The 57,671-nt window shown below is 72.1% G+C and carries 47 protein-coding genes and 1 tRNA gene (1 of these 48 only partly in view); 22 read left to right on the top strand and 26 right to left on the bottom strand.

Features of this window, described 5'->3' with window-relative positions:
- From ACIBSW_RS05990 to folP, 5 genes are all read right to left on the bottom strand, one after another.
- On the bottom strand, positions 1-499 hold the 5' portion of the coding sequence (locus ACIBSW_RS05990) for an ABC transporter permease (protein ID WP_354718274.1). Its footprint begins 764 nt before the window's first position; only the first 499 of its 1,263 coding nucleotides appear in the window; its start codon is at positions 497-499; its stop codon lies beyond the left edge, outside the window.
- A 73-nt stretch (positions 500-572) separates the two neighbouring features.
- Entirely contained in the window at positions 573-1,091 is a 519-nt protein-coding gene (locus ACIBSW_RS05995; protein WP_354718273.1) for a DUF3180 domain-containing protein, read from the bottom strand.
- Positions 1,088-1,615, bottom strand: a complete 528-nt coding sequence (folK, locus tag ACIBSW_RS06000) for a 2-amino-4-hydroxy-6-hydroxymethyldihydropteridine diphosphokinase (protein WP_354718271.1) — start codon at positions 1,613-1,615, stop codon at positions 1,088-1,090. The genes ACIBSW_RS05995 and folK overlap by 4 nt, the downstream gene beginning before the upstream one ends.
- Positions 1,612-1,971 (bottom strand): dihydroneopterin aldolase, encoded by a 360-nt coding sequence (gene folB, locus ACIBSW_RS06005; RefSeq protein ID WP_354718268.1) that lies wholly within the window; start codon positions 1,969-1,971, stop codon positions 1,612-1,614. The genes folK and folB overlap by 4 nt, the downstream gene beginning before the upstream one ends.
- Positions 1,968-2,795 (bottom strand): dihydropteroate synthase, encoded by an 828-nt coding sequence (folP, locus tag ACIBSW_RS06010; RefSeq protein WP_354718267.1) that lies wholly within the window; start codon positions 2,793-2,795, stop codon positions 1,968-1,970. The genes folB and folP overlap by 4 nt, the downstream gene beginning before the upstream one ends.
- A 389-nt stretch (positions 2,796-3,184) precedes the next feature.
- On the opposite strand from folP, the gene ACIBSW_RS06015 reads away from it, so the two are divergent.
- The 7 genes from ACIBSW_RS06015 to ACIBSW_RS06045 are packed head-to-tail and all read left to right on the top strand — an operon-like array spanning position 3,185 to position 11,658.
- Positions 3,185-3,478 (top strand): hypothetical protein, encoded by a 294-nt coding sequence (locus ACIBSW_RS06015; protein ID WP_354718265.1) that lies wholly within the window; start codon positions 3,185-3,187, stop codon positions 3,476-3,478.
- A 16-nt stretch (positions 3,479-3,494) separates the two neighbouring features.
- The gene (locus tag ACIBSW_RS06020; protein WP_184988142.1) at positions 3,495-3,857 is read left to right on the top strand and encodes a hypothetical protein; all 363 of its coding nucleotides are present in this window, start codon (positions 3,495-3,497) and stop codon (positions 3,855-3,857) included.
- A gap of 43 nt (positions 3,858-3,900) precedes the next feature.
- A complete protein-coding gene (locus tag ACIBSW_RS06025) occupies positions 3,901-7,398 on the top strand; it encodes an ATP-binding protein (protein WP_354718263.1) in 3,498 nt (1,165 codons plus the stop codon).
- Positions 7,399-7,400: 2 nt separating this feature from the next.
- Complete coding sequence (locus ACIBSW_RS06030) at positions 7,401-9,353, top strand: MFS transporter (RefSeq protein ID WP_354718261.1); 1,953 nt, start codon at positions 7,401-7,403, stop codon at positions 9,351-9,353.
- A 60-nt stretch (positions 9,354-9,413) separates the two neighbouring features.
- Positions 9,414-9,911, top strand: coding sequence for a hypothetical protein (locus ACIBSW_RS06035; protein ID WP_354718259.1), 498 nt, complete (start codon positions 9,414-9,416; stop codon positions 9,909-9,911).
- Complete coding sequence (locus ACIBSW_RS06040) at positions 9,908-11,059, top strand: M23 family metallopeptidase (RefSeq protein ID WP_354718257.1); 1,152 nt, start codon at positions 9,908-9,910, stop codon at positions 11,057-11,059. The genes ACIBSW_RS06035 and ACIBSW_RS06040 overlap by 4 nt, the downstream gene beginning before the upstream one ends.
- The gene (locus ACIBSW_RS06045) at positions 11,056-11,658 is read left to right on the top strand and encodes a hypothetical protein (RefSeq protein ID WP_354718255.1); all 603 of its coding nucleotides are present in this window, start codon (positions 11,056-11,058) and stop codon (positions 11,656-11,658) included. The genes ACIBSW_RS06040 and ACIBSW_RS06045 overlap by 4 nt, the downstream gene beginning before the upstream one ends.
- A 3-nt stretch (positions 11,659-11,661) precedes the next feature.
- Here ACIBSW_RS06045 and ACIBSW_RS06050 read toward each other — a convergent pair whose 3' ends face one another.
- Complete coding sequence (locus ACIBSW_RS06050; RefSeq protein WP_354718253.1) at positions 11,662-12,186, bottom strand: hypothetical protein; 525 nt, start codon at positions 12,184-12,186, stop codon at positions 11,662-11,664.
- A gap of 266 nt (positions 12,187-12,452) precedes the next feature.
- Between ACIBSW_RS06050 and ACIBSW_RS06055 the strand changes: the two genes are divergently transcribed.
- From ACIBSW_RS06055 to ACIBSW_RS06065, 3 genes are read left to right on the top strand one after another with little or no spacing between them, the layout of a single operon-like run.
- The gene (locus ACIBSW_RS06055; RefSeq protein ID WP_354718251.1) at positions 12,453-15,047 is read left to right on the top strand and encodes an FtsK/SpoIIIE domain-containing protein; all 2,595 of its coding nucleotides are present in this window, start codon (positions 12,453-12,455) and stop codon (positions 15,045-15,047) included.
- Positions 15,044-15,679 (top strand): hypothetical protein, encoded by a 636-nt coding sequence (locus tag ACIBSW_RS06060; protein ID WP_354718249.1) that lies wholly within the window; start codon positions 15,044-15,046, stop codon positions 15,677-15,679. Before ACIBSW_RS06055 ends, ACIBSW_RS06060 begins: the two co-directional genes overlap by 4 nt.
- Before the next feature lie 10 nt (positions 15,680-15,689).
- Positions 15,690-15,950, top strand: a complete 261-nt coding sequence (locus ACIBSW_RS06065; protein ID WP_354718247.1) for a hypothetical protein — start codon at positions 15,690-15,692, stop codon at positions 15,948-15,950.
- A 1-nt stretch (position 15,951) separates the two neighbouring features.
- Here ACIBSW_RS06065 and ACIBSW_RS06070 read toward each other — a convergent pair whose 3' ends face one another.
- From ACIBSW_RS06070 to dacB, 7 genes are all read right to left on the bottom strand, one after another.
- Positions 15,952-16,353 carry a RidA family protein gene (locus ACIBSW_RS06070; protein WP_354718245.1) on the bottom strand — a complete coding sequence of 134 codons (402 nt, stop codon included), beginning with the start codon at positions 16,351-16,353 and terminating at the stop codon, positions 15,952-15,954.
- Between the two features lie 28 nt (positions 16,354-16,381).
- A complete protein-coding gene (gene folE, locus ACIBSW_RS06075; protein WP_354718431.1) occupies positions 16,382-17,053 on the bottom strand; it encodes a GTP cyclohydrolase I FolE in 672 nt (223 codons plus the stop codon).
- Positions 17,053-19,086, bottom strand: a complete 2,034-nt coding sequence (gene ftsH / locus ACIBSW_RS06080; protein ID WP_354718243.1) for an ATP-dependent zinc metalloprotease FtsH — start codon at positions 19,084-19,086, stop codon at positions 17,053-17,055. Before ftsH ends, folE begins: the two co-directional genes overlap by 1 nt.
- Before the next feature lie 381 nt (positions 19,087-19,467).
- The gene (gene hpt / locus ACIBSW_RS06085; protein WP_184988109.1) at positions 19,468-20,043 is read right to left on the bottom strand and encodes a hypoxanthine phosphoribosyltransferase; all 576 of its coding nucleotides are present in this window, start codon (positions 20,041-20,043) and stop codon (positions 19,468-19,470) included.
- Positions 20,044-20,169: 126 nt separating this feature from the next.
- Positions 20,170-21,150, bottom strand: coding sequence for a tRNA lysidine(34) synthetase TilS (tilS, locus tag ACIBSW_RS06090; RefSeq protein WP_354718241.1), 981 nt, complete (start codon positions 21,148-21,150; stop codon positions 20,170-20,172).
- A 9-nt stretch (positions 21,151-21,159) separates the two neighbouring features.
- On the bottom strand, positions 21,160-22,218 hold the full coding sequence (locus ACIBSW_RS06095) for a zinc-dependent metalloprotease (protein WP_354718239.1): 1,059 nt from the start codon (positions 22,216-22,218) through the stop codon (positions 21,160-21,162).
- 71 nt (positions 22,219-22,289) lie between these two features.
- Positions 22,290-23,645, bottom strand: coding sequence for a D-alanyl-D-alanine carboxypeptidase/D-alanyl-D-alanine-endopeptidase (dacB, locus tag ACIBSW_RS06100; protein WP_354718237.1), 1,356 nt, complete (start codon positions 23,643-23,645; stop codon positions 22,290-22,292).
- A gap of 1,760 nt (positions 23,646-25,405) precedes the next feature.
- On the opposite strand from dacB, the gene ACIBSW_RS06105 reads away from it, so the two are divergent.
- Positions 25,406-25,909, top strand: coding sequence for an inorganic diphosphatase (locus ACIBSW_RS06105; protein ID WP_354718235.1), 504 nt, complete (start codon positions 25,406-25,408; stop codon positions 25,907-25,909).
- 60 nt (positions 25,910-25,969) lie between these two features.
- Here the strand turns inward: ACIBSW_RS06105 and eccD are convergent, their stop codons facing one another.
- Positions 25,970-27,412, bottom strand: coding sequence for a type VII secretion integral membrane protein EccD (gene eccD, locus ACIBSW_RS06110; protein WP_354718233.1), 1,443 nt, complete (start codon positions 27,410-27,412; stop codon positions 25,970-25,972).
- A gap of 216 nt (positions 27,413-27,628) precedes the next feature.
- On the opposite strand from eccD, the gene eccCa reads away from it, so the two are divergent.
- Together eccCa and mycP are read left to right on the top strand one after the other, a co-directional pair.
- Entirely contained in the window at positions 27,629-31,609 is a 3,981-nt protein-coding gene (eccCa, locus tag ACIBSW_RS06115) for a type VII secretion protein EccCa (RefSeq protein WP_354718231.1), read from the top strand.
- Between the two features lie 211 nt (positions 31,610-31,820).
- A complete protein-coding gene (gene mycP, locus ACIBSW_RS06120) occupies positions 31,821-33,125 on the top strand; it encodes a type VII secretion-associated serine protease mycosin (RefSeq protein ID WP_354718229.1) in 1,305 nt (434 codons plus the stop codon).
- A 127-nt stretch (positions 33,126-33,252) separates the two neighbouring features.
- On the opposite strand, the gene ACIBSW_RS06125 is transcribed toward mycP, so the two are convergent.
- The 5 genes from ACIBSW_RS06125 to ACIBSW_RS06145 form a co-directional block, all read right to left on the bottom strand.
- A complete protein-coding gene (locus ACIBSW_RS06125) occupies positions 33,253-34,431 on the bottom strand; it encodes a MarP family serine protease (RefSeq protein ID WP_354718227.1) in 1,179 nt (392 codons plus the stop codon).
- A 22-nt stretch (positions 34,432-34,453) separates the two neighbouring features.
- Entirely contained in the window at positions 34,454-35,137 is a 684-nt protein-coding gene (locus tag ACIBSW_RS06130) for a CoA pyrophosphatase (protein WP_354718225.1), read from the bottom strand.
- Positions 35,134-35,844: a redoxin domain-containing protein gene (locus tag ACIBSW_RS06135; protein ID WP_354718223.1), complete on the bottom strand. Its 711-nt coding sequence runs from the start codon at positions 35,842-35,844 to the stop codon at positions 35,134-35,136. The genes ACIBSW_RS06130 and ACIBSW_RS06135 overlap by 4 nt, the downstream gene beginning before the upstream one ends.
- Positions 35,841-36,638 carry an endonuclease III gene (nth, locus tag ACIBSW_RS06140; protein WP_404799259.1) on the bottom strand — a complete coding sequence of 266 codons (798 nt, stop codon included), beginning with the start codon at positions 36,636-36,638 and terminating at the stop codon, positions 35,841-35,843. The genes ACIBSW_RS06135 and nth overlap by 4 nt, the downstream gene beginning before the upstream one ends.
- 87 nt (positions 36,639-36,725) lie before the next feature.
- Positions 36,726-37,910 (bottom strand): CapA family protein, encoded by a 1,185-nt coding sequence (locus ACIBSW_RS06145; protein ID WP_354718220.1) that lies wholly within the window; start codon positions 37,908-37,910, stop codon positions 36,726-36,728.
- A gap of 203 nt (positions 37,911-38,113) precedes the next feature.
- On the opposite strand from ACIBSW_RS06145, the gene ACIBSW_RS06150 reads away from it, so the two are divergent.
- The 3 genes from ACIBSW_RS06150 to ACIBSW_RS06160 all read left to right on the top strand — a co-directional run bounded on the left by ACIBSW_RS06150 (position 38,114) and on the right by ACIBSW_RS06160 (position 42,545).
- Positions 38,114-38,791, top strand: coding sequence for a Crp/Fnr family transcriptional regulator (locus tag ACIBSW_RS06150; RefSeq protein WP_023562908.1), 678 nt, complete (start codon positions 38,114-38,116; stop codon positions 38,789-38,791).
- A 264-nt stretch (positions 38,792-39,055) separates the two neighbouring features.
- Positions 39,056-40,507 carry a carboxyl transferase domain-containing protein gene (locus ACIBSW_RS06155; protein WP_354718217.1) on the top strand — a complete coding sequence of 484 codons (1,452 nt, stop codon included), beginning with the start codon at positions 39,056-39,058 and terminating at the stop codon, positions 40,505-40,507.
- A gap of 31 nt (positions 40,508-40,538) precedes the next feature.
- A complete protein-coding gene (locus ACIBSW_RS06160; RefSeq protein ID WP_354718215.1) occupies positions 40,539-42,545 on the top strand; it encodes a biotin carboxylase N-terminal domain-containing protein in 2,007 nt (668 codons plus the stop codon).
- A 4-nt stretch (positions 42,546-42,549) separates the two neighbouring features.
- Here ACIBSW_RS06160 and ACIBSW_RS06165 read toward each other — a convergent pair whose 3' ends face one another.
- The 5 genes from ACIBSW_RS06165 to ACIBSW_RS06185 form a co-directional block, all read right to left on the bottom strand.
- A complete protein-coding gene (locus tag ACIBSW_RS06165) occupies positions 42,550-44,070 on the bottom strand; it encodes a serine/threonine-protein kinase (protein ID WP_354718213.1) in 1,521 nt (506 codons plus the stop codon).
- Between the two features lie 31 nt (positions 44,071-44,101).
- Complete coding sequence (locus tag ACIBSW_RS06170) at positions 44,102-47,746, bottom strand: adenylate/guanylate cyclase domain-containing protein (protein ID WP_354718211.1); 3,645 nt, start codon at positions 47,744-47,746, stop codon at positions 44,102-44,104.
- On the bottom strand, positions 47,743-48,546 hold the full coding sequence (locus tag ACIBSW_RS06175) for an MBL fold metallo-hydrolase (protein WP_354718210.1): 804 nt from the start codon (positions 48,544-48,546) through the stop codon (positions 47,743-47,745). The genes ACIBSW_RS06170 and ACIBSW_RS06175 overlap by 4 nt, the downstream gene beginning before the upstream one ends.
- 85 nt (positions 48,547-48,631) lie before the next feature.
- The gene (locus tag ACIBSW_RS06180; RefSeq protein WP_354718208.1) at positions 48,632-49,123 is read right to left on the bottom strand and encodes a RidA family protein; all 492 of its coding nucleotides are present in this window, start codon (positions 49,121-49,123) and stop codon (positions 48,632-48,634) included.
- Positions 49,120-49,275, bottom strand: a complete 156-nt coding sequence (locus tag ACIBSW_RS06185) for a DUF4177 domain-containing protein (protein WP_354718206.1) — start codon at positions 49,273-49,275, stop codon at positions 49,120-49,122. The genes ACIBSW_RS06180 and ACIBSW_RS06185 overlap by 4 nt, the downstream gene beginning before the upstream one ends.
- A 139-nt stretch (positions 49,276-49,414) precedes the next feature.
- Here ACIBSW_RS06185 and ACIBSW_RS06190 point away from each other — a divergent pair, with 139 nt between their 5' ends.
- Genes ACIBSW_RS06190 through ACIBSW_RS06200 form a run of 3 tightly spaced genes read left to right on the top strand, consistent with a single transcriptional unit; the run spans position 49,415 to position 52,520 of the window.
- Complete coding sequence (locus tag ACIBSW_RS06190; protein ID WP_354718204.1) at positions 49,415-50,305, top strand: hypothetical protein; 891 nt, start codon at positions 49,415-49,417, stop codon at positions 50,303-50,305.
- Positions 50,306-50,327: 22 nt separating this feature from the next.
- Positions 50,328-51,320 (top strand): ArsA-related P-loop ATPase, encoded by a 993-nt coding sequence (locus tag ACIBSW_RS06195; protein ID WP_354718202.1) that lies wholly within the window; start codon positions 50,328-50,330, stop codon positions 51,318-51,320.
- Between the two features lie 60 nt (positions 51,321-51,380).
- The gene (locus ACIBSW_RS06200) at positions 51,381-52,520 is read left to right on the top strand and encodes an ArsA family ATPase (RefSeq protein WP_354718201.1); all 1,140 of its coding nucleotides are present in this window, start codon (positions 51,381-51,383) and stop codon (positions 52,518-52,520) included.
- A 6-nt stretch (positions 52,521-52,526) separates the two neighbouring features.
- Here the strand turns inward: ACIBSW_RS06200 and ACIBSW_RS06205 are convergent, their stop codons facing one another.
- Entirely contained in the window at positions 52,527-52,829 is a 303-nt protein-coding gene (locus ACIBSW_RS06205; RefSeq protein WP_041832981.1) for a WhiB family transcriptional regulator, read from the bottom strand.
- 313 nt (positions 52,830-53,142) lie between these two features.
- Here ACIBSW_RS06205 and ACIBSW_RS06210 point away from each other — a divergent pair, with 313 nt between their 5' ends.
- On the top strand, positions 53,143-55,545 hold the full coding sequence (locus ACIBSW_RS06210) for a transglycosylase domain-containing protein (RefSeq protein ID WP_354718198.1): 2,403 nt from the start codon (positions 53,143-53,145) through the stop codon (positions 55,543-55,545).
- Positions 55,546-55,614: 69 nt separating this feature from the next.
- Here ACIBSW_RS06210 and ACIBSW_RS06215 read toward each other — a convergent pair whose 3' ends face one another.
- Positions 55,615-56,067, bottom strand: a complete 453-nt coding sequence (locus ACIBSW_RS06215; protein ID WP_354728710.1) for a GatB/YqeY domain-containing protein — start codon at positions 56,065-56,067, stop codon at positions 55,615-55,617.
- Positions 56,068-56,092: 25 nt separating this feature from the next.
- Here ACIBSW_RS06215 and ACIBSW_RS06220 point away from each other — a divergent pair, with 25 nt between their 5' ends.
- Together ACIBSW_RS06220 and ACIBSW_RS06225 are read left to right on the top strand one after the other, a co-directional pair.
- On the top strand, positions 56,093-56,986 hold the full coding sequence (locus ACIBSW_RS06220; RefSeq protein WP_354728708.1) for a metallophosphoesterase: 894 nt from the start codon (positions 56,093-56,095) through the stop codon (positions 56,984-56,986).
- 72 nt (positions 56,987-57,058) lie between these two features.
- A tRNA-Pro gene (locus ACIBSW_RS06225) sits at positions 57,059-57,132 on the top strand.
- Positions 57,133-57,671 lie beyond the last annotated feature (539 nt).

Here is a 57,671-nt window from a genome sequence, read left to right on the forward strand (position 1 = left end):
CGCCGCCGGCGGCGATGATCAGCGCCGGCAGGGCGGCCTGGACCAGGCCCTCGTCGCCGTTCTCGGCGAAGTGCAGCGCGCCGGCGAGCGCGATCGGGCCGAGCGCGAGATTCGGTACGCCGGCCCGCAGCGTCAGCCCGGCGCCGAGGGCGAGCAGGCCGATCGCGGCGCCCGAGATCAGCAGCGTGTCCAGGGCGGGCCGGCGCAGGCCGGCCGGATCGAGCCGGTAGAGCAGGAAGGCGATCGCGGCCACCGCCAGCAGCAGGAGGATCTCCCAGCCGATGTGGATGCCGAGCCGGTCCCGCCCGCCGTCGTCCGGCCCGTCGCCGCGCAGCGGCTCGGTCACCGGCTCGTCGCCGCCGAGCTCGACGTCTTCGGGATCGAGGTCGCGGCGGCCGGTGCGATAGTCCGGGGTCACCACGCCGGCCCGGTACGCGGCCGGGTTGCTTGCCGCCCGGTCGCTCGTGTCACGACGATATGTCGTGTCGTCGTAGGCCATCACGCGCCTCCTTCGCCGCGGCACAGCATACGTAGGCGAACCGGTTTCGGTTCAAGTACTGAACCGCTAAAGATCAGGGCCGACCGGCGGACCGATCCGACTCGCCACCGTCCTTCTGATCGGGCCGTTCCGGAACCCGGCAGGAGCGCTCGAGCCACAACGCCGCGCAGACCAGCGCCAACGAGGCGACCACCCCGCCGACAGCCGCCGGAATGTCGTCGCGGGCGGCCCGGGTCGGCTCGAGCCACAACCAGGCCAGCAGGCCGGCGGAGAAGCCCCCGAAGAGGGCACCGGCCAGCGAGGACGCCTTGGCGAGCACCGCGTAGCGGGCCACCGCGAGCGGGTCGACGCGCGGCGCGCCGGGCTTGTGCTGGATCCGGGCGCCGGTGTTCTGCGCGAGGAAGGCCTCGGCGATCGCCAGCGCCGCGAGCACCATGATCGGAAACCACGGCAGCCGCGGCATCTGCGCGTAGAACGAGCTCAGCAGAAGCCAGCCGACCGCGGCCGCGGCCAGCCCGGCGACCACCAGCGTCGAGATGCTGGTCGGCCGCAACGACGGATCTGGCGTTCCACCGCCGGGGGTGCTGCTCACTCCTGTGACTCTAACGGCAGATCGGGCCGCGGGGTCAGTGCGTTCGCGTCGGCGGTCAGCTCCGGCGAGTTCAACAGGTCGGTGACCCAGCCGTGTCCGGGCAGCCGGGCGTACGGCTGCAGGTCGAGCCAGGGCTTGAGGACGAACGCGCGCAGGTGCGCCCGAGGATGCGGGAGGGTCAGCTCCGCGTCGTCGCTGAGCACCGGCGTGCCGTCCTCCTGCCAGGCCGCGATGACGTCGACGTCGAGCGTGCGCGGCCCGAACCGCCGCCGCGGATCGCGGACCCGGTCGGCGGCCCGCTCCAGCTCCCGGGCCCGCTCCAGCCAGTCGGCCGGGCCCGCCGCCGGGTCGGCGACCAGCAGGACCGCGTTCAGGTACGCCGGCTGGTCGGCATCGCCCCACGGCGGCGTCTCGTACACCCCGGAGGCCAGCACGACGCTGCCGCCCAGGCCCGCGACGGCGCCGGTCAGGTGCGCGTACCGGTCGCCGAGGTTGCTGCCCAGCGAGAGGATCGCCCGGGTCATCGGGTGCGCCGGACGGTGACCGACACGTCGGCGAACTCGTGCGGAATCGGCGCCTGCGGCTTGTGCACGGTGACCGTCGCGGCGGCGACCCGGGCGTCGGCCAGGCAGACCGTCGCGAGCCGGTCGGCCAGGGTCTCGATCAGGTTGACCGGCTCGCCCGTGATCACCTCGACCAGGGCGCCGGCCAGCTCGCCGTAGTGGACGGTGTCGGCGACGTCGTCGGTCGTCGCGGCCCGGGCCAGGTCCAGCTCCAGCTCGACGTCGACCACGAAGTCCTGGCCGTCGCGCCGCTCGAAGTCGTACACGCCGTGGTGGCCCCGGGCCTTGAGGCCGCCCAGTCTGATGCGGTCGCTCACCGCGAACCCCCGGAATCTGATCTTTGGAAACGCGGGCTGCCGGTGGCGCGCCACACGGCCAGCGCGTCGACGGTCGCGCGCACGTCGTGCACGCGGACGCCCCAGGCCCCCGCGGCGACGGCCAGCACGGACGTCGCTATCGTCGCCGCCTCGCGGCCGTCGACACCCCGCGGCTCGCCGTCGGGCCCGGCGAGCAACCGGCCGAGGTAGGTCTTGCGGCTCGCCGCGAAGAGCACCGGACGGCCCAGCGCGACCAGCTCGCCGAGGTGCGCGCTGAGCGCCCAGTTGTGCTCGGCGTGCTTGGCGAAGCCGATGCCCGGGTCGAGGATCAGCCGCCCGGGGTCGACGCCGGCCGCGACCGCGTCGTCCACCCGCTGCAGCAGCTCGTCGCGGACCTCGGCGACGACGTCGGTGTAGGTGGCCAGGTCGAGCATCCGGCGGGAGTGGCCGCGCCAGTGCATGAGCACCCACGGGCAGCCGGCGTCCGCGACGACGGCGGCCATGCCCGGGTCGGCCAGGCCGCCGGAGACGTCGTTGACCACCACCGCGCCCGCCGCGAGGGCGGCCGCGGCGACCTCGGCCCGGGTCGTGTCGATGCTCAGCGGAACCCCGGCGGCGGCCAGCTCCTTGATCACCGGCAGCACCCGGGCGATCTCGGTCGGGCCGTCCACCCGCTCGGCACCCGGACGGGTGGATTCGCCACCGATGTCGATGAGGTCGGCACCCTCCCCGCGCAGCCGCACGCCGTACGCGACGGCCGCGTCGACGTCGGCGAAGCGGCCCCCGTCGGAGAACGAATCCGGGGTGACGTTGAGTACGCCCATCACTACCGGGTGATCTTGCTGGAGCAACCTGGCACCACTGACCTGAACCGAAGTGGTGCTATCGCTCGTGTCGGTCACAGCAAGACGGTACCGGCCCGAGGGTTTTCGAACAGGCGTACGATCGCACATGACTCATGTTCAGTCACGCCTTTACCTTCGGTAACGAATCGGGCAGCTTGTAGGTAAGAAGTACGGCCCGTACTCTTCAGACCTGGGCATCATTGAAGGACCGAAGAGAGCAGACGGGCTTTGGGTAGGACAGGAGCGCCCCGAACAGCTCACTCGACGTGGTGAGCTGGAAGTAGCACCATATGGGCGTTGCCGTCAGCGAGGCTTTATAACTGCAGTGTGCTCGGCGCCCTCACGCCAGGCACCCGGGAGGTTTACCGATGATCGCCACAGAGCTCGTCGCGCAGGTCGCGGCAACCCTAAATCAGGGCACCCTGGCGGCCCCCGATCCCAAGGGCATCAACACCGAGGGTGTCGTCACCTTCTTCGCCAGCAACATCGCACCGATCCTGCTGGCCGTCCTCGGCGTCATCTTCATCGGCCGGGCGAGCCGCGGCGAGATCTCCAAGGTGCTGACCAGTTCCGCGATCGCCATCGTCGGCCTCGCCTTCATCGCGGGCGCGGCGACGCTGTTCTTCGTCGGCGACTTCCTCATCGACCTCATCTTCACCTGAGGCCGCGGGCGGAAACATGCGGCTGCGCACCGATGACGACATCTACCGGGCACGCCTGGTCTATCTGGGCCCGCCCGGATACACCCTGCCCCTGCACCTGCCATATGCGCAGTACGGAATGTTCGTCCTACTAGTACCTTTGTTCGTCTTTTTGCATTACATGCTGACCTGGGAGTTCGACGCGTTCCCCGCCTGGGAGATCGCCCTGGCCATGGTCACCACGTCCTACGTGTTCCGGCACGTCGACCCCGACCGCCCCGCCCGCATGGTCATCCGTACCGCGCTCACCGACTGGCGCCGCACCCGCGAGCCGGCCGTCGAACAGCGCGACCCGAGACTTGTCGCCACGCGCATCCGGGTTCGGGAGGAGTTGGTATGACCAGTTTCGCCTCTCACGCTGCATGCCCGAACGGGGCCCGTTCATGACCGCTACCCCACCGCCCGGGCATTCCCGCGCGGACGCCCCCATTACGGGCAGGCAGAGTAACGGTGTGCGACCAGACCATTACTCTCCAGATGAGAATCTTGAGCAGGTGCCCGGCCCCGGGCACGGCGCGGTGGCGGTGTTCCAGGCGCCGCAGCCGGTCCGGCCGCGCACCAACGGCGGCCCGCAGGTCGACCCCATGGACATCGATTCGCCGTTCCTCGACCTCTTCGGCGGCGCCCCGGCCGCGAACCCGGTACCGGGCCCGGCCGCACCGGTCGAGCCGCCGCCCGACGACCCGGACGCCGACTTCGACTTCGGCTTCGACTTCGACGGCGCGGACCAGCGCCGTCAGACGTCCGCGCCGCCCGCCGCCGGCACCGGGGTCGCTCCCGGCACCGGGGTCGCTCCCGTCGCCTCTGTCGCTCCCGTCGCCGAGACGCCCGGGCCCGGTTCGCTGGTCGCGCCCCCGCCGCCGGTGCCGCCGCCGAGCGACCTGCGCCCCACCGACGCGCCCGTCTCTCCCTTCATGCGTGCACCGGTCGGGCCGCAGGCCGACTTCTACGACGAGCGCGAGGCGCCCGAGTCCGACTTCGACGACTGGCCGGAGGAGGCCCGCCCCGGCGCGCTGCCGGTGGTCGCCGCGGCGCCCGTCGCGCAACGGCCCGACCCCGCGCCCGTCCTGCCCGTGCAGACCCCGCCGCTCTGGCAGACGGTCGCGCCGCCCGGCGTGACGCCGGCACGCCCGGTCGAGTCGTACGGCGCCATGGTTCCCGGGTCCGAGGTGCACGCCGACCTGCCCGCGACGATGCCGGAACGGGCGCCGGCCACCCGCGAGAAGGCACCCGCCAAGCGCAAGGGCCGCAAGAACAAGGACCGCGACGAGCCGAGGAACCTGCCGGTGGTCCGCCCGAAGGCCACCCAGCCGCGCCCGCACAAGCTCAAGTTCAACGACCGCGACCCCGCCATCGAGCTGGAGATCAGCGAGATCGCCGGGCACCTGACGTTCACCCAGGGCACGGTCACGGCCTGGTACTCGCTGCCCGAGGTGCGCTGGGCCTTCCGGCCCGACGCCGAGCGCGAGGCGCTGCTCGCCGCGATCTCCGAGCAGTACGCGGGCCTGGCCGGCTTCCGGCTGCACCTGCGCCGCACCAACCGGCCCTTCCCGGCCGACGAGTGGGCCCGCACGGTCGACTCGCACACGGCGAAGCCGCTGCCCGACGTCTCCGGCGCCACCTCGTGGTCGGACCACCTCGTCTCGGCGCAGCGCCACCTGCTCTCCGTCAACCACGCCGAGGGACAGACCTACCTGGGCGTCACGTTCGCCCGCCGCTCACTCGGCGACACGTTCTCCGAGCGCATCCTGCGGATGTTCGGAAAGGGCACCTCCGACTCGGAACGCCGCAAGCTCGGCCGCACGGTCGAGCAGTTCGACGAGGTGCTGAACGCGTTCGGCATGCGCGGCCGCCGGGTCACCCCGCCCGAGCTGGAGTGGCTGCTGTTCCGCTCGGTCGCGCTCTGCATGGCCCCGCCCGGCCCGCTCTCCCCGATCTCGAACGGCCACTGGGAGCGCGGCGACCTGCTGGCCCTGACCGAGCAGGTCGAGCGCTACCGCACCCCGTACGGCTCGACCGTGAAGCTGGTCAACCGGATGACCGGCGAGGAGCGGCACGTCGCCGTCCTCTCCGTGGGCCGGATGGAGCCGCTGGAGATCCCGGAGAAGCACGAGCCGTGGATGCACTTCCACGAGCGCCTGCCGTGGCCGATGGAGCTCTCCTCACGCATCGACATCCTCGGCTCCAACAGCTCCTTCAAGAACCTCGAGCACCGGCTCCGCATGATCCGCTCCCAGCAGCTCGACTACGCCGAGCACGGCATCGACGCCCCGCCGGAGCTGGAGCGTCTCGCCAAGCGTGCGCTGGTCATCGGCGACGAGATGACCACCGGCCTGCCGGTCGAGTCCGCCCGGGCACACGGCTGGCACCGGATCGCGGTCGGCGGCCGCAGCCGCGAGGAGTGCCTGGAACGGGCCCGGCGCCTGATCCAGCTCTACTCCCGCGAGCTGCGCATCTCGCTGCAACACCCGAAGAACCAGGACCAGCTGGCCCGCGAGTTCATCCCCGGCGAGCCGATCGCCAACACCGGCTACGTGCGCCGGATGCCGGTCAAGCTGCTGGCCGCGGCGCTGCCGCAGGCCGCGTCCAACGTCGGCGACCGCCGTGGCGACCTGATCGGCCGCACCTCCGGAACCTGCCGGCGCCCGGTCTTCCTCGACCTGCACTTCCCGATGGAGGTGCGCGAGCGCTCCGGCCTCGGCGTGCTGGTGGCCGAACCCGGCGGTGGAAAGTCGACGCTGATGGGCGCGCTCGGCTACCTGAACGCGCGCCGCGGCGTCCAGGTGACCCTGCTCGACCCGTCCGGCCCGCTGGCGCGGCTGTGCGCGATGCCGGAGCTGCGGCCGTACTCGCGGGTGCTGAACCTGACCGGTTCGGAGCAGGGGACGCTGGCGCCGTACTCGCTGATCCCGACCCCGGTCCGCACCGAGTTCCCGACCGGCCCCGCCGGCGACCGGGAGTACGAGATCGCGGTCTCCAACGCCCGCGCCGAGCGCCGCATGCTGGTGCAGGACATCTGCTCCATGCTGGTGCCTCCCCAGGTGGCCAAGGAGGCGACCACCGCGACCCTGCTGCGGCACGCGGTCCGCCAGGTGCCGGCCGAGGAGACCTCGACGCTCGACGACGTGGTCGCCACCCTGCAGACCCTCGACGAGAACGGCGCCGAGCTGGCCAACCTGCTGCTCGACACCGCCGAGATGCCCCTGGCCCTGCTCTTCTTCGGCCGCCCGCCCGAGCACCTGCTCGGCGCCGACTCGGCGCTCACCGTCATCACGATGGCCGGCCTGCGCCTGCCGGACCTGAAGATCGAGCGCGAGTACTGGTCGGCGGAGGAGTCCCTGGCCCTGCCGATGCTGCACACGGCGCACCGCCTCGCGGTCCGACGCTGCTACGGCGGCTCGATGTCGGCCCGCAAGATGGTCGGCCTCGACGAGGCGCACTTCATGGAGGGCTGGCGCTCGGGCCGGTCGTTCCTGGTCCGCCTCGCCCGCGACTCCCGCAAGTGGAACCTGGCGGCGTTCGTGGCCTCGCAGAACCCGCGCGACATCCTCGGCCTGGACGTACAGAACCTGGTGTCGACCGTCTTCGTCGGCCGCATCGCCGAGGACCAGGAGATCGCCTCCGAGGCGCTGCGACTGCTCCGGGTCCCGGTGCACGACGGCTACGAGGCGACACTGGCCTCGCTCTCCCAGGCCGACGCGTCGTCGTCGACCCGGCTCGGCTTCCGCGAGTTCGTGATGCGCGACGTCGACGGCCGGGTCCAGAAGGTCCGGGTCGACGTGTCTTACGTGGACGGCCTGCTCGAGCACCTGGACACGACGCCGACGGCGGCAAAGGCGACACCGACGGCCATTTCGTCGCTCACAGACCTGGAGGTCTGAAAATGGTCCGGCGGGGGTGCGCACTGGTACTGACGGTGCTGGTAGCGGCTGTGGCGAGCATCGCCTGGGCAGTTGCCGCACCGTCGCCCGCCTCGGCCGGCCCCCTCCGCGCACCAGGCGGCGCCTGCAGCGTCGAGGAGTGGAGCAAGGACATCCCCGGCTGTGTGAAACGGCTCCAAGACGTCGCCGCTGACCGGGCGACGTGCCTCAAGGCCCCCACGCCCAGCACCCCTGATTCCGGCCTCGCCGGTTGGTTCGTCGAACGTCCCGAGTCATCGAAGTTGAACGGCCCCCAGGGCATCTACAGCCAGTACGGCTATGCCGGTTACAGCTACACGACCTTCGACCTGGACGGTGGCTGCGCATCGACGCTGACCGAGCCGGGATCCAAGTTCGAGACGACGGTGGCCAACGGCGAGTTCATGATCGCTACCGCGGTGATCGGTGCGTCCAACGCGCTACGGGAGCGCGCCTGGGATCCGGAACAGCTCTGGGGCTGGGCAGACCCGCTGGTCGACCAGGCCACGAAGGCCGTATACGAGAAGGTCTTCAGCGTCTTCGGCGTGATCACGCTCGCCGTCGTCGGTCTTTACCTGATCTGGCGCTCGCAGCAGGCCGACATGGGTGCGGCGACGACAACGGTCGGTTGGGCGATTCTCATCATGGTCGCCGTGACGGCGATTGCCGCGTGGCCGGTCAAGTCCGCGAACATCGCCGACCAAACCCTGATCACGACGCTCGGAGTCGTCCATGACGCGGTGGGCCCGCGTCCCCAGACCGGTAATACCACCAGCTGTAAGTTGGGCGACTCGGAAGCTTGCCAGGACAACAGGCCACCCGCGGTCCGGGCGAGCGACACCTCGACCGAGACGATGCTCTATCGCAACTGGGTCCGTGGTCTTCTGGGCTCCGCCGACAGCACCACCGCCCAGAAATATGGCCGAGCGCTCTACGACGCCCGCTCGATCAGCTGGCGGGAGGCCGAACGGATTCGGCAGAACCCGGATACCCGGCCGGCCATCCTCTCGGGCAAGAGCGACCAGTGGAAGAAGATCTCTGAGCAGATCAAGACTGAGGATCCGGAGGCCTACGACTACCTGCAGGGAACGAACGGGATGGACCGGATCGGCGCGGGCTTCATCGCCGTGCTCGCGTCGCTCATGTTCGCGATGTTCGACCTCACCGCTTCCCTGCTCGTGTTGTTGGGCTTCCTGATCTTCCGGTGGGCCGTCATCGCCGCTCCCATCCTGGGCACCGTCGGCCTGTTGCGTCCTGCCAGCTCGGGCATCCGACGGCTCGGCAACGCCGTGGTGGCGGCGGTCTTCAACATCGCGATCTTCGGTACCGGCGCGGCCATCTACCTTTTCGCGGTTGACCTGATCATGAACACCAGCAGCCTCGCCGGCTGGTTGCAGGTGGTTCTCGTCTGGCTGGTCGGTATCGTGGGCTGGCTGCTGCTGCGACCATACCGACGGATCACCCAGCTCGGTGGCAAGGACAGCACTGCCGCGATCACCTCGGCCGGTTCTTGGCACCGGCGATTCTTCCGGGACGTGCGCGAGGCCGCAAAGCTCGACGTGGCGGATGCCGGCGGGACGAACGAGCCCCGGCTCGGCAAGGGCCGCACGGTCTACGTCGACCAGACCAATCTGCGCCCCGAGGCCCGGCTGGAGGACCCGGCGCACAACTCGGGCGGGTCGCTGGTCCCGGTTCCCGATCGCGGTAGCAGCACCCCGGTCAGACCGGATGGCAACGAGTCGACTCGGGACACCGCGGAGTCGGGCGGTCGAGCACCGGCACAGGTCACAGCCGCGGCTCACTCGCGCCGGAACTCCACCTGGACGGAGCCCGATGTCGCCGAACGTCCCGCCGCCTTCGCGATCTATCGACCAGAGACCGGTAGCACCACCCGGGAAGAGCCGGCCGCGCCGCGGATCCGCTCCGAGGCGAAGTGATCGGCCGTGTCCGGATTCATGGAACGCAGCCTCACCGGACTCTTCCGGTCCCGTTGGGGCGTGGCATTCGTAATCGCACTGCTGGTGCTGGCGATCGTCGGGATCGGCCGCGTCTTCTCCGACGGCTCTACCGCAGAGTCGCTCACCGATCCCATCCCGGTGGCACCGACAGCCAGCATTGATCCCAGCCATGACGACGACGGCGTGATAGTCAACGACGAACCGCCACCCTCTCCCACCACCAGCCCAGGCGGTGCCGAACCGGAGGCAGTGGCATATGCCTTCGCCGCGGCCTGGGTGGACCACAAGAACGTGTCAGCGAAGACCTGGCACGATGGGCTCGTCCCGAACGCGACCGAGGACCTCTCCAACGACCTGAACGGCGTCGACCCGGCAGACGTGCCGGCCGACAAGGTAGTGGGACGCCCCACCTTGGTGCCGATCGGTGATGGACTGGTCAACGCGGTCGTGACGGTTGACAGCGGAAAGCTGACTCTGCAGCTGGTAGCGCCGGACGGACGCTGGCTGGTCGACGACATCGACTGGGACGGTCGATGAATCGGCCGCGGCCCCGGGTGGTGGCCCTCCTTGTCGCCCTCACCGCCACGCTGGTACTGCTGTGCTGTGGCGGCGCCGTCAGCGCGCTCTTCCTGGGAGCGTTCGACAACCCCAAGGAGGAGAACTTCAGCCTGCTCGGGGGCAACTGCGGCGCCGGCGGGCCGGTCGATCCGGAGGGCAAGCTGCCCAACGTCGGCTCCTACAGCAAAGAGCAGATGAAGAACGCGGCGATCATCATCAACGTTGGAAAGCAGCTCGGGCTGCCGCCGCGAGCGTGGGTGATCGCGGTGGCGACGGCGATGCAGGAGTCAAACCTGCGGAATCTCGGCCATCTCGGCGAGCGCAACGATCACGACTCGCTCGGGCTCTTCCAGCAGCGACCGAGCAGCGGCTGGGGTTCGCCGGCGCAGGTCACCAATCCGGTCTACTCGGCGACGAAGTTCTACAACAAGCTGAAGACGGTCAGCAACTGGCAGAGCCTGCCACTGACCCGGGCAGCCCAACGGGTGCAGATCAGCGCCTACCCTGGCGCCTATGCCAAGCACGAGCCGATCGCGACCCAGATCGTGAACCTGCTCGCCGACGGTGCGGCGAACGCCGTCGGCAACTCGGTGGACATGGTGTGCGCCTCGGTCGGCCAGGTGTCCGCCTCCGGCTGGACCAGCCCATTGGCAGCCAGCGGAAAAGGCCTGAAGAGAAGTCAGAAGATGGTGGTGGGATCGGGCTTCCGAACCGTCAGCCGGCCGAACCACCAAGGTGTCGACCTCATCATCGGCACCGGTAACCCTGTCCACTCGGTGGCGAGCGGGGTCGTCTCTCGGGTCAAGTGCGACGAGACGTTCAGCGGCAAGAAGGACTGTGACGTGGCCGGCTATCCCGGCAAGGGCGGCTGTGGCTGGATGCTGGAGATCCGGCATGCCGGCAACGTCATGACTCGCTATTGCCATCTGGTCCAGCGGCCGAAGCTGCAGCCGGGCGACAAGGTCGCGGCCGGGCAGATCGTGGCCCTGAGCGGCACCAGCGGCAACTCCTCGGGCCCGCACCTGCACTTCGAGGTGCACCTGAACAACGACCGGTCCAGTGCCAGCGCGGTGGATCCGGTGCGGTTCATGGCTGAGCGTGGCTCACCGTTGGGTGCGTCGCAATGACCGGTCACCCCATGCCTGATCCGTTCGCCGAATCCGGATGGACCACCGATCCACCGCGGCCGTTGGTGCCAGCGCCGGCCACCATGACTGGGCAGTTGCGCGGCCGTCGAGTGCTTATCGGGCTGCCCGGCCATGGCTGGCGCGGTGACCTGCGCGCGGATGAGAAGGTCGTGCAGGGTAGCCGCACCTACGTGCCCGTGATGTCGGAAGCGGAGTGGTATCGCGCCGAGGCCGAGCAGACCGAAATCTTCGCCCCGCTGGTGCCGGTCGAGCGGGTCTGGGTCGAGGACCTCGGGATAGCCGGACCGGCGATGGGGATCGGCGACGTCGTCTCCCGGCTCGTCTCCCTGGACGAGCCGCCGCGGCGGAACCCGGTCCCCGCGCTGGACGCGGGCGCCCTCACCGGCCGACGGGTCATCCACCTGATGGACGACGGCGGCGAGCGGCGCGACCTGCGAGCCGTCACGGAGCTGCACACCAGCAATGACGGCGACATCTGTGCCCGTGTCACGACCGAGCTGGACTGGTACAGATGGGGATGGAGCGGCACGGCACCGGCGACACTGGAGATCCCGGTGCATCTGCTCTGGCTGGAGTAGGGCTCAAACCACCTCGGTGGCGCCACAGACTCGCCAACCGCCCTCGTCCACCACCGAGAATTGCCACGGCTTGGTGACCTGTTCGCTGTCGTCGGCAATGGTGCGGGTCAAGTCGACATCGACCGTTCCGCGCGAGCCTGACGTGGACACCGTCAGGCCTTCCCAGACCACCTGGATTTTGATCGAGAACCGGCTCTCACGGCTCTGCAGATCAGTCCGGAAAGCCTCAATACGCGTCAGATCCAGGCCGTTGTCGCAGGTGAAAAGCTCCGCTTCCTTATCATCCCTATTGACCAGGTATGCACGTAAGAACTGGTCAACCACCGCATCCGGCTTGCTTCGTTCGATCTTGGTGGCCTCGTCGTAGGACGAGATGAAGACGCCGACCCCGCCCAGGCACAGCAGCGCCAGAATGCCCGCCCCCATCGCCAGAAAGAGGCGCAGCCTGCGGTTTCGTGACTCTCCCTGCGGACGCGCCGCCCCCGGCTGCGGGGGCGCGGGCTGCGGGGACGAGTTAGGCGGCTGCACCCTTCCACATTAATGCGTCCCACCGCGCCGCATCCGCTGTGGACTTCCGGGCCGGATCCCCCCACGAAAGGCTCTCTTTCGGGGGTATCCGCCGACCCGCCTCCAACCCCAGAACCCCTCACCGACCCTCCCGCACCCCGTCCACCGCCCGTTCACGGCCCGTTCGTTCCCCTGAGGAGTGGCTGAGCCCCGCCGCACCCGTACTGGGAGGATTGAGCCAGGACCGGTGCAAGGTACGGTTTGAGCGCACACACGGAGGTGAGGCGGTGGAGTCGACGGGGCGCATCGATCAGGCCGCTGCCCTGCACCGCCAAGCGGAGGCCGCCGCGCAGGCGGCCGCCGCCGCCCTGGAGTCGGAGGCGCCCACCGCCGCCGACCCGCTCGAGCAGCACCACCTGGCCGAGGAGCTGCGGGCCGCCGCCAGCGAGCTCACGCCGGGCTGGCTCGGCGCGCCGCTGGACGCCCAGTCCGCGAACACGCCGCTCGGTGGCGAGTTCCCGCCGCAGTTCGTCCGGCTCGGGACCGCGCAGCCGCTCGATGATGCCCGTTTTCCCGCCGTCATACCGCTGCTCGGCTCCGGTCACCTGACCGTCGACGCCGACGCCCGTGACCCGCGGGTGGCCGGCCTGCTGCGCTGCCTGCTGTTGCGCCTGCTGGCCGCCGCGCCCGCCGGCTCGCTGCTGGTCCGCGCGGTCGACGGGACCGGGGGCGGCACGGTCTTCTCGCCGTTCTCGGCGCTGGCGGACGCCGGCCTGTTGTCGCCGACGGCCACCGACCGGGTCGCGCTGCGCGAGATGCTGACCGAGGCCGAGAAGTGGCTGCGCCCGGTGCGGGGCGGCGCCGTCCGCCGCAGCCGGCGCGACCGGATGATGCTGCTGGTCATCGCGAGCCTGCCGGAGCTCACCGAGGGCGCCGACCTGGTCCGGATCGCCGCGCTGGCGCAGCAGGGCCCGGAGTCGGGGCTGCACCTGATCGTCGCCGGCTGGCCGCCGCCGCCGCTGACCGCGGAGACCACCCAGGCGCCGCTGCCGCGGACGACCCAGGTTTCGCTGCGCAACCCGTACGCGGTGATCGGTAATCCGCCCGGCGCGACGTTCGGGTCGATGCCGGAGGCGGTCTGGCTCAACGCCCCGGTCTTCCTCGACGAGGATCCGCCGCCGCACCTGGTCGACGCCGTCTGCCGGGAGCTGGCGGCCCACTCGGCCGCCGCGTCGCAGGTGACGCTCGCCGACCTGCTGCCGGAGCCGTCCGAGGAGATCTGGAGCGGGGACGCCGCCGACGGGCTCGGCACCACCATCGGTCATGACGGCGAGACGCCGGTGGTGCTGCGGTTCAACGACCTGACTCCGCACTGGATGGTCGGCGGCCGGTCCGGCGCCGGCAAGACCGCCCTGCTCATCAACGTCCTGTACGGCCTCGGCGCCCGGTACAGCCCCGACGAGCTGGGCCTCTACCTGCTCGACTTCAAGGAGGGCGTCTCCTTCGCCGAGTTCGTGCCGACCCGGCGGGACCGCACCTGGCTGCCGCACGCGCGGGCCGTCGGCGTCGAGTCCGACCGGGAGTACGGCCTGGCCGTGCTGCGCGAACTGGACGCTGAGATGACCCGCCGCTCGGTGGCGTACAAGCGGGCCGGGGTGACCCGGTTCGCGGATCTGCGGGCGGTCGCGGCCGAGGAGGGCCGGGGCCGGCCGATGCCGCGGATTCTCTGCGTGATCGACGAGTTCCAGGTGCTGCTGGCCGGCAACGACCCGATGGCGAACGAGGCGGTGCAGCTGCTGGAGTCGCTGGCCCGCAAGGGCCGCTCGTACGGCATTCACCTGATCCTGGCCAGCCAGACCGTCCTCGGCGTCGAGGCGCTGTACGCGAAGCGCGACTCGATCTTCGGCCAGTTCCCGGTCCGCCTCGCGCTGCCGGGCGGCGGCGACGTGCTCGAGCCGACGAACGACTCGGCGGCCGGCCTGCCGCTGGGCACGGCCGTCGTCAACACGGCCGGCGGCCTCGGCGGCCCGCGGGGCGCGACCCGCGGTCACGAGCGCATCGTGCGCTTCCCCGACCCGCACGCCGACCGCGAGCTCCTCAGCGACCTGCGGCACCGGCTGTGGGGCGCGCGCGACCCGGAGTCGGCCGCCCCGCGCATCTTCGCCGGCTACGCACACCAGCACCTCGCCGACGACCCGACCTACCGGGCCGCGCTCGCGGGCCGGGCCGGGCGCCCGGCTGCGCTGGTCGGCCGGGTCATCGACGTCAACCTGTCCACGGCGACGTTCCCGCTGGACGCCTCGCCGGGGCGGCATCTGGCCGTCTTCGGCTCGCGCGCGGACGGGGCTCAGGTGCTGGACGCCGCCGCCCGTAGCGTCGCCGCGTTCCACTCACCTCGTACCGTCAGGTTTGTGATCTCGTCGCTCGTCGCCGAGGGTGACGAGCTGGCCAAGGATCTCGCCGTGGAGATCGGCCACCGCCAGGAGGTCGTCGTCGTCGACGCGGCCGGCCTGGCCGCGGAGCTGGATGTGGACCGGCCCGGCTATCGGGTGGTGTTCGGCATGGACGCCGCCGGCCCGGGCAGCCTGCCGGGGCTGCGGCGGCTGCTGCGGGATGGTCCGGGCCGCGGCGTGCACCTGCTGTCGTGGTGGCGGGGGCTGCGCCGGTTCAACGAGGAGACCGGCGGCAGCGCGGGCCGCGAGGACGTCGCCGGCCTGGTCTTCCTGAACTGTTCGGGGCAGGACGTTTCGCTGATGCTCGGCAAGCCGCTGGACTGGCAGCCGAGGGAGAACCGCGCGCTGCTGCACGACCGGCACACCGACCGCACGGTGACGATCGTGCCGTTCGTGCAGCCGGAGAGCGACTCGGGAGGGCCCGGATGACGGAGCCGCAGGGCGCCTGGGCCGACTACGTGGCGGCGGCGCAGCGCCTCGACGCCGTGCGGCGGGCCGCGAGCACCGCGGCGGGCGCGCAGGCGGCGACCGTCTCGGCCGCGCGGCAGGAGCTGGCCTCGGTACGCGCACGCCTGGCGCCGCAGCGCGCCCGGCTGGTGCAGGATCTGGGCGTACCGGAGCAGGCGCTGGCGCCGCACCCGGCCGAGCGGGCGCTGGCGGCCCAGGGTGTCGCCGCGGGCCCGGAGGCGATCCTGGCCACGCTGCGGCAGGCGCGCGGCACCGCCGACGCCGCCGACGCCGCGATGGTGCCCTCGAACGTGGCGCCCTGGCGGCCGTGGGCCCGCAACCTGCTGGTGTACGGGCCGTTCGCGGCGGCCGTGCTGATCGTGCAGATAGTGCTCTACCTGATCGCCCCGTCCGGCTCCGTGCCCACGTACGCGCTGCTGTGCGGGCTCAGCATGCCGGTACTCGCGTTCGGGCTGGGCTGGCTGACGATCGGTTTCGTGTACGGCGGCGGTCCGGCCAAGGTGGACCGTACGCCGATCGTCGGCGCGATCGCCTGCCTGACACCCGTGCTGCTGACCTGCATGGGAGTCGGCCTGCTCGCGTTCATCAGGTGAGGGAGCCGTAGTGACCAGCGTCGAAGAGATCAAGGCCAACGTCGCCGCGTCGGTCGACGGCACCCAGCGCGCGGTGTCCGGCATCCAGCAGGTCGCCGACCAGCTGGACGAGGCGCTGACCCGGCTGCGGCTGACCGCGGTCGGCTCGTTCCATCCGTCGATCGCGACGGCCATCGCGCAGCTGGAGCAGGCGCAGACCCGCCTGGACGAGGCGCAGACGCTGGCCCGGTCGGCGATGGACAGCGCGGACACCTACCGCATGATCGTCTGACTCAGTCCGGCAGGGCCGCGGTCAGGTCGATCTCGACCAGCTGACCGTTGTAGCCGAGCGAGGCCACGCCGAGCAGCGTGCTGGCGGTGGTGAAGGCGGGCGCGAGGGCGGAGGCCATGAGCCGCTGCCACACCCCCGCGAGGACGCCGCTGTCCGGGCTGACGACGTAGACGATCGAGCGGGCGACGTCGGACGGCTTGGCGCCGGCGGCCTCGAGGACGGCGAGGCAGTTCGCGATGACCTGGTCGGTCTGCGCGGGAAAGTCGCCGGGGCCGACGACCTGGCCGGCGAGGTCGAGCGGGCACTGTCCGGCGAGGTGGGCCAGGCGGCCGGCCGAGGTGATGGTGACGTGGCTGTACCCGGCCGGTTCGTGCACGGTAGACGGGTTGTATTTCTCGATCATCGCGCCAGTATGGCGAAGCGGCCGCGGCTCAGCGCGCGTTTATCAACGCCATCGCCTCGGCGCGGACCTTGCCGTCGGTCTGGAACGCGCCGCGCACCGCCGAGGTGACCGTGCGGGCGCCGGTCTTGCGGATGCCGCGCATCTCCATGCACATGTGTTCGCACTCGAGGACCACTATGACGCCGCGGGGGCCGAGCTTCTCCATCAGCAGGTCGGCGATCTGCGAGGTGAGCCGCTCCTGCACCTGTGGCCGGCGGGCGAAGACCTCGACGAGCCGGGCCAGCTTCGACAGGCCGGTGATCCGGCCGTCGGCGCCCGGGATGTAGCCGACGTGCGCCACGCCCTTGAACGGCAGCAGGTGGTGCTCGCAGAGGCTCATCATCTCGATGTCGCGGACGAGCACGAGCTCCTCGTGGTTCGCCTCGAACGACGTGGTGAGCACCTTGCCCGGATCGACCCGCAGACCGGCGAAGAGCTCCGCGTAGGCCCGGGCCACCCGGGCGGGCGTGCGGGCCAGGCCGTCGCGGTCCGGGTCCTCACCGATGGCGATGAGGATCTCCCGAACCGCTTTCTCGATCCGGGCGAGGTCGACGGCCTGCTCGACCGGGGTACCGGTGAGCTTGCCGTCGACCAGACGCGCGGCGAGGTAGTCGGGCTCGTCGTCGGAGTCGTTGGGCTCCGTCGAGCTTGCGTCGGCGATCAGAGGCTGCCTTCCACCGAGCCGTTCGGCGTCGAGCCCGCGCTCGGGTTCACTCCGCCGACGGCGACCTGACCATCGGCCTCGGCCTGCGCCTTGAGCTGGTCGCGCTCGGCCGGGGTGAGGACCGGGGGCGCCTCCGACGGGAGCCGCTTACCGAATCCGTTGAACGGGGACATGGGCGGCCGCTTCGCCACTCGCTCGCAGATGCGGTTCATGTCCTCCTGGGTGATGGTCTCCTTCTCCATCAGCTCCAGGACCATGTTGTCGAGGACGTCGCGGTACTCGACCAGGATCTCCCACGCCTCGTCGTGCGCCAGCTCGATCAGCGCACGGACCTCGCTGTCGATCTCGGCGGCGACGGCGTCGGAGTAGTCCTTCTCGTGGCCCATGTTGCGGCCCATGAACGGCTCGTCGCCGCTGGTGCCGTACTTGACCGCGCCGAGCTTCGAGCTCATGCCGTACTGGGTGACCATGGCGCGGGCCAGGCCGGAGGCCTTCTCGATGTCGTTGCCGGCGCCGGTGGTCGGCTCGTGGAAGACGAGCTCCTCAGCAGCGCGGCCGCCGAGCGCGTACGCCAGCGTGTCGATCATCTCGGCCCGGGTCTGGGTGTACTTGTCCTCGGTCGGCAGGACCAGGGTGTGCCCGAGCGAGCGGCCGCGGGGCAGGATCGTCACCTTGTGCACGGGCGCGGAGTGCGGCAGCGCGTACGCCACCAGCGCGTGGCCGCCCTCGTGGTAGGCGGTGATCTTCTTCTCGTTGTCGCTCATCGCGCGCGAGCGCCGCTCCGGGCCGGCGATGACCCGGTCGATCGCTTCCTCGAGGAAGAAGTTCGAGATGGCCCGCTTCTCGTTGCGGGCCGTCAGCAGCGCGGCCTCGTTGATCACGTTGGCCAGGTCGGCACCCGAGAAGCCGGGTGTGCGCCGGGCCACCGAGTCGAGGTCGACGTCGGGCGTGAACGGCTTGCCCTTGGCGTGCACCCGCAGGATGGCCTTGCGGCCCTCCATGTCCGGGTTGTCCACCGGGATCTGCCGGTCGAAGCGGCCCGGGCGCAGCAGCGCCGGGTCGAGGATGTCGGGCCGGTTGGTGGCGGCGATGAGGATGACGCCACCCTTGGTGTCGAAGCCGTCCATCTCGACGAGCAGCTGGTTGAGCGTCTGCTCGCGCTCGTCGTGGCCGCCGCCCATGCCGGCGCCGCGGTGCCGGCCGACCGCGTCGATCTCGTCGACGAAGACGATGGCCGGCGCGTTCGCCTTGGCCTGCTCGAAGAGGTCGCGGACGCGGCTGGCGCCGACGCCGACGAACATCTCGACGAAGTCCGAACCGGAGATCGAGTAGAACGGCACGCCGGCCTCACCCGCGACGGCGCGCGCCAGCAGGGTCTTGCCCGTGCCGGGCTGGCCGAAGAGCAGCACGCCCTTGGGGATCTTGGCGCCGAGTGCCTGGTACTTCGCCGGGTTCTGCAGGAAGTCCTTGATCTCCTGTAGCTCCTCGACGGCCTCGTCGGCACCCGCCACGTCGGCGAAGGTCGTCTTGGGCATGTCCTTGGTCAGCATCTTGGCCTTGGACTTGCCGAAGTTGAGGACCCGGGAGCCGCCGCCCTGCATCTGCGACATGAACAGCAGCAGCAGGATGACGAGGATCGCGACCGGCAGCAGGCTGAACAGCAGGTTCAGCAGGACGCCGTCGCCGGAGACGGTGGCGTCGACCGTTCCGGTGACCCGGCCGGCCTTCTTCGCCTCCTGGGCGGCGTTCCAGACCTCGTCCCCGACCTCGTACGGGTACTGGGTCTCGATCTTGTCCGTGGTCTTGCCGTCGAACCGCTCGGGCGTCGCCAGTTCGAGTTGGAGCGTCTGCTCCTTGTCCTTCTGGATGACGTTCTTTATGCCGGGCTGGTTGAGTCGCTCGAGGACCACCGAAGTGTCAACGCGCTGGTAGCTCGGACCATTGGTGAAGAATGTGCTCAGCGCAATCGCACCGATGATCACCAGAATGATCCAGACCACCGGGCGGCGGAAGAAACGCGTACGTTCCATACTGTTGTCGGGCGCCTGATGCGCCCGGACCCTCCTGATCGGCGTCCTGGTCACCTGGGTTGACGTGTCTCCACGACCGGCTACCGTGTCAAGGCATCCTGGCTGCGGAGACGCTGCCGGATCGAGGGCCCCGGGCCGTACCGGCCAACCGCGCCGGCCCGACCGCGGGCGATCCGACCCTCCGACGCTCGTGACACTGCGCCATCGGTCACTCGACCGTACACCGTGGGTGCCTCTTCCGGCTCCGTCAGCCCAGCCCGTGCGACCCCCGTGGTCACGGCGGTTCCGCACTGAGCGGCCGGATTAATACGATCAAAACCGGACAATACAGCGCAGCGATGGGTCCGGCATCCGATTCCTGAGAGTCGGCTGGGAGTACGTTCAGCTACGGGCGTAGACCTCGGGCTTGAGCACTCCCACGTACGGCACCTCGCGGTAGCGCTCCGCGAAGTCCAGTCCGTAACCGACCACGAATTCGCTGGGGATGTCGAAGCCGACGTACTTGGTCGGCACCGGCACCTTGATCGCCTCCGGCTTGCGGAACAGCGCCACCACCTCGACGCTCTCCGGCTGGCGCGACCGCAGGTACTTCATCAGCCAGGACAGGGTCAGGCCGGAGTCGACGATGTCCTCGACGATCACCACGTGCCGGCCGGTGATGTCGCGGTCCAGGTCCTTGAGGATGCGCACCACCCCGGAGGACGTGGTGCCCGAGCCGTAGGAGGAGACCGCCATGAACTCCATCTCGGAGGAGGGGCCCTGCCGGCCCAGCGCACGCGCGAAGTCCGCCATGAACATGACCGCGCCCTTGAGCACGCAGACCAGGAGAATGCCGCCCTCGGCGTCCGCGTAGTCCGCGGCGACCTGTTTAGCGAGCTCTTCGGTCTTCTCGCGGATCTGATCCTCGGAGATGATCACGCGGTCGATGTCGGCGTCGTACCAAGAGCCCTCTGCCATTCGCCTAGCGTGCCGTATGAAGGTGGCCTCGCGTGGGCGGGGGCGGCGGTAAGACCCCGCCCAACTGCTGGTTATGGGGCTATTCGGCCCAGGTGTCCGGACCGGGTCGCCAGACCGTGAGGACTGTCACACGTCGACCCGTACGAGGTCGCCCGCCCGGCGGCCCACGACGATCCCGCCGGGCAGCGCGGTCGGTCCCTGGCCGTGCCAGCCGGTGACCAGGGCGTCCAGGGCGACGACGTGCCGGTGCGAGAGCGCCGCGCCGGGCGCGCCCAGCTCGCCGGCCCAGGCGTGCAACACCCGGGTCCGGATGGCCGGCGGCAGCTCCGACAGGGCCGTGACCGACAAGCCGGCCGGCGAGCGACAGGCCGCCAGCGCCGCGCGGGCCACCCCGTCGAGGTACGCGACGTCCGCGGCGACCAGTCCCGCGGTCCGGGCCAGGTTCGCGACCACGCCGGGCCCGACGGCGGCGATCAGCGCCGGCAGGGCGTCCGCCCGCACCCGGGACCGGGTGTACGCGGGGTCGATGTTGTGCGGGTCCTCCCAGGCCACCAGCCCGAGGGCGGCGCAGGCCTTGCGGGTCTCGGCCCGCGAGACGTCCAGCAGCGGCCGGACCAGGATCCCCCGCCGGTACGGCATGCCGGACAGCCCGCGCGGCCCGGCGCCGCGGGCGAGCGCGAGCAGCAGGGTCTCGGCCTGGTCGTCGCGGGTGTGCCCGAGCAGCACGGCCGGCGCGCCGGTCCGCCGCGCGACCGCGGAGAGCACCTCGTAGCGCGCGTCCCGCGCCGCCGCCTCCGGCCCGCCGGGTCGCCCGGCCACCTCGACGCGGGCGACCTCGACGGGATCCAGCCCGACCGACCGGGCCCAGCCCGCCACGTCCGCGGCGCGGGCCGCCGAACCGTCCTGCAGCCCATGGTCGACCGTCACCAGCCCGGCGCGTACGCCCAGGCGGGATGCGACGAACGCGGTCGCCGCCGCGAGCGCCAGCGAGTCGGCCCCGCCCGAGCAGGCGACCAGGACGAGCCCCGCGCCCTGCTCCGCGATCGGGTGCAGGGCGCGCCGGACGGCGGCACGTACGGTCGCTACCGGAGGCGGGATCCTGGCCATCCGGTCACGCTATGACGGCAGGCCGACCGGGCCGTGCACCCGGGCCACCCAGGCGTCCGGGTCGCTGAGCTCGTCGAGCCGGGGCAGGGTCAGCGGCGAGCTGAAGATCTTGTTGAAGCCGGCCATGCCGACCCGCTCCACGACGCCGTGCACGAACTTGTGGCCCTCCGCGTACTGCCGCATCTTGACCTCGATGCCGAGCAGCCGGCGGATCGCCTTCTCCAGCGGGTTGCCGCCCGCGCGGCGCTGGTTGAACTTCGAGCGGATCGACTCGACCGACGGGATGACCTCGGGGCCGACGCCGTCCATGACGAACTCGGCGTGCCCCTCCAGCAGCGTCATCAGCGCGGTCAGCCGGTCGAGGACCGCCTTCTGCGCCGGGGTCTGCACGATGTCGAGGACCGACGACCGGCTGTCCGGGTCGCGCAGCGCGTCGGAGAGCGTCGCCACGCCGCGGCGCAGCCGCTCGAGGATGTGCTCGCCGCTCTGCGACGCGTCGACGAACGCCTGCACCTCGCCGAGGAAGTAGCCGCGCATCCACGGCACGGCCGTGAACTGGGTGCGGTGGGTGACCTCGTGCAGGCAGACCCAGAGCCGGAAGTCGCGGGGGTCGGCGCCGAGCTTGCGCTCGACCTCGACGATGTTGGGCGCGTTCAGCAGCAGCTGGCCCGGCTCGGACGAGAAGACCTCGTACTGCCCGAGGACGCGGCCCGACAGGTAGGCCAGCACGGTGCCCGCCTGCACGCCGGTGACCCGGGAGCCGATCGCGTCGGCGACCCCGCCCGGCTGCTTGCCGCCGGACAGGCGGGTGACCAGGGGAATGATCACCTCACGGAGGCCGGAGATGTTGACCGCGGCCCAGTCCTTGCGGTCGACGACCCGCACCGGCGGGGCCTCGATCTGGGGCGTGAGCCCGGTGTATGCCGCGACGTGGCCCGCGGCCTCGTCGGTCAGATCGCGCAGCTGGGCCACCACCTGCATGGCTTCCTCGTAGGACACCGCGGGCCCGGATTTCGACAGCGCGCCCGCGGTGGCGGCGGCCAGATCCCAATCAACGAACTGCGCCATGCAGACCACCGTACTCGCGCGTTTCCACCGGACCGCCCTGAGAAAGCCCCCGGACGGCCCGGAGAAAACCCCTAGTTACACCCGCAGGTGACAAGCTTCGCCGCAATCTTGTCGAGCGCCTGACGTGCGGCGATGGACTCGCCGGTGGCGTCCGCCAGGATCGCGAAGACCAGCAGCCGGCCGTCCTTGGTGACCAGTTCGCCGGAGATCGCATTGACCCCGGTGAGCGAGCCGGTCTTGGCCCGGACCACGCCCTGCCCGACCTGGTTCGCGGACGGCACGACGAAGCGCCGCTCCAGCGTGCCGGACCAGCCGGCCACCGGCAGGCCGCCGAACATGGCACTCAGCTCGGGGTGCTCGCCGCCGGCGGCGAGGGTCAGCGTGTCGGTGAGCAGCTTCGGGCTGATCCGGTTCCGCCGGGACAGTCCGCTGCCGTCGGAGAGCTCCACCTGGTCCGTGGACAGACCCAGCTCGCCGAGCTTGGTGATCGTCGCCGCGGCGCCGCCCTCGAACGAGGCCTCCGCGTCCGCGGCCAGCGCGACCTGCCGGGCCATCGCCTCGGCGATCACGTTGTCGCTCTGCTCCAGCATCCAGTCGACCACGCGCACCAGCGGCGGCGACTCGACCTTGCCCAGCTCGGCGCCGGCGGCCAGGGTGGCCGCGGCCGAGGGCGCCGCCGAGGAGGCCGCGGGCGCGGCGGCCGCCGGCGCCGTGCCCTTGCTCACCGCACCGGCCGGCAGGCCGAGGTGCTTGGCGAACGCCCGGCCGGCCGCGCCGGCCGGGTCGGCGAAGCGCGGATCGCCGCCGAACTCGTTGTGCACGGGCTTGATCCGCCCGGCGTTGGTCATCAGCGGCTGGATCCGCGCGACCTGGCCGCCACCGATGACGTCGCCGTCCCAGCCCTTGGCGGTCAGCGGGCCCTCGTACAGCGAGGTGTCGACGATGACCTTGGTGATCGGCCGGGCGCCCATCGCCTTCTCGACCTGCGCGGCGAGCTTGTCGAGCCGGGCCGCACCCGGGAACTGGCCCTTGGCGTCCACCGACAGCGTCGGGTCGCCGCCGCCGACGAGCACGACCTCGCCGGGCTCCGCGCCGGCCACCACGCGGGTGGTCAGGCGGTGCGCCGTGCCCCGCGCGGCCAGCACGGCAGCGGCGGTCAGCAGCTTGGTGGTGGAGGCGGGGATGGTGCCGGTCTCGGCATTCTGCGCGAAAAGCGACTCACCGGTCACGGTGTCGACCACGGAGACGTTGACCGAGGATCCAAGCACCGCGGCATCGACCAGCGGACCGATCGCCGCCTTCACGCCCTCGGGGGTCGGTGCGGCGCCGGAGGTGCCGACGGCAGCCAGGACGGGCGTCGGCGTCGGATCGGGCGTCGGCGCAATCGTGGGAGCGGTGGTCGGATCAGCCGCCAGCCAGCGATCCACCGGCCCAGGGCGGGTTATTACGGCGCCCGCCACGACGGCCAACAACAAGATCAAAGAGAGGACCGAAAATATTACGGTACGCCGCCGACCAGTACCCGGCTTCGCCGCTACCGGCGTTTGAGCTGAGCGATCCCCAAGGCCGAGGGATTCGCCGCCGGGCTGATCCGGTGATCCGGCCACAATCCCCTGCGCCATCCCCTGTACCGGCTGAGGCGCCGGCGCCCCGTGCACCTGCGGGGCAGGAATGTTGAGCGGGACCGCAGCGCGCCCGTAGGTGTTCCCTGCAGGACGCGGCGCCGCCGACGCCGGCCCGCCAATCGTCCCTGGCGGCGACGCAGCGGGCGGTCCAGCAGAGAGCCCGGAGGGCGACCCAGCGGGTGACCCAGCGGGCGACCCAGCGGGCGACCCAGCAGGGAACCCGGAAGGCGACCCAGCAGGAAGCCCGGAAGGCCCACCCGCCGGCCTGACGGGCGGCGGTGCGGCAGGAAGCCCGGGAGGAGGCCCACCCATCGGCCTGACGGGCGACCCGGCAGGCGGCGCAACAGGAGGCGACCCCATAGGCGGCACAGACGCCGACCCAACGGACGGCGCAGCCGCAGCTCCGGCAGGCGGCACAGCAGAAGACCCGGCTGGCGGCACAGCTGCCGACCCAGCAGGCGGCGCGGCTGGAGACCCGACAGGCGGCACAGCCGCCGACCTAACGGGCGGCGCAGCTGGAGATCCGGCGGGCGGTGCAGCTGGATACCCGGCCGGCGGCGCAGCTGGAGATCCGGCGGGCGGCGCAGCTGGATACCCGGCGGGCAGGGCAGCCTGAGGCCCGGCGGGCGGGGCAGCAGGCGGCTGGGCTACGGGCCTTGCGGGCGGTCCGACCCACGGGCCGACCAACGGCCGAGCGGGCGATCCGGCAGGCGTCCCGCCAGGCGATCCGGGCTGCTGCCCGGCTGGCGCGCCGTGCGGTCCGGGCTGCTGCCCGGGTGGCGTGCCGGGTTGTCCGGCTGGCGCGCCAGGTTGTCTGGCTGGCGTGCCAGGTTGTCCGGCTGGCGCGCTGGGCTGTCCGGCTGGCGTGCCGGGGTGTCCGGCTGGCGCGCCGGGCTGCTGTCCGGCAGGCGCGCCTGGGTGCTGTCCGGCTGGCGCGCCGGGCTGCGGTGCGGCAGGCGGCTGAGCAGGCGACCCAGCCGACGACCTGAGCGGCGACACGGGCGGTGCCCCCGGGGGTGACCTGAGCGGTGACACGGGCGGCGCCCCGGCGGGCGGCCTGACCGGCGAAACGGGTGAAAGATTGGCCGGCGTCCCAGAAGGTGGGACAGGAGGCGGGCCGGCGGGCGGCCTCAGTGGTGACACGGGCGGCGGGGCGGCCGGCGTCCCAGACGGCGGGACGGCTGGCGGCCGGAGCGGTGATCTGGGCGGCGGGCCGCCGGGCGACACACCGGGCGGCCGGGCGGCCGGTCCGGGCGGCGGCCCGACCGGCGCCTCGGCCTGCGATTCAGCAGTTGGCGCGGCGGGCGCGGCGGCCGGCGGGACGCTCGCTCGCCCTACCGGCGAGCGGCCCTTTTCCGGCTCGGACACGCTGTCGTACTCGGGAGTGTTCTGTGAATCTTGCCTCCCCACGAGCCCCTCCTCCGTACGTGGCGTCAGACTTAGGGGAGACTACAAACATCCGGCACACCGGCGCGCGCGGATCCTGTGGGGGCTCTGTCACTCCCCGCTCCGCCACCGCGTCCCACCGGGTCCGACTGCGGGGCTGAACAAGGGAGCGAACCATGGATTTCGACGTTTTGGTTGAGATCCCCAAGGGCCAGCGGAACAAGTATGAGGTCGACCACAAGACCGGCCGGATCCGGCTGGACCGGACGCTCTTCACTGCGACGCAGTACCCGGCCGACTACGGGTACATCGAGGGCACCCTCGGGCAGGACGGCGACCCTCTGGACGCCCTGGTCCTGATCCAGGAGCCGACGTTCCCGGGCTGCCTCGTGCGGTCGCGGGCGATCGGCATGTACCGGATGACCGACGAGAAGGGCCGCGACGACAAGGTCCTCTGCGTCCCCTACGAGGACCCGCGCCAGGAGCACCTGCGCGACATCCACCACCTGGGCGAGTTCGACCGGATGGAGATCCAGCACTTCTTCACGGTCTACAAGGACCTCGAGCCGGGCAAGTCGGTCGAGGGCGCGACCTGGGTCGGCCGGGTCGAGGCCGAGGAGGAGATCCGCGCGTCGTTCAAGCGCGCGGAGGCCGCCGAGCCGCACGACGAGGATCACTGACGTTCACCGCGAGCGCGGCGGCCGGGTTTCTCCCGGACCGCCGCGCTTCGCCGTCTCCGGTCAGATGTTGATGTTGCTGGCCATGCCGTAGAGGCCGACGACGGCGCAGGCCACCGGGATGACCGCCACGACGGCGAGGGTGTCCAGCACGTCGGCGAAGCGGCCCAGGTAGGGCGACGGCGCCCGGCGGGTCCAGGTCGCGCCGGCGGCGACGGTCGCCAGCGCCATCAGCAGCGTGGTCACGACCAGGCCGAGCAGCATCGCCTCGCCGGCGCCCCAGAGCAGGTCCAGGCCGAGCACGAAGAGCCCGAACAGCCCGGCCGAGATCAGCGGCAGCCGCTGGCGCAGCGTCACGAAGAGCCGCGAGCGCAGCAGCAGCGCCGCGACGGCGAGGCCCATCAGGATCCGGGCGGAGAGCCCGCCGGACGAGGCCAGCACCACGAACGCGCCCGCGCAGAGCAGCGCGTGCCCGATCAGCAGGCCGGTGAGCAGCTCCTCGGTGCGGCTGACCGCGGCGAAGACCCGGGCCCGGTCGGGGCGCTCCCGCGCGGCGTCCAGGGCGGCGTTTCCCGCGGCGGCGCCGGTGAAGCCCTGCTCGGCCTCGCTGCCGGTGGGCAGGGTGACCGGCGGCGTCGGCATCTTGCCGAACCGGATGGCCAGCAGCGGCAGCGCGCCGATGCCGCAGACCAGCGCCGACAGCAGCACGGCCGCGGCGCCGGCCGCCGAGGTGACCAGGCTGGTCAGCGCGGCGAGGGCGCCGAACAGGCCGACCATGATGCCGGCGGCGAAGACCCGGAACGAGGCGGCGACGCCGACCCCGCCGAGCGCGGCGAGCAGCAGCAGCGCCATCGACCCGGCGAGCAGCTCGGGGCCACCGATCCAGGGCAGCAGTGCGAGGACGCCGGCCGGGTCGGTGGCGCCGGAGGAGACCAGCGCGGCGCCGCCCGCGAACGCGTACGGCAGGGCGCAGCCGCCGAGGACCGCCCCGGTGCGCGCGTCGCCGTACGCCCGGGAGGCCGTGATGCCGGCGAGCGCGAGCAGCAGGCCGACGCCGAGCCCGAAGAAGGCCGCGCCGCCCAGGGCCGGCCCGGTGACCAGCACCGCGATCAGGCCGAGCGAGAGCAGCACCGCGCAGCCGGCCAGCGTGGCCGTCCGGGTGGCGGCCGGTGTCCAGATCGTGCCGCGGCGCCGGGCGCCCTCGGCGATCGCCTCGACGACGTCGTCGTACTCCAGCTCGGGCCAGTTGTCCCGGGCCGGCACCAGGTGCAGCACCTCGCCGTCGCGGACGCCCTGCGGGAAGAGGCCCTGCGAGGTGGCGAGCGCGACGCCGTCGGTGCGGCGCAGCAGCCAGCCGCCGTGCTTCTCGCCGTCGTCGGCCAGTCCCTCGCCGGCGTGCCGCAGCACCTCGGGCAGCAGCTCGGCGAGGGGTACGTGCTCGGGCAGCGCGACATCGACCCGGCGCTGCGGCGCACTGATGGTGACCCGTGCCAACCCAACGGTCATGCTGAGCCCGCCTCTCGCCTGCCCTCACGCCCCGCAATCGATCATGGTCTTTATTTCCCGTCGACGATGCCGAGGCTGCGGAACCAGGGCGACTTTACCTAGCATGAGGGCTGCACGGTGACCGGTCGACGGTCGTGTGGACCGGGCAAGCCACCACCCGCCTATGTGGATCTATCACCCAAGGCTCGTGGTAGCGGATGAAGGGGATAGTTCGCAATGAGCACGGTGGTGATCAAGCGAGCGGCGCGCCGGCCGGCGCCGGAGATCCCGACCGGCGAGCTCGCCGTCGACCCGCCGCCCGAGATCCCACAGGCGGCCGGCGGCCGCTGGACGCAGGCGCTGATGGTGCTGCCCATGCTCGGCGGCTCGGTGGCGATGGCGATGATGATGGGCCGCGGCGGTGGCGGCGCCTTCACCTATGTGGTCGGTGGCCTCTTCGGCCTCTCCTCGCTGGCCATGCTCGCCACCTCGTTCGGCGGCGGCGGCGCGCCCAAGAAGGCCGAGATGATGGCCGCCCGCCGCGAGTACCTGCGCCACCTCTCCAGCCTGCGCCGCCGGGTCCGGGACACCGCGAGCCGGCAGCGGATCGGCCTCTTCTACCGCCATCCCGACCCGGCGCAACTCTGGTCGACCGCCGACAGCCACCGGGTCTGGGAGCGCCGCTCGGCCGATCCCGACTTCGGCGTGGTCCGGCTCGCCGTCGGCCCGCAGACCCTGGCCACCCCGCTGATCCCGCCGGTGACCCGGCCGCTCGAGGACCTCGAGCCGATGACGGCGGGCGCGCTGCGCCGTTTCCTCGACGCCTACTCCGTGGTGCCCGACCTGCCGGTCGCGGTGTCGCTGCGCGGCTTCGCCCGCGTCTTCGTGCGCGGCCAGGGCACCGCCGGCGCGGCCGACGCGCGCGCACTGACCCGGGCCGTGCTCACCCAGCTCGCCGTCTTCCACGCGCCCGACGACCTGATCATCGCGGTCTGCGCCGGCCCCGAGCGCCGCGCGATGTGGGAGTGGGTCAAGTGGCTGCCGCACAACCTGCACCCGTCCCGGACCGACCGGCTCGGCCCGGTGCGGCTCGTCGCCAGCGCCGGTCCCGACCTGGAGAAGCTGCTCGAGGACGTGATCGGCAACCGGCCCCGGTTCAACCCGGCCGGCGCGAGCACCAGCCGCCCGCACGTCGTGATCGTGCTGGACGGCGCCGACCTCAAGGGCGCCACCCAGCTCGACGACGGCATCGCCGGCGTGACGGTGCTCGACCTCGACGACGTGCCGCCGCGCCTGCTCGACCGCTCGCTGCTGGTCCTCGAGGTGCGGCCGGGCGGCGCGGGGCGGCGCGAGCTGCACACGTACGCGATGGACCACGCGGCCGACGTCGGCACGCCGGACCGGCTCAGCGAGGAGGAGGCCGAGGCGGTCGCCCGGCGGCTGGCGCCGCTGCGCCTCGCCGCGATGTCGAAGTCCTCCGACACCCCGCTGGCCGCCGAGATGGGCCTGGCCGAGCTGCTCAACCTCGGCGACCCCGACTCGTTCAGCGTCGCGCGGGCCTGGCTGCCCCGGCCCAACCGGGACAAGCTGCGGGTGCCGATCGGTCTCGGCGCCGACGGCGGCGCGATCGAGCTGGACCTCAAGGAGTCGGCGCAGGACGGCATGGGCCCGCACGGCCTGCTCATCGGCGCCACCGGCTCCGGCAAGTCCGAGCTGCTGCGCACGCTGGTGCTGGCGCTCGCCGCGACGCACTCCTCCGAGACGCTGAACTTCGTGCTGGTCGACTTCAAGGGCGGCGCGACGTTCTCCTCGCTGGACCGGCTGCCGCACACCGCCGCCGTCATCACCAACCTCGCCGACGAGCTGCCGCTGGTCGACCGCATGGTCGACGCCATCGACGGCGAGCTGATCCGGCGCCAGGAGCTGCTGCGCCGGGCCGGCAACTACGCCAGCCTGCGCGACTACGAGAAGGCCCGGTCCGGCGGCGCCGCGCTGCCGCCGCTGCCGTCGCTGCTGGTCATCTGCGACGAGTTCTCCGAGCTGCTCTCGGCGAAGCCCGACTTCATCGACCTGTTCGTCCAGATCGGACGGCTGGGCCGCTCGCTCGGCGTGCACCTGCTGCTGGCCAGCCAGCGCCTCGAGGAGGGCCGGCTGCGCGGCCTGGACACGCACCTGTCGTACCGGATCGGCCTGCGGACCTTCTCGGCGCTGGAGTCACGGGCGGTGCTCGGCGTGCCGGACGCGTACGAGCTGCCCCGCTCGCCCGGGCACGGCTACCTCAAGTTCGGCACCGAGCCGCTGATCCGGTTCAAGGCCGCCTATGTGTCCGGCGCGTTCCGCAAGGCGGGCGGCCGCGGCGCCGGCGCGGACGGCGAGGGCGCGGCGCCGCAGGTGTTGTCGTACTCCACGCACTACCTGCCGGTGCCCAAGCCGGTGCGGCCCGCGCAGCCCGAGCCCGAGGAGACCCCGGAGGGCGAGAGCCTGCTGGACGTCATGGTGGCCCGGCTCGGCGGCCAGGGCCCGCCGGCGCACCAGGTCTGGCTGCCGCCGCTGAACAAGTCCGCGGCGCTCGACGAGCTGCTCGGCCCGGTCTCCGTCGATCCCGCCCGCGGCCTGGCCTTCGCGAACCCCGAGCTGCACGGCGCCCTGCGGGTGCCGATCGCCCTGATCGACAAGCCGCGCGAGCAGTTGCGCGACGTGATGTGGCTGCAGCTCGGCGGCGGCGCCGGCCACGTCGCGGTCGTCGGCGGCGCGCAGTCCGGCAAGTCGACGGCGCTGCGCTCGCTGATCTGCGGGCTGGCGCTCACCCACACCCCGGCCGAGGTGCAGGTCTACTGCCTCGACTTCGGCGGCGGCTCGCTGGGCACGCTCAAGGACCTGCCGCACGTCGGCGGCGTGTACGGGCGGCTCGACTCGGTCGGCGTCCGGCGTACGGTCGGCGAGGTCTCGACGCTGCTCAACGACCGGGAGCGGCTCTTCGGCGAGCTCGGCGTCGACTCCATGTCGTCGTACCGGCGGCGAAGGGCGACGCAGGCCGGGCTCGACAACGGCGCGGACGCCGACCCCTTCGGCGACGTGTTCCTCGTGGTCGACGGCTGGTCGACGCTGCGCCAGGACTACGACGAGCTCGAGGGCGTCATCACCGACATCGCCACCCGCGGCCTCTCCTACGGCATCCACGTGGTCACCAGCGCGCCGCGGTGGATGGACTACCGGCCCGCGATCCGCGACCTCTTCGGCTCCCGGGTCGAGCTGCGCCTCGGCGACCCGTCCGACTCGACGGTCAACCGGCGGGCCGCGGTCAACGTGCCGGAGAAGGCCGGCCGCGGCCTCGTCGAGCACCCGACGGACAAGAACAAGAGCCTGCACCTGCTGACCGTGCGCCCCGAGCTGAGCGGCACCGGCGAGACGGCCGAGCTGGTCAAGATGATCGCCGCCAACTGGTCCGGTGCGCCGGCGCCGCGGGTGCGGCTGCTGCCGCCGTCCCTGCCGTACGCGGACATCGACCTGGCGCGGTCGACCGGCCTGCGCCTGCCGATCGGCATCGCCGAGTCGGACCTGCAACCCGTCGAGATCGACTTCGCGGGCGACCCGCACTTCCTGCTCTTCGGCGACGCCGAGTGCGGCAAGTCGTCGTTCCTGCGCGCGCTCGCCACCTCGGTCACGCGGCGGTTCGCGCCCGAGGAGGCCCGGATCATCCTGGTCGACTACCGGCGGAGCCTGATGGACCTGCCCGAGTCCGACCACCGCATCGGGTACGGCATCCAGGCGCAGAAGACGCTCGAGCTGATGCAGTCCGTGGCCGGCTACATGGAGCGCCGCCTGCCCGGGCCCGAGGTGACGGCGCAGCAGCTGCGCGAGCGGTCGTGGTGGACCGGTCCGGAGCTGTTCGTGCTCGTCGACGACTACGACCTGATCGCGGCGGGCCCGACCAACCCGCTCGAGCCGATCCTGGAGTACCTGGCGCAGGCCCGCGACGTCGGCCTGCACCTGGTCGTGACCCGGCGGGCCGGCGGCGCCAGCCGGGCGATGTACGACCCGGTCATCCAGCAGCTGCGGGAGCTGTCGTCACCGGGCCTGGTGATGTCGGGGCCGAGCGACGAGGGCACGCTCATCGGCCCGATCCGGCCCACGACGATGCCACCTGGCCGTGGTCGGCTGATGACTCGGCGTGAAGGTGTGCGCCTGATTCAGCTGTCCCACCTGCCTCCGTACTAACCTGCGTGGCGGATCCGTCACACATCTGGTGCGATCTGCATCGACAGACCTCAGCAACAACGCTCGGATTCGGAGTAACCTCCCTCCATCGACCGTCCCTCACCAGAATGGTCATGCCGCCAGTGAGCGCAGTAAGCGAAGCAGCGAGCGCGTCCCGCCGACCAGGGCGCGACGCTTCCACACGCAGTCCGGCCCGCGGTGGTGCCCGTTGGTGAGGGCACGGGGCCTGCCGCTGAGGCTGGCCGCCGTGACCGCCGCCGCCGGGCTGTGCGTCGGCCTGAGCGGGACCCCGGCGCTGGCCGAGCCCGCCGTCCGGCCGGTCGCCGCGCCGCTCGCGAACCCGCTCGCGGATCCCCTGGACACCCCCGAGCCCTGGATCGGTGACTCGGTCCGGGCCGAGCAGTGGCACCTGAAGACGCTGAACGTCGCCGGCGCCTGGACGTACTCGGCCGGCGCGGGTGTCACCGTCGCGGTCATCGACTCCGGCGTCGACGCCGACCACGTCGACCTGCAGGGTCAGGTGCTGCCCGGCCTCGACCTGGTCGACTCCGGCGGCGACGGCGACACCGACCTGGTCGGCCACGGCACCACGGTCTCGGCGATCATCGCGGGCCGCGGCGACGACGACGCCGGCGTGGTCGGCATCGCCCCGAAGGCCAAGATCCTCCCGATCCGCGTCCTGGACCGGGAGAACCGCTACGACGACGCGATGATCGTGGCCAAGGGCGTCCGCTGGGCGGTCGACCACGGCGCCCGGGTCGTCAACCTCTCCCTCGGCGGAAACGGCAGCAGCCCGGCCCTGGCCGCGGCGCTGGACTACGCGTTCGCCAAGGACGTGGTCGTGGTGGCCTGCACGGGCAACGCGAGCGCCTCGGCCTCCTCGACCACCGGGGTCTGGTACCCGGCCCGCGAGCCGGGCGTCATCGCGGTGGCGGGCATGGAGAAGGACGGCGACGTCCTGTGGTCCGGCTCGATCACCGGCAAGGAGACGGTCGTGTCGGCACCGGCGACGCAGCTGGTCGGCGCCCGGCCGGACGGCTATTGGCGGGTGCAGGGCACGAGCTTCGCGGCGCCGATGGTCTCGGGCACGGCGGCGCTGATCCGCTCCCGCTGGCCGGACATGTCGGCGGGCGAGGTGGTCAACCGCATCGTCAAGACCGCGAAGGACCGCGGCCCGAAGGGCCACGACGCCCAGTACGGCTACGGCATGATCGACCCGACGGCCGCGCTGACCGCCGAGATCCCGACCGTGCTGCGCAACCCGCTGGACAACACGGCGTCGCCGGGCATCGCCCGCTTCGGCAGCGCCCCGGTGTCGGGCCAGGCCCAGTCGGCGCCGGACACCGCGGCCGCGGTCGGCACCAAGGCGCCGGGCGTCAATGCCGGCTCGGCGGCCCGGGCCGGCGACATGAACGTCTCGGCCGCCGGTCGCGGCTGGTGGGCGGCCGGCGTGCTGTTCCTGGTCTCGGTGGTGGCGGCCCTGCTGACCTTCCGCCGCTTCGCCAGCCTCGCCTAGTGGCCTGACGGCCCGCGCACCGTAGCGGGCCACCCACCCGGCGGCAGCCGTCCGGCACCCGCCGCCCGCAGCCGCCCCCCGTCGGCTGGGACCGGGGATGCGGTCGGCCGAGCGCGGCTATCTGGCCTCAGGCGCAGTCGCCGGTCTTGACGCCCCGGGTGCGCGCCACGCCCAGGTTGGCCGTGCCCGCCGCCTCCGACGCGGTCAGCGCGAAACCCGTCGTCTGGTCGTCCGCCGCCGCCGCGAAGATCACGCCGAGCACGTCGCCGTTCGGGGCGACCAGGGGCCCGCCCGAGTTGCCGCTGCGGACCTTGGCGAAGATCGTGTAGATCTCCCGGGTCACGTCGCCCGAGTCGTAGATGTCCGGCCCGGTGATGTTGCTGACGTCGCGGACCCGGGCCGACTGCGCGTTGTAGGGGCCGTCCAGCGGATAGCCGAGCACTATCGCGTTCGCGCCGGTCGCCGCCTGCTTCTTGACGAAGGGCATCACCGGTGCCCGCAGGCCCGGCACGTAGATGACCGCCAGGTCGCGCTCCGGGTCGTAGACCACGACCTTGCCGTCCAGCCGGTCGTCGGCGGTCTCCACCTGCACGGTGCGGGTGCCCGCCACCACGTGGGCGTTCGTCATGATGCGCTCGTCGGCGTAGACGAAGCCCGAGCCCTCGATGCGGCGCGAGCAGCTCGGCGCGGTGCCCAGCACCTTGATCACCGACCGCCGGGAGTTGACGACCACCTGCGACTTCGCCAGCGCCGGATCCGGCGCCGCGACCTCGCGGGCGTTGGTGCGGGCCAGGCCGCCGAAGACGTCCGGGAAGCCGTTGGTGTTGAGCGACTCGCGCAGGCCGGCCGAGAGCGCCTGCGCCTGGTCCGGCATCAGCGTGTTGATGCCGTTCAGCACGGCGCTGCTGCGCACCTGCTTGTTGATGGCCGGGAACGGCGTAGAGCCGAGCGGCACGGCGATCAGCCACGCGACGACCAGCACGGCGACCAGCGAGACCACCGCACCGCCGGCGTCGTCCAGCCGCTGCAGCGGCGGGCTCGAGATCGAGTGGCGCAGCCGGGTGCCCAGCCAGCCCGCCAGCGTCTGTCCGAGCACGGCAAGGGCGAATATCGCGACCAGCGAGACGACCAGCCGGATGGTGTCGTCGTTGAACTGGTTCGCGATCAGCGGGCCGACCTGCAGGCCGATCAGGGCGCCGCTGAAGAAGCCCCCGAAGGACAGCGCCCCGATGACGAAGCCCTGCCGGTAGCCGCTGATGGCGAAGACCAGCATGAGCAGGATCAGGAATCCATCGACCACATGCACTCGCTCAGAGTAGAAGTGACAGTCACGTAACCACCTCATCCGAGGCGGACGGCACCGCGACCGGGGTATCGGGCAGTCTGACGAGCCGGCCGGGCTCCCATGGCCGGGCCCAGCCCGCCATGTCCAGCAGGGCCGAGATGACGCCGGCGGTGAAGCCCCAGACGAGCATTCCCCGGACCTGGAACGCGGGGCCGACCCAGCCGCTCGGGTGGCGTACCCGGATCCGGTTCTCCGGGTCGACCAGCTCGGCGATCGGCAGCCGGGCGACGTGTGCGACCTCGGCGGGCTGCCGCGGGTGCACCGGGTGCGGCGCGTGCCACCAGGCCAGCACGGGTGTCACCACGAACCGGCTGACCGGGATGTACAGCTCGGGCAGCGCCATCAGCACGGTCGCGCTCGCCGGGTCGAGGCCGACCTCCTCGTCGGCCTCCCGCAGCGCGGTGGCGGCCGCGTCCCGATCGGCCGGGTCGGCCGCGCCGCCCGGGAAGGCGGGCTGGCCGGCATGGTTGCGCATGGTCGCGGCCCGCTGCAGGACCAGCAGGTCGGGCTCGCCCGGGCGATCCTCACCCAGCAGCACCAGTACGGCGCTCGCCCGCCCACCGCTCGCGGGCGTGCGCAGCGGGGTGAAGTCCTCGGTACGCGCGGCGTCGGCCCGGGTCAGCAGCGGCTCCCACCAACCGGGGAGGCCCTCCGGGCGCTCGGTCACTCGGTCACCGTCACACCGGTATGTGCGCGCACCAGGTCGCCGAGGGCGGGCCGGTCGAGCGGCTTGCCGGCGTAGACGTAACGGCCGCCGTCGGCGCCGACGAAGACGGTGACCGGCAGGTTGACCTTGCCGAGCCCGGTGAGCAGCTTCTGCTCGGGGTCGAACAGCGTCGGGATCGACAGCCCTCGGTCCGCGGCGAACGAGGCGCCGGCGTCCCGGCTGTCGCGGGTGTCGACGCCGACCACGTGCAGGCGCCCGGCGGTCAGGTCGGCGAGTTCCTGCATCAACGGCAGCTCCTCGCGGCACGGCGCGCACCACGAGGCCCACAGGCTGATTACCGCGGGTCCGCGCAGCCCCGCGAGCGTGAAGCTGTCCCCGCCTGTGAAACAGGGCAGGGAGACCGGCGGAAGATCCGCGGCTGCCCCGGACGGGGAAGCGGCGGTCCCGGACGGGGAAGCGGCGGTCCCGGACGGGGAAGCGGCGGTCCCGGACTGGGAAGCGGCAGTCGCGGGCGAGGAAGCGGTGGTCGCCGACGGGGATGCGGCGACGCCGGCCGGGGGGTCGGTGAGCGCCGAGCAGCCGGCGAACGGCGATGCCGCGCCCTCGTCGGCCTGTCGCGGCGGCGCCTCGGTCGCCGTGCACGCGGCAAGCAGCAGCGCCAGGGGCGGCATGAGCCACCGCGCCGGCCGGCCCCGGACTCGGCTCACGGCGCCTCCGGCGTCGCGATGGCCGCGGCCGGCACCAGCGCGGGGTCGACGCCCGCGTGCGCGGCCAACTCCCGGGCGCGAGGGCCCTTGAGTAGCCGAGCCGCCGGCGCCGCCTCGGTCGGCCCGGTGCCGTAGGAGGGGCAGAGCTTCGCCAGGGTGCACGCGCCACAGGCCGGCTTGCGCGCGTGGCAGACCCGGCGCCCGTGGAAGATGATCCGGTGCGACAGCATGGTCCAGTCGCGCTTCTCGACCAGCTCGGCGACCAGGAACTCGATCTTGACCGGGTCCTCCTCGCTGACCCAGCCGAAGCGGTTGACCAGCCGCCGGAAGTGGGTGTCGACCGTGATGCCCGGTACGTCGAAGGCGTTGCCGAGGATGACGTTCGCCGTCTTGCGGCCGATGCCCGGGAGCGCGACCAGCTGCTCCAGCCGGCCGGGCAGCTCGCCGTCGTGCCGCTCGACCAGCGCCTGACCCAACTTGATCAGCGAATCGGTCTTCGCCCGGAAGAAGCCGGTCGGCCGGAGGATCTCCTCGAGCCGGCCGCGGTCCGCGGCGGCGTAGTCGGCCGCGGTCACGTACTTGGCGAAGACGGTCGGGGTGACCTCGTTGACCTTCTTGTCCGTGCACTGCGCCGACAGGATCGTCGCGACCGCGAGCTGCAGCGGCGTCTTGAAGTCCAGCTCGCAGTGGGCGTCCGGGTGCGCCTCGGCCAGCTCTCTGGCCATCTTGCGGGCCCGGCGTTTACGTCCGATCGGGGTCTCGCCCGCGAAGCGCTTCGCCGACCGGGCGAGCAGGGCCGCACCGGCGGGGGCGACGATGGCAGGACGGCTCACGCGAGCAAGAGTACGTCGCACCACCGACCGCATCGGGTCATGTACCCGTCAGTCCGGCGGCGCGATGGATCCGTCCTCACCGATGGTCGCGGCGGTGTCACCGAAGTCGGCCGCCGTCAGGTCCCGGACGCGGGCCAGGCCGCGCTCGTTCTCGCTGTCCCGGACCGGCTTGCCGGCCGAGTTCATGAACGTCGACAGGAACTTGCCGCCGGCGAACTCGCCCTCCCGGGTCAGCGAGACGTGCAGGACGCCGCCGTACTTGAGCACGCCGTCGCTGCTGAGCGTCCGGCCGCCGCCGGCGAAGTTGCCCAGGCTGTATGCGATCAGCCTGCCCTTGTAGAACTCCATGCCGCGCAGCACGTGCGGCCCGTGCCCGACGACCGCGTCCGCGCCCGCGTCGATGACCGCGTGGGAGAACTTGATCGGGTCGCCCCGGTTCTCGCCGAAGAAGGTTTCGTTGCCCGGTTTCACGTGGCCCTTGTCCGAGCCCTCGGCGCCCATGTGCACCTGCACCACGACGAGGTCGGCCTGGCCCGCGGCCTCCTTGACCACGGCCCGCGCCGCGTCCAGGTCGTTCAGCGGGTTCGCGCCCGCGTACGAGGAGAAGCCCACGACCGCGACCCGCACGCCCTTGACCTCGGCGACGGTGATCTGGTCCTGGGCCCCGGTGTGCTTGAGCCCGGCCTTCTCGAGCGCCTCGACGGTGTTGCGGTACCCCTGGACGCCGAAGTCCTTGGAGTGGTTGTTCGCCGTGTTCATCAGCTCGAAGCCGGCGTCGACCAGGTGGTCGGCGTAGCCGGGGGGCGAGCGGAAGGCGAAGCAGTTGGGGCGCGGCGGCGTACCGCACTTCGAGGAGCCGGTGTCGCCGGTGAGCGGCTGCTCGAGGTTGCCCATCACCAGGTCGGACTTCAGGGCGTCGCGCACCGAGTCGAAGAAGCCCTCGCCGTCGCCGGCCGGCAGCTTGTTCGGCGCGCTGCCCATGATGATGTCGCCGGTCGCCGAGAACGTGATCGACTCACCGACCGCCGCGGACTCCGTCTCGGGGGCCTCGGCGGGGGCCGAGCCGGGCACCGAGGACGGCGGCACCTTCCAGACCGGGGCGCCGACCTCCTGCGAGCCGCGATCCGCCAGGGCTACGCCGCCGAGTGCGGCGCTCGCGAGGACGGCGGCCGCGATGGTCACGGTCAGAATCGGGCGGCCGAACAGACCGCGCCGCGGGGGCTGGGCATTCATCGACGGGAACGATACCGTCGGCTGGCAGGCGGGGGCGACCATCGAACGGCCGGTCCTTGCTCACCGGGAGCGACGATTCTTCGGACCCGGGCGGCACGACCGGTTACGCTGCGAGATCTGGATCGAGGGGTGCCCGCCCGGTTGAGGCCCGCGTGCGCCTAGACTGATCGTGCGCGGCGAAACGCGTAGTCGGAGGTACAGCGATGGATGAGGTACTGGCTCGCAGCGGGATCTTCCAGGGCGTTGACCCGGAGGCTGCCGAGGCGCTCGCCAAGGAGATGGAGACGATCGAGTTCCGCAAGGGCGACATCGTCTTCAATGAGGGCGAGGCGGGTGACAGCCTTTACATCGTTCTCTCCGGCAAGATCAAGCTTGGTCGGCGCGCGGCGGACGGCCGGCAGAACCTGGTCTCGATCATGGGTCCGTCGGACATGCTCGGTGAGCTGTCGCTGTTCGACCCCGGTCCGCGGACGGCGACTGCCACCGCGGTCACCGACACGCGCCTGGCGCGACTGAAGAAGTCGTCGCTGCGCCCGTGGTTGAACAACCGGCCGGAGATCGCCGAGCAGCTGCTGCGGGTGCTCGCCCGCAGGCTGCGCCGGACGAACGACGCCCTCGCGGACCTGATCTTCACCGACGTGCCCGGCCGGGTGGCGAAGAACCTGCTCCAGATGGCGGGCCGGTTCGGCACCCGGGACGGCGGCGTCCTGCGGGTCACGCACGACCTGACCCAGGAGGAGCTGGCGCAGCTCGTCGGCGCCTCGCGGGAGACGGTCAACAAGGCGCTCGCGGACTTCGCGTCCCGCGCCTGGCTGCGGCTCGACGGCAAGAGCGTCATCATTCTCGACCCGGAGCGCCTGGCCCGCCGAGCGCGGGTCTGACCGCCTGGCGGGACCATCCGGTTCCGCCAGGCGAAACCAGGTCAAGCACGACAGGGGCCGTCCTTATGGGCGGCCCCTTGAATGCGTGTGCGCGCACCTGATCAGGGGACAAAGCCGCCGCACCATGATCCGTGTCGCACCCGGTCGGCCGCTCGTTACGGAGGTGGTCGAGAGGCACTACACGGGTGAAAGGGCGCGGGCTTTGAACATGGTGGCGGGCACGCAGCGCAGCGAAAGCCGTGCGGGCACGGCAGAGGTGACACCGTGACCGTGCTCGCCACCGCGATCGACCCGCGCACCCCCGCCTACCTGGAGAGCCGCAGCGCAATGCTGGAGCGGCTGGTCGAGCTCGAGGCCGCGCTGGAGGCGGCCCGCGCGGGTGGCGGCGAGAAGTGGGTCACCAGGCATCACGCCCGCGGCAAGCTGCTGCCACGGGAACGGGTCGAGATGCTCCTCGACCAGGACAGCCCGTTCCTCGAGCTGTCCCCGGTCGCGGCCTGGGGCTCGGAGTTCCCGGTCGGCGCGAGCGTCGTCACCGGCATCGGCGTGGTCGAGGGCGTCGAGTGCGTGGTCATCGCCAACGACCCGACGGTGGACGGGGGCGCCGTCAACCCGTACACGGTGGAGAAGATCAGGCGGGCCGCCCGGATCGCGTCGGTGAACCGCATGCCGCTGGTGAATCTGGTGGAATCGACGGGCGCGGCAGCGCCGGCGGGTCCGCCGCCGGGCAGCGCCATCGCCCGCGACCTCAGCCAGCTCACCGCGGACCGGGTGCCGACGGTCTGCGTGGTCTTCGGGGCGACGACCGGGGACGCGGCCTACCTGCCCGCGCTCTCCGACTACACGATCATGGTGCGCGGGCACGCGAAGATGCTCACCATCCACCCGCAGCCGGTCCGCGCGGCCGGGGCGAACGGCCGGCCCGCACCCGAGGTGCGCAGCACGCCGACCGTGCCGGCCGGGGTCACCGGCCCGGCCGACCAGCTGGCCGAGGACGAACGGGACGGGCTGCGGCTGGCCCGGCAGTGCGTGCGCCGGTTCAACTGGCGCAAGCGCGGCCCCGCGCCGCGGCACTGCCTGCCGAACCCGCCGAAGTACGACGCCGAGGACCTGCTGACCCTGGCCGGCGCCGACCCGGCGACGGTGTTCGAGCCGCGCGAGGTGCTCGCCCGGATCCTGGACGGCAGCGACTTCGACGAGTTCAAGCCGACTCAGGGCACGGCGCTGGTGACCGGCTGGGGCGAGCTGCACGGTTACCCGATCGGCGTGCTCGCCAACCTGGGCGGCGCGTTCTCACCGGCCGAGACCCAGAAGGCCGTGCACTTCATCCAGCTCGCCAACGCCACCGCGACGTCGCTGCTGTTCGTGCAGTACACGGGCGCGCCGGCCGCCGAGGCGCACGAGGCCGCGGATGTCCGGCACGGTGCCCCGCTGGTGCACGCCGTCGCGAAGTCGACGGTGCCGCACCTGACCCTGATGATCGGGGGCACCCCCGCCGAGGAGGCGGGCGGCATCTACGGCCGGGCCTACGAGCCGCGGTTCCTCTTCAGCTGGCCGGTGGAGCGACCCGTGGAGGGCTCGGGCCCGGGCGGCAAGCTGCCCGACGACGGCGTGATCGACCCCCGCGACACCCGTACGGTGCTCGGGCTCTGCCTGTCCGCGGTGCACAGCGCGGCCGTCGAGGGCGCTGAGCACGTCGGCGTCTTCCGACCCTGAAGTAGTCCCTGAAGTCCTGAGAGGCAGACCCGTGATCCGACGTCTTCTGGTGGCCAACCGCGGCGAGATCGCCCGCCGGGTGTTCTCCACCTGCCGCCTGGTCGGCATCGAGACGGTCGCCGTCTACTCCGATGCCGACTCCGACGCCCAGCACGTCACCGAGGCGGACTACGCCGTCCACCTCTCCGGCGGAACCGCGGCCTCGACGTATCTGCGTGGCGACCTGATCATCGCCGCCGCCCGGCGGGCCGGCGCGAACGCCATCCATCCCGGCGACGGTGCGCTCGCCGAGGACCCGGAGTTCGCCGCGGCGGTCGCGGACGCCGGGATGATCTGGGTCGGCCCGCCGGCTAAGACGCTCGGCATGCTGCACAGCAAGATCGAGACCAAGGCCGTGGTCGCGGAGGCCGGCGTACCGGTGCTGCCGACGGCGACCGACCCGGAGAAGATCACCGACTTCCCCGTGCTCATCAAGCCGGACAGCGGCCGTGGCGGCCAGGGCATGCGGGTGGTGCGCGACCCGCACACCCTCGCCGAGGCGGTCGCCTCGACCCGGCAGGAGATCGGCGACGAGATCTTCTGCGAGCCGTACGTGGAGAACGTCCGGCACATCGAGGTGCCGATCATCGCGGACACGCACGGCGCGGTGGTGCCGTTCGGCGAGCGCGAGTGCTCGGTGCAGCGCCGCTACCAGAAGATCATCGAGGAGACGCCGTCGCCGGCGGTCGACCCCGCGCTGCGCGAGGAGCTGTGCCGGGCGGCGATCATCGCGGTCCGGGCCATCGGGTACGTCGGCGCGGGCGCGGTCGAGTTCCTGCTCGACTCCGAGGGCGACTTCTGGTTCCTCGAGCTGACGCCGAGCCTGCAGGTGGAGCACGCGGTCACCGAGTGCGTCTCCGGATACGACCTCGTCCGGCTGCAGCTGCTCGTCTCCGAGGGCGGCCACCTGCCGATGCCGGGGCCGCCGCCGATCCGCGGGCACGCCATCGAGGTGCGGATCTGCGCCGAGGATCCCGCGTACGCGTGGCTGCCCGCGTCCGGCACCCTGCACCGGTTCGGCGTACCCGATGTGGCGGGCTCCTTCCGGCCGCTGCCGCAGCCGGGGCTGCGCCTGGATACCGGCGTGACGGACGGCTCGGTGGTCGGCCTGCAGGGCGACTCGATGCTGGCCAAGCTAGTGGCCTGGGCGCCGACCCGGCAGGAGGCGGCGCGCATGCTCGCGTCGGCGCTGACCCGGACCCAGCTGCACGGCGTCGTCACCAACCGGGATCTGCTGGTCCGGGTGCTGCGGCACCAGGCGTTCCGGGCGGGCGACGTGGACACCGGCTTCCTGGACCGGCACCCCGAGGTGTTCGCGCCGCTGCTGTCGTCCGTGGACGCGGTGCGGATCTCCTGCCTGGCCGCGGCGCTGGCCGGCGCCGCCGCCCGGCGGGCGAGCGCACCCGTGCTCGCCTCCCTGCCCTCGGGCTGGCGCAACGTCCCGTCCGGCTCGCAGACCGCCGTCTACGACGGCCCGGCCGGCCCGGTCGAGGTCGGCTACCGGATGAACCGGCACGGCGAGCTGGCCGGCTGGTGGGTCCGCTCGGTCGACCCGGAGGAGCTGGACCTCGCCGGCCTCGGCCAGGCACCGACGCTCGACGACCATCCGCCGACGACGGTCGTGCACGCCGACGGCGGCCGGGTCGACCTCGACGTCAACGGGATCCGGCTGAGCCTCAAGGTGCACCGGGTCGGCGACATCTCCTACGTGGACAGCCCGGAGGGCTCGGTCACGCTGCGCGAACTGTCCCGCTTCCCGCTGCCGTCCTCGGAGGCCACCGAGGGCTCGCTGATCGCACCGCTGCCCGGCGCCGTCCGCCGGGTGCTGGTGGTGCCGGGCCAGCGGGTGCGGGCCGGCGAGCTGCTGCTCACGCTGGAGGCGATGAAGCTCGAGCACCCGGTGCACGCCCCGTCGGCCGGGGTGGTCGCCTCGCTGCCGGTGCGCCCGGGCGCGGAGGTCGACACGGGCGAACTGCTGGCCGTCCTCGACCCCGAGTAAGGCCTCAGCCGCGGGCCAGCACCGGCCCGCGGAGCTGGTCGGCGCCCTGGCCGGCCAGGCACCGGAACACCCGGTCCGCGGCGGTCGGCGGCAGCACTGACAGCGCCCACTCGGCGCCGTCGGTGCGGGTCGTGGTCCGGCGGAACATCGCCCGGCTGCACACCGTGCGCACGGTCCGGTCGGCGGTGACGGCGACCCGGTCCTCCGACCGCACGCCGGCCGGCAGTTCGCCGATCGCGAAGACCTCCCAGCTGTGCGGCAGCGAGCAGGCGACCCGCCGCGCGGCCGGGCCGCCGTCGGTGCGCCGGGTGTAGCACTCGACCTCGTCGGGGCAGTGCGCCTTGCCGTGGGCGCAGCCCGGCAGCCGGGACAGCGCGACCGGAACGGTGGAGGCGGCGGCGGCCCCCGAGAGCCGGCCGGCCAGCGAACGCATCATCGGCCCCTGTGACGAGGCCAGCAGCGCACCGCCGATCGAGGCTCCCAGCAGCAGGAACACGCCGAAGCCGCCGAACAGCCACTTCCGCTTGCCGCGCTTGCGCGGGTCGGTGGTGTGCACGGTCGGCGTCTCGTCACCGCCCTGCACGTCGCGGGTGGGCGAGACCGGCGGGCGCGGGCGCGGGTCCGCCGGCATGGGCCGGGGCACCGGCGGCTGGAACGTCGACGCGCGGTAGATCGTCGGCGCCGGCTGCCCGCCGGCCGGCCCGAGGTGCAGCCCGGTGAGCAGCTCGCGGAGCTGCGCCGCGGTGGGGCGGGCCCGGGGATCGTTGGCCATCCCGTACCGGAGGATCTCGGTGAGCGCCCGGGGCACGCCCGGCAGCTCCGGGATCGGCTGGTGGAAGAGGTCCATCAGCGTGATCAGGCTGGGGCTGCGCTCGGACTCCCAGCGGGGCGGCCGGCCGCGCATGACCGCGTAGAGGGTGGCGCAGAGCGCGTAGACGTCGACCGCGCCGGACGGCTCGGCGTGCGAGAACATCTCCGGCGGGGCGTAGGCCGGGGTGAGCACCTCGAGGGTGACCGACGAGTCGCGCATCTCGCCGAGCACGGCCAGCCCGAAGTCGGCGAGCACGGCGGGGTTGAAGTGCGAGTACAGGATGTTGGCCGGCTTGACGTCGCGGTGCAGCACCCCGTTCGCGTGCGAGTGCACCAGCGCGTCGGCGATCTTGACGCCGAGGTCGCGTGCCTCGGTCGCGCCGAGCGGGGAGACCCGCATCCGGTCCAGGTACGACCCGTCGCAGAGCTCCATGATCAGGTACGGGTGCTGGTCGACGGTCACGCCGACGTCGAAGAGGTCGACGACGTGCGGGTGCGACGACATCCGCCCGGCGGCCTTCGCCTCGCGCAGGAACCGCGCCTGGTCCCGGGCGTTGTCGAGGGTCCGGTTCTCCACCTTGATGGCGACGTCGCGGCCCACCGAATCCTGGGTGGCGCGGTAGACGGTTGCGTACCCACCGCGCGCCATTACCGACAAGCCGGACATGCCTGGCACATACGGCGCGGGCAGACGGCCGGGCGGGGTGTCGGTCACGGCTTAGAAAATACGCGACCGGTGGTCGGGTTCATCCCGGCACGTCAGACGCGTACGCGACAGATTCCGGCGGTTCCACCGTGGAGTGCGCCAATGCATCACGAAGTTCCCTGGCTGCGACCCGCTCGCTCAACTGCTCGGTCGAGTGCGCGAGCAGCACGGCCTCCTCCGCGGCGACCCGGGCCTCGGCCATCGCGCCGGCCGCCGCGTTCACCCGGGCGAGGACCATCGCCGCGACGACGCCGCTGCGTACGTCCTCGGCCGGAACCTCCCGCGCGCGCCGGATCCAGGTCGCCGCGTCCTCGATCCGCCCGTCGGCGAGCAGCGCGGACGCGTACGAGACCAGCGACTGCCGCCGCGAGAAGAGCAGCGAGCCGCCGGTGTCGCTCGCGATCGGCGCCAGCAGCCCGACGGCGGTGGCGGAGTCGCCGGCCCGCAGGCGCGCCTCGGCGAGCAGCACCCGCGGCCCGACCTGCGCCGGCGCGAGCGGATTGTGTGGCTCCACCGCGATCATCACCCGGCGGGCGTCGGCCTCGGCCGCGTCGGCGTCGCCGCGGTGCAGCGCCACGAAGCCGCGCAGCGTGCCGGCCATGCCGAGCAGCAGCGGGTGGCCGGTGCGGGCGGCGAACTCGAGCGCGTCGGTGAGCAGATCCTCGGCGTGCTCGGGCTCGTTCAGGCCCCGGGCGATCGCGCCGCGCACGACCAGGGCGAGCCCGCGGCCCCAGTCGTCGGAGACCGCCGCGAAGTCCCGGTACGCCCGGCGCGCCTCGGCGTCGGCCTCGGCCAGGTCGCCCAGCTCGGCGGCCGCGTACGCCTCGACGGCCCGCAGCGTGCCCACCGCCCAGCCCTCGCCGACCCGGTCGCCGAACGGCAGGAAGATCCGGGCCAGCCGCCGCGACTCGTGCAGCCGCCCGGCCAGCAGCCGCGCGAAGGCCGTCGTGCCGCGCAGCCAGGACCGCCCCACCGGGTCGCCCAGCTCGGCGAAGAGCCGGGCGGCCCGGCCGAGAACGGCGTCGGTGCCCGCGAAGTCGCCCCGGGTGGTGGTCACCCAGGCCAGGTTCTGCAGCGCCCAGGCCTGCCCGTGCCGGTCGCCCGCCGCGAGCGTCACCTGGTAGGCCGCCGCGAACCGGCTGCTCGCCTGGCTCAGCTTGCCGGCCAGGAAGTCGGCCATGCCGAGCCGGCGCATGGCGTTGGCGCGCTCGGGGGCCAGCTCGGCCGCGGTGGCCACGTCCAGCGCCTGCTGCCAGGCCGAGATCGCCCGCGAGGTGTCGCCGAGCGCCTCCTCCGCGCGGCCGACGACCAGCAGGGCCTCGGCGCGGCACACCGGCTCGTCGTCCGCGCTCGCGGCGATCTTCTCGCCGTAGGCGAGCGCCTCCGACGCCCGGCCGAGGCGCAGCAGCGCGCGGGCGTGCACGAGCTGGTCGGAGAGGGGCAGGCCGCCCCGGGCGATGGCGGCGGCGCGCTCCGCGTACTGGATGGAGGCGGCCGGCTCGATGTTGGCCAGCGCCCGGCGGGCCATCCGGCCGAGGGCGGCGACTCCCAGCGGTATCACGTCGCGGGCCGCGGCGTCCGGGCGCAGCCGGACGGCGTCGGCCAGCTCGATCGCGCACTCGGCGTGGGTGGCGACGAACGCGTCCCGCTCGTTCTCGCCGAGGCTGAGCCGCCCGGCGCCGTCGTAGCCGAGCGCCGTGACGGTCTCGGGCGCCGCCCAGCGGGCCAGGTACGCGTGCCGGTCGGCGAGGTCGGCCTTGCCCAGCCCCGCGTACGCGGCCTCGCGCATCAGCGGGGTGCTGAAGGCGTACCCGCCGCGGACGCGGTGCAGCATGCGGCGCTGCAGCAGCTCGTCGACCGCGCGCTCGAGCTCGACCGCCGCGACCGCGACCGGCCGGGTGTCGCCGGCCGCGCGCCGCTCGCGCAGCGCCTCGATGACGCCGGTCGGCACGGTGTCCCCGACGACGGCCGCGTCGCGCAGCACCGAGCGCGGCTCGGTCGGCAGCGCGTCGATACGGGCCGCCAGGACGGCGGCGAGGTCGCGGGAGAGCAGCTGGCTGCCCATCGAGCCGGCCGCGAGGTGCCACCGGCCGGCCGCGTTGGCGCCGACGGCCGGCATCAGCGCGCCCCGCTCCATCAGCAGCGTCACGAGCTCGGCCAGGTAGAACGCGTTGCCCTGCGCGGTGGCGAGCAGCCGGTCCGCGTCGGCCTGCGGCAGCTTGCCGCCGTTGAGGTAGGAGGTGAGCAGCCGGGCCGCGTCCGCGCCGCGCAGCGGCGGCAGCGTGTGGATCTCGGCGTCGGCGAGCCGGGTCAGCGCGCCGGCGGTGCGCACCAGCTCCGGGCGGCCGAGCAGCAGCAGGACCACCGGACCATCCAGGCGGGAGAGCACCGCGCCGAGCGCGTCGATCGTCTCAGCGGTCGCGTCGTGCAGGTCGTCGACGATGACGACCAGCGGCGCCTCCCGGGCCAGGGCGCTGAGCAGCCCCGCGACCGCGATCGGGATGGTCTCCGTCTCCGGCCGCGCACCGCCGGCCGGCTGGTACTCGGCCACCGCGGCCGGGCCGACCGGGTTGACCGGCGTCTCGCCGTAGCCGAGCAGCCCGAGCAGCCGGTCGATGTCGATCTCGGGCCCGCCGCCGTCGCGGCCGAGCCGGGTGACCAGCTTGCGCAGCCGCTCCTCGACGACCGGGCGGGTGATCGTCGCCGCCACGTCCTTCGGCAGGCCGACGGACTTGCGGACCAGGTCGGCCAGCGGCGCGAAGCGGCGCCGCTCGCCGAACGCGCGGCAGCGGGCGCGCAGCACCCGGGCGCCGGTGTGCCCGGCGAACCGGCCCGCGCCGACGTCGTAGCCGGCCGCGAAGCGCTTGACCTCGGCCGCGAACCGGGTCTTGCCGATGCCGGCCTCGGCGGTCATCACCATCACCCGGGGCGTGCCGGAGTCGACGACCTCGGCGATGCGGCCGGACACCCGGCCCAGCTCGGTCTCCCGGCCGACGAACGGCGCCTCGTCGCCGAGGCCGGACCGGGTGCCGGGCGCGTCGTGCAGGCCGAGCAGCTCGTACGCCGGCACCGGCTCGCGCTTGCCCTTGAGCCGCAGCGCCCGCAGCTGCCGCCAGGAGGCGACGTGCCGGGTGCCGGCCGAGGTGCGCGCCCCCGCGTAGACCGCGCCGACGGCGGCGGCGTCGGCGAGCCGGGCGGCCGTGTTCACGGTGTCGCCGATGACCGTGTACTCGATCGAGGCCTGGATGCCGGCGACGACCTCGCCGGTGTTGAGGCCGACGCGCAGGCCGAGCGGGGCGCCGCCGCCGCGCTCGTCGTCCAGCACCCGCCGCACGGCCCGCTGCATGCTCAGGGCGGCCCGCACCGCACGCTCGGCATCGTCCTCGTGCGCCACCGGCGCGCCGAAGACGGCCATGATGCCGTCGCCGGTGAGCTTGTCGACGTGGCCGCCGAAGGTCTTGACCGCGCCGGCCAGCGCGGCGAGCACCCGGTCGGTGACCGCGCCGACCCGCTCGGGATCCAGGTCCTCGGACCAGGACGTGAAGTCGGAGAGGTCGCCGAAGAGCACGGTGACGATGCGCCGCTCCGCCGCGGGCAGCGTGGCGGCGGCGGGCAGCGCGGCACCGCAGTTGTGGCAGAAACGGGCACCGGGCACGGCGACGGTTCCACACACGGGACAGGTCACAGCGGGTCCAACTGTTCCAAGGGTCGCTGTGATTCCCGCCTCAGGTACTCGAGTTGCGCGCGCACCGACCACTCGGCCGCGAAACGGACACCGGGTGCGATGTCGGGGTACACGGCGGCGACGACCGCCTCCGGCGAGTCGGCTCCGGCGGCGACCGCGGCCCGCACCTGGGCGAGCCGCTCGCGGCGGTGGTCGAGATAGGACCGCGCGACCGCGGCGCAGTCGTCCAGCGCCGGGCCGTGCCCGGGCAGCATCAAGATTTTCTCGTACGCCGTGAGCGCACCGAGGCTCGTCAGGTACGCGCCCAGGTCGCCGTCCGGCCACGCCACCACGGTCGTGCCCCGGCCCAGCATGGTGTCGCCGGTGAACACGACGCGCTCGCCCGCGCACTCCACCAGGAAGCACACCGAGTCGGCGGTGTGCCCGGGGGTGTCCAGCACGCGGATCTCCAGGCCGGCGGCGCCGAGCGACTCGTCCCGGTCCAGCGGGCCCGCGCCGACGCCGTGCCGCGGGTCGGCCGCCAGCACGTGGACACCGCCCAGGAGCTCGGAGAGGCGGGCGGCGCCCTCCACGTGGTCATGGTGACCGTGAGTGACGAGAATGAACAGGAACGGCCCTTGTTCGGCGATCCGGGCGAGATGTCCCTCGTCCAGCGGGCCGGGGTCGATCACGACCGCGAATTCCTCGCCCGGCGCGCGCAGAACCCAGGTATTGGTTCCGTCCAGCGTCATCGGACCCGGATTGGGCGCACGCAGCAGCGTCACCCAGCCCGGCAACTGCTCGACCTCGGCGGGCACCATGCTGGGAATCTTACGTCGCGCCGCGCTGAGCCGCCGGGACCGCAGGTGCGATCCGGTCACCGGCGGTCACCACAGCCGGTCTGGGTCAGGCGATCTCCGCGATGACCTCGACCTCGACCGGCGCGCCCAGCGGCAGCGCGATGACGCCGACGGCGCTGCGCGCGTGCCGGCCGAGCTCGCCGAGCACCTCGCCGAAGAGCTCCGAGGCGCCGTTGACCACGGCGGGCTGGCCGGTGAAGCCGTCCGCCGACGCCACGAAGCCGGTCACCTTGACGATCTTGACGAGCCGGCCGAGGCCGACCAGCGAGTCGATCGCGGCGAGGGCGTTCAGCGCGCAGTAGCGGGCCAGCTCGGTGCCCTGCTCGACGGTGACGTCCTCGCCGACCTTGCCGACGTACGGCAGCTTGCCGTCGACCATCGGCAGCTGGCCGGAGACGTAGACGTAGTTGCCGGACTGCACGGCCGGCACGTAGGAGGCCAGCGGCGGCACGACGGTCGGCAGCGTGAGGCCCAGCTCGGCCAGGCGCGCGTACGCGTCCGCGCCGCCCTCGCCGGTCACCGGCGTCGGCGCCGTCACGACTTCGCCCGCTTCATGTACGCCACCAGCTGCTCGGGATTCGGGCCCGGCACGACCTGCACCAGCTCCCAGCCGTCCTCGCCCCAGTTGTCGAGGATCTGCTTGGTCGCGTGGACCAGCAGCGGCACGGTCACGTACTCCCACTTCTGCATTGCTCGTCCAGCTCCCTGTCGCTCGTGCTCGGGGCTCGCGCCCGTCGACTTCGGCGACAGCCTATCCAGGCCGCCGGAGCCGCCTCGCGACTGTCCGGATTTCGTTACCCTGAGCAGGGGCGACGACCTAGGGGGCACGATGACGCAATCGCCGCGGGGCGAGCCCACGCGCGCGTCCTCGATCGCCGCCGCGGACGCCCCGGACTTCATCGACTTCATCGACGACCCGACGGCCGAGATGTCCGAATGGCCGCCGGTCGGCGCCTATCCCGGCGAGCCCGGCTATCCGCCCGACGCGGAGCCGCCCACGGTGCCCAACGAGGTCCTCGAGGGCGACGTCGTCTGGCATCAGCCGCCGCCGACCGGGCCGTTCCACGCCCGGCACGAGAAGCCGGGCGAATGGCGTGCCACGCCGCCGGAGCACCTGGCCTGGGAGCACTCGCCGCCCGCCGAGGTGCAGCCGGGCGTGCAGCGCGAAGAGCCGACCGAGGCCATCGCGCTGAGCATGCTGCCGCAGCCCTGGCAGGTGCCGTTCGATCCGCACACGACCGAGACCACGATGCCGGTGCTCACCCCGGCGGCGCGGCGGCGGCGCACCGGCCTGCGGGTCTCGGTCGCCCTGGTGCTCACCCTGCTGATCTTCGTCGGCGGCGCGGTGTCGGCCGCCCTGCTGCTGCGCGAGGGCGACAGCGGCAAGGGCGAGCCCGACCCGGTCACGGCGGTCAACACGTTCCTGACCGCGGTCTACGTGCAGCAGGACGCGGCGGCGGCCGCGGAGGTCGTCTGCCGCGAGGCCCTGGACCAGGAGCAGCTCAACGACCGGGTCGACCAGATCAAGGGGTACGCGAACGAGTACGACGCGCCGACGTTCAGCTGGACCGACCCGGCGGTCACGCGGCAGACCGACGACCGGGCGACGGTCGTGGTGCCGCTCACGATGACCACCGACGACGAGAAGACGGCGCAGCAGCAGCTCACCTTCACCGTGATCCGCAAGACCGACTGGCTCGTCTGCGACGTGAGCGGCTGAGCCGACCCGCGGCGGAAAACCCATGCAAGTTCGCTTTGGGAGCCGACGCCGTACCCTCGATCAGGTGGCTAGCAACGATTGGCCGGCGCGGCTTCACGTCGTCACCGGCAAGGGTGGTACCGGCAAGACCACTGTTGCCGCGGCGCTGGCGCTCGGGCTGGCCGCCGGCGGGCACCGCACGCTGCTCGTGGAGGTCGAGGGCCGGCAGGGCATCGCGCAGCTGTTCGGCATCGACCCGCTGCCGTACAGCGAGCGCCGCATCGCCACCCCGGTCCGGGGCGACGGCGAGGTCCGCGCGCTGGCGGTGGACGCCGAGGAAGCGCTGCTGGAGTACCTCGACATGTTCTACAAGCTCGGCGCGGCCGGCCGGGCCCTGCGCCGGATCGGCGCGATCGACTTCGCCACCACGATCGCGCCCGGCCTGCGCGACGTCCTGCTCACCGGCAAGGTGAAGGAGGCGACCACCCGGTCCGCCGACGGCCGGCGGGTGTACGACGCGGTGGTCCTCGACGCGCCGCCGACCGGCCGGATCGGCCGCTTCCTCAACGTGACGGCGGAGACCGCCCGGCTGGCGAAGGTCGGTCCGATCAAGACGCAGAGCGACGGGGTCGCGTCGCTGCTGCGCTCGCCGATCACCTCCGTGCACGTGGTGACGCTGCTCGAGGAGATGCCGGTGCAGGAGAGCGTCGACGCGATCGCCGAGCTGTCCGCGCTGCACCTCCCGGTCGGCCGGATCATCGTGAACGGCGCCCGGCCGCCCCTGCTCGCGTCCGGCCGGGTCACCAAGACCGAGCTCAAGCGCGGGCTGGCCGCCGCCGGCCTGCCGTCGGACGCGGCGACGGTCAACGGCCTGCACGCCGAGGCGAAGGCGCACCTGACCCGCCGCGAGCTGGAGGAATCGCTGCGGGCGGAGCTGGCCGAGCTGGGACGCCCGATGGTCGAGCTGCCGCTGCTCGCCGGCGGCGTCGACCAGGACGGCCTGCACGAGCTGGCCGCCCTGCTGATGGCTGTCTGACCCGCCACACGCCGCGGCGCTCCGCGCCGCGCGGGGGCTACGAGTCAGTACGCTCGAAACGTGCCTGCCGACCGCACCGCCCCCCGCCTGGACGTCGACGCCCTGCTGGCCGACCCGGCCATCCGGATCGTGGTCTGCTGCGGCGCCGGCGGCGTCGGCAAGACGACCACCGCCGCGGCCCTCGGCCTGCGCGCCGCCGAGCAGCACGGCCGCCGCACGGTGGTGCTGACCATCGACCCCGCCCGCCGGCTGGCCCAGTCGATGGGCCTGACCGAGCTGGACAACACGCCGCGGCAGGTCAAGGGCATCGACACCGAGGCGACCGGCGGCGAGCTGCACGCGATGATGCTCGACATGAAGCGCACGTTCGACGACGTCGTGCAGGCGCACACATCGCCGCAGCGCGCCGCGGAGATCTTCGCGAACCCGTTCTACCAGGCCATGAGCTCCACGTTCTCCGGAACCCAGGAGTACATGGCGATGGAGAAGCTGGGGCAGCTGCGGGCCGGCGACGACTGGGACCTGATCGTCGTCGACACCCCGCCGTCGCGCTCGGCGCTGGACTTCCTCGACGCGCCGGCCCGGCTGTCGCGCTTCCTGGACGGCCGGATGCTGCGCATGCTGATGGCGCCCGCGCGCGGCGGGCGCAGCATGTTCAGCCTGGTCACGGCCTCGTTCGGGATCTTCTCCCGGGCCGTGCAGAAGATCCTGGGCGCCCAGCTGCTGACCGACCTGTCCGGCTTCGTGGCGGCCCTGGACTCGATGTTCGGCGGCTTCCGGCAGCGCGCCGACGAGACGTACCGGATCCTGCAGGACCCGCAGACCGCGTTCCTGCTGGTCGCGGCCCCGGAGCGGGACGCGATCGGCGAGGCGGCGCACTTCGCGGAGCGGCTGGTCGCCGAGCGCATGCCGCTCGCGGGCCTGGTGCTCAATCGCACCCACAGCACCACGCTGAAGACCGTCACGCTGGAGGCGGCGCAGGCCGCGGCGCTCGCGCTGGACGCGGCCGGCGACCAGCCGGCGACCGCGGACGCGCTGCGGATCCACGCGGCCCTGCTGCGCCTGGTCGAACGCGAGCTCGGCGTCGCCGCCCAGTTCACCGACGCCTTCCCCCAGGTGCCGACGGTGGCCGTGAAGGCGCAGCCCGCCGATGTGCACGACGTCGACGGGCTGCGGACAATCGGTGCTGCGCTCGCCTGAGACGGATCAGCGGGTGGAGACCAGTACCTTGTCTGCGCCCTTCTCGCGGAGCGCGGCTTCGAACATCTTCCGCCAGCTCGCCACGTGCGGGTGCCGGCGCAGCAGCGCGCGGCGCTCCCGCTCGGTCATGCCACCCCAGACGCCGAACTCGATCCGGTTGTCCAGCGCATCGGCAAGGCACTCGTAGCGGACCGGGCAGCTGCGGCAGATCCTCTTCGCCACGTTCTGCTCGGCGCCCTGCACGAAGAGTGCGTCAGGGTCGCCACTCTGACACGCCGCCATGCTGGGCCAGTCGCTGATCATTCCCATCTGTCCACGTCCCCCCTTGCTTCCCCCTGACATCTGACGGCCCATGTCCCCCAAGTCGCGCAGACGCCGTGCGATAGCTCGCCGGATCATCATGCTCTGTAGTCAGGCAATTACGCAACGTTGTCCCTCAAAAACGTATACCTCGGTATTTCCCGGCATCCCGGTCCTACCGGACAGTGAGAAAGTTCGGGGAAGTTCGCCGGAAACGCCACGCAGTGGCCAGGGAAGGGGCAGAATCATTCTGGGCAAACTTGACCATCTCTGCGCTCGATCACGTGCGTTATTCGCGTACCCTGCTCGGGTGACCTCCTGGATGCGCAGACGCGATCACAACATCTTCGCGAACGCGACCTCGCTGCTGATCTGTGGCCTGCTCGCGGGCGTTGTCGTGGCCGCCGCCGCCTTCCCGGCGGTCGCCATGTCCGGCCTCGCGGCCAAGGCCGGCGGCGAGACGTTCGCCAGCCTGCCCAGCGAGCTCCGGCAGGCGACCGCCCCACAGATCACCCGAATCTTCGCGTCTGACAACAAGACACAGATCTCGGTCTTCTACGACGAGTTCCGCAGCGACGTCCCGCTGAAGGACATCTCGAAGAACATGCAGAACGCGATCATCGCGGCCGAGGATCACGAGTTCTACCAGCACAACGGCGTCGACCTGAAGGGTGTCGCCCGGGCGATCGTCAGCAACAAGAGCGGCAAGACCCAGCAGGGCGCCTCGACGCTGACCATGCAGCTGGTCCGGATGACCCTGGCCTACTCGGCGACCAGCCCTCAGGAGGTCGTCGACGCCACCAAGGACACGCCGAAGCGCAAGATCACCGAGATGAAGTACGCGATGCAGATCGAGAAGGAGCTCAGCAAGGAGAAGATCCTTGAGGGCTACCTGAACGCCGCGCCCTTCGGAAACGGCGCGTACGGCGTGTACGCCGCCAGTCAGGTCTACTTCAGCAAGAAGCCCAAGGATCTGACGATCGCCGAGTCCGCGCTGCTGGCCAGCATGGTGAAGGCGCCCACCGCGTTCAACCCGACGACCGCCAGCGGCTACCCGCAGGCGCTCGACCGCCGCAACTACGTCATCAACGACATGATGGAGATCGGCCTCATCAGCGCGGAGGACGCGCGCAAGGCCCAGGCGACGAAGATCAGCCGCACGGTCAAGCGTCCCGGCAACGGCTGCGTCTCGGTTGCCAAGAACAACTGGGGCTTCTTCTGCGACTACTTCTACCGCTGGTGGCTCAGCCAGCAGGCCTTCGGCGCGACCACGTACGACCGTGAGCGGCGCCTGAAGAGCGGCGGCTACCGCGTGCAGACGTCGATGGACATCAAGGCCCAGCAGGCGGCCCGCAAGAACATCGGCGAGCACATCTCGGAGAAGAACAAGAACGCCCTCCTGCTCGCCGGCATCCAGCCGGGCACCGGCCGGGTCCGCGCCCTGGCGGCCAACCGCAAGTTCAAGCTGGACGACCCCGACAACCCGCAGAACAAGATCTCCTCGGACCCGCGCAAGGCGAAGAAGAAGATCCGCGGCACGTACCCGAACACGACCAACCCGCTGCTCAGCGGCGGTGGCGACATCACCGGCTACCAGGCCGGCTCGGTGTTCAAGATGTTCACCATGGTCGCGGCGCTCGAGAACGGCTACCCGCTCGCCTACTCCATCAACGCGCCCGCCAAGTACGTCTCGAAGTACCGCATCGCGCCCGGCCGCTCCACCTGCAACGGCATCTACTACTGCCCGAGCAACTCCGGCGGCAGAGCCGGCGGCGTCACCAACATGTGGACCGGCTTCAGCCGGTCGATCAACACGTTCTTCGTGCCGCTGCAGGAACGGGTCGGCGCCGAGAAGGTGGTCGACGTGGCCCAGCGCTTCGGCGTGCAGTTCCGGGCCAAGAGCGACGCCGACTTCGCGTCGAACAAGGCCGCGGCACACCAGTGGGGCGCCTTCACCCTCGGCGTCTCGTCGTCGACCCCGCTGGAGATGGCGAACGCGTACGCGACCCTCGCCGGCGACGGCATGTACTGCTCGCCCACCCCGGTGCAGCAGATCACGTCGAAGGACGGCGAAAAGATCGACGTAGGCAAGCCGCACTGCACCCGCGCCACCTCACCCGACGTGGCCCGCGCGGCGCTCGACGCGGCCCGCTGCCCGGTCGGCGACAGCGCGCAGCTCGGCAGCTGCGGCGGCAGCCGTACGGCGGCGCAGGCGTACTACACGATCCGGCACCCGATCTACGGCAAGTCCGGCACCACCGACAACGACAAGACCGCCGCGCTGATCATCGGCAGCAGCTCGCTGACGATCGCCGGCTACCTGGTCAACCCGGACTACCAGGACCACAAGGACCGCCTGTCGCACTCCATCGTGAACCCCGCGGTCTGGGACACGATGGACGACTTCCTCAAGGGCAAACCGAAGGTCGAGTTCAAGAAGCCCGGCAGCAGAAAGATCGCCGAAGGCGACCAGCGCTCGATCCCGGACGTGGAATGCGCGACCGTCTCCGCCGCGCTGTCCCGGGTCCAGGGCGCCGGCTTCACCGCCTCGGTCGACAACACCGAGGTCGAGTCTGACTGCCCGAAGGGCACGGTCGCCGGCACGAACCCGAGCGGCCGGACCATCAAGGGCGGCTACGTCAGCATCGAGATCAGCAAGGGCAACGGCAAGAAACCCGGCGATCCCGATGACCCGGAAAAGCCGAAGCCACCGGGCCGAAGATGACAACGCGGGCGGGTCACCCTTGGGTGACCCGCCCGCTTCAGCTCCGATGCCGCCGTACGGCGGCCGCCCTCAACCCAGCCGCTTGCGCACCGCCGCGGCGACCCGGCCACCCTCGGCCCGCCCGGCGACAGCGGCCTGCGCCGCCTTCATCGCCGGCCCCATCTGCGCCTTCCCGGTGAAGCCACCCGCCAGCAGCGCGCCCGCGACCAGCCCGTCGATCTCCTCGTCGGTCAGCTGCACCGGCAGGTACCGGTCCAGGATCTCGCCCTCGGCGTTCTCCTTGGCGGCCTGATCCGTGCGGCCGGCCCCCGCGAAGGCGTTCGCGGCCTCGCGCCGCTTCTTCGCCTCCTTGGCCAGCACGCCGAGCACCTCGTCATCGCTGAGAACCTTCGCGGCGTCCCCGGCCGTCTCCGCGTTACTCACGGCGGTCAAAGCCATCCGCAGCGTCGACGTGGTCAGCTCGTCACGCCCCTTCATGGCGGCGTGCAGGTCATCCTTCAGGCGGTCCTTCAGCGTTCCCATGGACGACCAAACTACTCTGGCCGTCATGCGCAAGCGCTCCTTTATCGCCCTGGCCGCCGGCCTCACCGCCGTCGGCGGCGCCACCCTCGCCTACGCCTCCCTGGTCGAACGCAACATGTTCACCCTGCGCCGCTTCGACGTCCCGGTGCTGGAACCCGACGCCGAACCGCTGCGCATCCTGCACATCTCGGACCTGCACATGATGCCGGACCAGCGCCGCAAGCAGGACTGGGTGGCCGCCCTCCGCGGCACCGACCCGGACCTGGTGATCACCACCGGCGACAACATGGCAGCACCGGACGCCATCCCCGGAGTCCTGCGCGCCCTCAACCCGCTCCTCGGCCTACCCGGCGCCTTCGTCTTCGGCTCGAACGACTACCGCGGCCCGATCTGGAAGAACCCCCTGCAGTACCTGCTCCCGGAGCGCGAATACCAGCAGGGCGTCGACCTGCCCGCCGAGGAACTCCGCGCCGCCTTAGCCGACGCAGGCTGGGCCGACCTGAACAACGCAAGAACAACCATCAAGGCCGGCGGCCGCTCGATCGAACTGGCCGGCGTCGACGACCCACACGTCGACCGTGACGACTACCCCTCGGTGGCCGGCCCCATCACCGCCGGCGCCGACCTGCACATCGGCGTGACACACACCCCCGCCTCCCGGGTACTCGACCCGATGGCGGCGGACGGCTTCAACCTCCTGCTGGCCGGCCACACCCACGGCGGCCAGGTCTGCGTACCCGGCTACGGCGCCCTCACCACCAACTGCGACCTACCACCCGCAATGGCCAAGGGCCTGCACCGCTGGCCCGGCTCGGAAGCGTGGCTGCACGTCTCGGCCGGCCTCGGCACCCACCCGACGGCCCCGGTCCGATTCGCCTGCCGCCCGGAGGCCAGCATTCTGACTCTGACACCGCGCTGACCTGCGGTTTCCCGGCCCGGGGATACCGATTTCGCGACCGCCGGGCCGTCCGCTAGTATTGCTGAGCACGCTCGGGGTGTGGCGCAGCTTGGTAGCGCGCTTCGTTCGGGACGAAGAGGCCGTCGGTTCAAATCCGGCCACCCCGACCCTTGAAACACCAGCTCAGGGCTGGTCTCTCAAACGAGAGACCGGCCCTGAACTGTTTCCCGTCCCACTCCTGGGAGTGGATCCTGACAACTCACTCCCCGACCTCTCCGGCGAGCTTCCAGGAGCTGGTCCAGGACGACGACCGGGGAGCCCGACGCCATCGCCGGCCGCGCATCCAGGGCCGCCTCCCACTAGCCGGCCAAATGGGCGAGAATTGGCAACTCTCAGGACGGCCGGGTAGCTCGGAGCCCGACGAACCGCCTTCAAGGGATCGTCCTTCGGCTTCCGTCACTCACGGCCAGATCATCTCAAGTCCGCTACCGGTCGAGGGCGGACGGCAGGTGGGCGGTGCTCACAGCCCGGCGAGAGGCTTCGTGGCCAGGGGCGGGGTCGAACCGCCGACCTTCCGATTTTCAGTCAGGCACCACGATGTTGTCCGGCGGCAGCACTCCATTGGTGCCATCTGCCTCTGAACCCGTCGCCGAGCCCTCCGGTGGCGACTCCGTCCAGGTCCATACCGACGGCGAGGGAAAGCTGC

Origin of the sequence: Actinoplanes sp. NPDC049668, from assembly GCF_044465445.1 — a bacterium.
GTDB lineage: Bacteria > Actinomycetota > Actinomycetes > Mycobacteriales > Micromonosporaceae > Actinoplanes.

What these genes read in the sequence shown, in the direction of transcription:
- folK (WP_354718271.1), bottom strand. Translation starts at nt 1,615, where the DNA reads ATGACCCGGGCGATCCTCTCGCTGGGCAGCAACCTCGGCGACCGGTAC.
- folP (WP_354718267.1), bottom strand. Translation starts at nt 2,795, where the DNA reads ATGGGCGTACTCAACGTCACCCCGGATTCGTTCTCCGACGGGGGCCGC.
- ACIBSW_RS06015 (WP_354718265.1), top strand. Translation starts at nt 3,185, where the DNA reads ATGATCGCCACAGAGCTCGTCGCGCAGGTCGCGGCAACCCTAAATCAG.
- ACIBSW_RS06020 (WP_184988142.1), top strand. Translation starts at nt 3,495, where the DNA reads ATGCGGCTGCGCACCGATGACGACATCTACCGGGCACGCCTGGTCTAT.
- ACIBSW_RS06025 (WP_354718263.1), top strand. Translation starts at nt 3,901, where the DNA reads ATGACCGCTACCCCACCGCCCGGGCATTCCCGCGCGGACGCCCCCATT.
- ACIBSW_RS06030 (WP_354718261.1), top strand. Translation starts at nt 7,401, where the DNA reads ATGGTCCGGCGGGGGTGCGCACTGGTACTGACGGTGCTGGTAGCGGCT.
- ACIBSW_RS06040 (WP_354718257.1), top strand. Translation starts at nt 9,908, where the DNA reads ATGAATCGGCCGCGGCCCCGGGTGGTGGCCCTCCTTGTCGCCCTCACC.
- ACIBSW_RS06045 (WP_354718255.1), top strand. Translation starts at nt 11,056, where the DNA reads ATGACCGGTCACCCCATGCCTGATCCGTTCGCCGAATCCGGATGGACC.
- ACIBSW_RS06060 (WP_354718249.1), top strand. Translation starts at nt 15,044, where the DNA reads ATGACGGAGCCGCAGGGCGCCTGGGCCGACTACGTGGCGGCGGCGCAG.
- ACIBSW_RS06070 (WP_354718245.1), bottom strand. Translation starts at nt 16,353, where the DNA reads ATGATCGAGAAATACAACCCGTCTACCGTGCACGAACCGGCCGGGTAC.
- ftsH (WP_354718243.1), bottom strand. Translation starts at nt 19,086, where the DNA reads ATGGAACGTACGCGTTTCTTCCGCCGCCCGGTGGTCTGGATCATTCTG.
- hpt (WP_184988109.1), bottom strand. Translation starts at nt 20,043, where the DNA reads ATGGCAGAGGGCTCTTGGTACGACGCCGACATCGACCGCGTGATCATC.
- tilS (WP_354718241.1), bottom strand. Translation starts at nt 21,150, where the DNA reads ATGGCCAGGATCCCGCCTCCGGTAGCGACCGTACGTGCCGCCGTCCGG.
- ACIBSW_RS06095 (WP_354718239.1), bottom strand. Translation starts at nt 22,218, where the DNA reads ATGGCGCAGTTCGTTGATTGGGATCTGGCCGCCGCCACCGCGGGCGCG.
- ACIBSW_RS06105 (WP_354718235.1), top strand. Translation starts at nt 25,406, where the DNA reads ATGGATTTCGACGTTTTGGTTGAGATCCCCAAGGGCCAGCGGAACAAG.
- eccD (WP_354718233.1), bottom strand. Translation starts at nt 27,412, where the DNA reads ATGACCGTTGGGTTGGCACGGGTCACCATCAGTGCGCCGCAGCGCCGG.
- eccCa (WP_354718231.1), top strand. Translation starts at nt 27,629, where the DNA reads ATGAGCACGGTGGTGATCAAGCGAGCGGCGCGCCGGCCGGCGCCGGAG.
- ACIBSW_RS06145 (WP_354718220.1), bottom strand. Translation starts at nt 37,910, where the DNA reads ATGAATGCCCAGCCCCCGCGGCGCGGTCTGTTCGGCCGCCCGATTCTG.
- ACIBSW_RS06150 (WP_023562908.1), top strand. Translation starts at nt 38,114, where the DNA reads ATGGATGAGGTACTGGCTCGCAGCGGGATCTTCCAGGGCGTTGACCCG.
- ACIBSW_RS06175 (WP_354718210.1), bottom strand. Translation starts at nt 48,546, where the DNA reads ATGGTGCCCGCCGAGGTCGAGCAGTTGCCGGGCTGGGTGACGCTGCTG.
- ACIBSW_RS06185 (WP_354718206.1), bottom strand. Translation starts at nt 49,275, where the DNA reads ATGCAGAAGTGGGAGTACGTGACCGTGCCGCTGCTGGTCCACGCGACC.
- ACIBSW_RS06190 (WP_354718204.1), top strand. Translation starts at nt 49,415, where the DNA reads ATGACGCAATCGCCGCGGGGCGAGCCCACGCGCGCGTCCTCGATCGCC.
- ACIBSW_RS06195 (WP_354718202.1), top strand. Translation starts at nt 50,328, where the DNA reads ATGCAAGTTCGCTTTGGGAGCCGACGCCGTACCCTCGATCAGGTGGCT.
- ACIBSW_RS06205 (WP_041832981.1), bottom strand. Translation starts at nt 52,829, where the DNA reads ATGGGAATGATCAGCGACTGGCCCAGCATGGCGGCGTGTCAGAGTGGC.
- ACIBSW_RS06210 (WP_354718198.1), top strand. Translation starts at nt 53,143, where the DNA reads ATGCGCAGACGCGATCACAACATCTTCGCGAACGCGACCTCGCTGCTG.
- ACIBSW_RS06215 (WP_354728710.1), bottom strand. Translation starts at nt 56,067, where the DNA reads ATGGGAACGCTGAAGGACCGCCTGAAGGATGACCTGCACGCCGCCATG.
- ACIBSW_RS06220 (WP_354728708.1), top strand. Translation starts at nt 56,093, where the DNA reads ATGCGCAAGCGCTCCTTTATCGCCCTGGCCGCCGGCCTCACCGCCGTC.